The sequence below is a fragment of the Aeromicrobium terrae genome (genome assembly GCF_008039565.1).
In the GTDB taxonomy this organism is placed as follows: domain Bacteria; phylum Actinomycetota; class Actinomycetes; order Propionibacteriales; family Nocardioidaceae; genus Aeromicrobium; species Aeromicrobium terrae.
In genome coordinates this window covers 112,097-165,800 of record NZ_VDUX01000008.1, presented here as the reverse complement: position 1 = coordinate 165,800, position 53,704 = coordinate 112,097, and the positions used below count along the sequence as shown (strand labels likewise).

Genomic DNA, 53,704 nt, shown 5'->3' with positions numbered 1-53,704 from the left:
CAGCGCAGGCCATGAGTGAGCCACACGCGATCCGTGGGCAGCCGCAATGGGAGCGACAACCCCGACCACCTCAACCGAGCCTCGTCAGACCCCGGCCGTGCCGTCAATGAAACAAGTAGCCGCGATGAGTGCTGCTCGTCGCACCACGAAGAAGTCGTGCTCCCGGTGGGGCTCGAACCCACACTGGGGCGGGTTTAAGCCGCCTGCCTCTGCCGATTGGGCTACGGGAGCAGGGTCAGCCTAGTTCCGCGTAGCCTCAGCGGAATGGCCGCCAAGATCTTCGAGCGCACGTCCCTGGTGCCCGCCGGTGTCGACCAGGTGTGGGCACGGGTCGTCACGCCGGAGGGCATCAACGACGAGATGCGGCCCTGGATGACGATGACCATGCCGCGCGCGGCGCGTGGGCTGACCGTCGAGACCGTGCCGGTCGGCCAACCGCTGGGGCGGGCGTGGCTGCGACTGTTCGGCGTCGTCCCGTTCGACTACGACCACCTCACGATCGCCCAGCTGGAGCCCGGGCGCCGGTTCCACGAGGTGTCGACGATGCTGAGCATGCGGCAATGGGAGCACGAGCGGACCCTGACCGCGGTCGGCGACGAGACTGAGGTGCGCGACCGGATCACGTTCGAGCCGAGACTACCGGTCCCCGGTCTCGCGGCCATTCTGGCGCGGGTGCTGAGAGCGTTCTTCGGGCACCGGCACCGGCGGCTGGTCCGACACTTCTCCTGATTCACCGCCCGGTGTGGACAACGTGCGGTCGTCGAATCGGGTTGTCGGTGGGGGTGCCTAGGTTGGAGGTATGACCAGGTCAGAGCACGTCTCGGCGGATCGACTGACCGATTTTGCGCGTGCTCGCGCGGCCGCGGAGGCGACTGAGTGGTCAGGCATGCTGCAGTACGCCGATCAGGCCGAGGCCGCGATCCAGGCGTCGCAGTGGTCGCCGATGGTCAAGCAGATGAACGTCGCGGCGATCGCGTTGGAGATCGGCACCGCGACGGGCCTGTCCGAAGGGCAGGTGCACCGACGGTTGGCTGTCACCCGTCGCGTCCGTGAGAAGGCGCCGATGACGTGGCTGGCGTTCCGCAAGGGCCGGATCGACGCCGCCCGGGTCCAGATCATCTCCGACGGGATCGACAAGCTGAAGCGCGACGCGTCGATCGTGCGGCTCGATCAGCGGGTCGTGACGTACGCCGAGACCCACACCACCGCCCAGCTGCGGCAGTGGGTGCGCCGGTTCATCGCCCGCGTCGAGCCCGACGAGCACGAGAAGCGCGCCGAGGACGAACGGAAGACGCGCCGGGTCGACGCCTTCCACGGCGAGGACGGCATGGGATTCCTCGACGCCAAGCTGCCGTCCTACCTGCTGGCCGCGATCGACAAGCGGTTGATCAAGGAAGCCAAGGCCCTCGGCGCCGACGACCCCCGCACCCTCCAGCAGCGTCGTGCCGACCTCCTTGCCGCCTGGCTCACCACCAACGAAGCCGGCGAGCCTGCGATCCACGCCGACATCGCCGTCACCATCCCCGCCGCCTCCCTCGCCGGCGTGAACGACGACCCGATCATCTCCGCCGACGGAGACTGGGCCATCCCGGCCGCCTGGATCACCGACCTAGTCGCCACCGGCAACACGCTCTGGCACCGGATTCTCACCGACCCGGCCGGCCACACCCTCGACCACACCTACCTCGGACGCTTCGCCCCCGAGACCGTCAAGAAGGCCATCGCCTACCGCGACGCCACCTGCCAAGCCCCCGGCTGCACCAGACGCGCCGACCAGTGCGACACCGACCACCGCATCCCGCACCCCACCGGACCGACCTCCGGCACGAATCTCTGGGCGCTGTGCCGACGACATCACCAGCAGAAGGGCCACCACGTCATCCGCTGGCTCCTGCCCTCCGGACGCGAAGCACCCGCCGAGACCGCCGCCCACTCACCACCCATCGAGGACCTCTCCTGGATGGAGCACCAGCTCGCCGGGTTCATCCTCGACGAGTCTTGACACCACCTCGGATCGGCGTAGTCTCCGACTAGACCGATCGGTCTAATCTCGGGAAGACGGCGAGAGGATCGACAGATGAAGGTGGCGAAGCAGGACGTCGACGTCCAGCTCGAGATGCCGGGCGTGGTCATGCGGCAGCGGCTCGGGTTCGGCGACGTCAGCGCGTACGACGGGATCAGCGGCGAGTACTTCACGCTCGCGAAGGGCGTCGACACGACGCCCCTCTTCCAGGGCCTCGACGGCAACCTGTGCCAGTGCCCGCACTGGGGCTACGTCCTGAGCGGCACGATCACCACCACGGATGCGTCGGGCAGCGAGGAAACCGTGCGGGAGCACGACCTCTTCTACTGGCCGCCCGGCCACAACGTCCGGGTGGACGACGACGCCGAGATCGTGATGTTCAGCCCGCAGGCCGAGCACAGTCACGTCATCGAGCACATGGTCGCCATGGTGAAGGGCTAACGTCCGGAGCGTGGAGACCACCACTCACACCACCAAGCAGCGTCTCCTGGACGCCGGGCTCGAGCTCCTGCTGGAGCACGGGTACCACGACCTCGGCGTCCAGACGCTGCTCGCGGCCACCGGCACCCCGAAGGGGTCGTTCTACCACCACTTCGAGTCCAAGGAGGACTTCGCGCTGCAGGTCGTCGACCAGTACATGGTCGGCGTGCACGGCGCGCTCGACGCGTGCCTCTCGAACCCCGACCGCGCTCCCCTGCAGCGGATGCGCGACTTCTTCGAGGCCACCGCCGAGTCCTACCGAGGCGAGGGCTACCTCGGCTGCCTGCTCGGCGGGCTCGGGCAGGAGCTGTCCGGCGTGAACGACGTGTTCGCGCAGAAGATCGAGGGCTGCATCTCCTACATCGCCGGACGCATGGCGGTCTGCCTTGCCGAGGCCCAGGACGCCGGCGACATCGCGCCGGACGCCGACCCGGTCGGGCTCTCCAACCTGCTCGTCGACTGCTGGGAGGGCGCGGCGCTCCGCAGCCGGCTACGTCGCAACGAGCAGCCGCTCGAGGCGATGCTCGACTTCTACTTCGGGTCCGCCGTCACCCGCTGACGTCGACGACGTTCATCAGCGGCTCGCCCACCTGAAGGCGACGGACCTGCTCGCGCACCATCGCCTCGACCCGGTCGTGCATCGTCGTGACCGCTCCCCCGACGTGCGGGGTGATCAGCACGCCCGGCGTGGTCCAGAGCGGGTGGTCGGCCGGGAGCGGCTCGGGGTCGAGCACGTCGGCGGCGAACCGGACGTGGCCGCTCGCCGTGTGCCGAACGATCGCCTCGGTGTCCGCCACCTTGCCGCGCGCGACGTTGACCAGCAGCGCGCCGTCGCGCATGGCGCTCAGGAACACGTCGTCGACCAGGTGGTGCGTGGCCGGACCGTACGGGACGGCGACGACGACGACGTCGGCGTCGGGCAGGAGGTCCGGCAGCTCGTCGGTCCCGTGGATCCCCTCCCGGGCGGTTCGTGCCACCCGGACGATCTCGACGCCGAATCCCGACAGTCGGCTCTCCAGCTCGGTGCCGATGCCGCCGTAGCCGAGCAGCAGGACACGAGCGCCCAGCAGCCCGGGATGCCAGTGGCGCTCCCAGCGGCCGTCCGGCATCGCGCGAGCGTTCTCGTCGACGCCGCGCTGCGACGCCAGCACCAGGGCCATCGCGATCTCCGCCGTCGGACCCTCGTGGACGCCCACGGCGTTGCACCACACGATGCCCTCCGGCACGTTGCCGATCGCGTCGTCGTAGCCGAGCGACTGGGTCTGGACGACGCGCACGCGCTCGGCGTCCAGGTGCTCGAACCCACCGCTGAGCACGTACGGCCGGACCGCCAGGTCGAGCGGCGGGCCGTCGGGCGGCGGTGCGTCCCAGTCCCAGACGATGACGTCCAGGTCGGCGAGCCGTTCCTGCATGTGCTGGTTCGGGACGCTGATCCTCATGCCGTCCACGCGATCCCGTCGAGGATGTCGTGCTCGCTGACCAGGACGGAGCCGATGTCCACGTGGTCGAGGAGCCGGTCGAGGATGAGCGCGCCGCCACCGATCACGTCGGCGCGGCCCGGGTGCATGAACGGCAGGGCACGACGATCGGCGACGGACATCTGGGCGAGCGAGATGCACGCGTTGCGCAGGACGTCGACGTCGAGGCGCGCGCCGTGGAGGGCGTCCCGGTCGTACGACGGCAGCTCCAGGGCGTGGGCCGCGACGGTGGTGACCGTGCCCGCGACGCCGACCATCGTGTCGACCGCGGCCAGCCCGTCGAGGGCCGGCTTGAGGACGCCGTCCAGGTACGTCATGCAGTCGGTGAGCTCTGTGACACCCGGCGGGTCGCTGGGCAGGAAGCGCTCGGTGAGGCGGACGGATCCGATGTCGAGCGACGTCGACCACTCGACGGTCCCGTCCTGCCCGACCACCAGCTCGGTGGATCCCCCGCCGATGTCCGCGACGAGCGCACGCCCGCCGGCCAGCGACCGCGTGGCACCGAGGAAGGAGGCCGCCGCCTCCTCCTCACCGGTGAGCACCTGCGGCCGGATGCCGAGGACGGACTCCACCTCGGCGGAGAACTCGTCGGCGTTCTCGGCGTCCCGCGCGGCCGACGTGGCGCAGAACCGGACGACGTCGGCACCGAGCGTCGTGATCAGCTCGGCGTACTCGCGGGTGGCCTGCAGGGTGCGGTCGATGGCGGCGCGGTCGAGACGGCCGGTGGCGTCGACGCCCTGGCCGAGCCGGACGATCCGCATCTCCCGGACGAGGTCATGCTGCTGATCTGAAAGATCCGTGATCAGCAGACGGATGGAGTTCGTGCCGCAGTCGATGGCAGCGATGCGTTGCCGGGGCATGCGTCGAGGCTATCGGGGCGCGCAGGAGGAGCTGCCCCACCACTCCCCGAGCAGCTCGAGCGCCTGGTCTCCGAGCGGATTCAGCCCCGGACCCTTCGCGAGGCTGTGCCCGACGAGCACGTGCAGGCACTTCACCCGCGTGGGCATCCCGCCGGCGGAGATGCCCTCGATCTCCGGGACGTGGCCGAGGGCTTCTCGCTCGGCCAGGTAGGACTCGTGCGCCGTCGCGTACGCGCGAGCCAGCTCGTCGTCCTCGGTCAACCGCTCGCTCATCTCGGCCATCAGGCCGGACGCCTCGAGCGTGCCGATCGCGCCGGCCAGCCGCGGACAGGTGATGTAGTACAGCGTCGGGAACGGGGTGCCGTCGGGCAGCCGGGGCTCGGTCTTCACCACGTTCGGGTGGCCGGACGGGCAGCGGGACGCGACCTCGACGATGCCTCGCGGCGGTCGTCCGAGCTGCTCCCTGATGGCTGCGATGTCCTCCTCGAAGACGCTCACTGCTTCTTGAGCACCTCGTCGGGATCGGCCGGCGGCTTGGCCTTCGCGGGGTCCTTGCCGGCCTGCTCGACGCTGCCCCACAGCGTGTCGTACCAGGCCTGGTCCTTCGTCGCCGTCGGCGGCTCGTCGAGCGTGGGCACCGAGCCCTGCACCGACCCGTCGGCACCGATCACGCGATAGCCGACCTCGCCGGGCATCACCCAGCCGAACCGCTCCCGCGCCTTCTGCTTGATGTACGCGGGATCGTCGAAGCGCTTCTTGGTGTCCTCGAGCGTCGCGATCGCCTCCTTGCGCATGGCGATCTCGGCCCGCGACGACTGGATGTCGCCACGCTGCTCCCACCAAGCGTGCAGCGCGGACGTGTACGACGCGATCAGCAGGAGGACCACCGAGAGCAGGACCACCGCACGACCGGTGAACCGCGGGGCCTGCCGGCCGCGCGGGGCGACCGGCTTGGGCCGCCCGGCGCGCTGCGGGCGGCGGGAGCGGTCGGAGCTCGGCCGCCGTCCCGGACCACGCGATGACCCCGGAGCCATGAGACCTACTGCACCAGCCGCGGGAAGGCGGACGCGCCGGCGTACACCGCCGAGCTGCCGAGCAGCTCCTCGATCCGCAGGAGCTGGTTGTACTTCGCGACGCGGTCGGAGCGGGCCGGGGCGCCGGTCTTGATCTGGCCGCAGTCGGTGGCGACCGCGAGGTCGGCGATCGTGACGTCCTCGGTCTCGCCGGAGCGGTGGCTCATCATGCAGGAGAAGCCGTTGCGGTGGGCCAGCTCGACGGAGTCGAGGGTCTCGGTGAGCGAGCCGATCTGGTTGACCTTCACGAGCAGCGCGTTCGCCGCGCCCTCACTGATGCCGCGGCTCAGGCGCTCGACGTTGGTGACGAACAGGTCGTCGCCGACGAGCTGGACGCGCTCGCCCAGGGTCTCGGTGAGGTTGATCCAGCCGTCCCAGTCGTCCTCGTCCAGCGGGTCCTCGATCGAGACGATCGGGTAGGAGTCGACGAGCTCGGCGTAGTACTCGGCCATCTCCTCGGCGGACCTGGTCTCGCCCTCGAACGTGTAGCCGTCCTTGCCGTGGAACTCCGACGACGCGACGTCGAGCGCCAGCGCGACGTCGGTGCCGAGCGTCAGACCGGCCTTCTCGATCGCGGTGGCGATCAGGTCGAGCGCGGCGCGGTTGGACGGCAGGTCGGGAGCGAAGCCGCCCTCGTCGCCGAGGCCGGTGGACAGGCCGTCGGCCTTCAGCACGGACTTCAGCGCGTGGTAGACCTCGGCGCCGCTGCGCAGTGCCTCGGCGAACGTGGGCGCGCCGATCGGCGCGATCATGAACTCCTGCACGTCGACGTTGGAGTCGGCGTGGGCGCCGCCGTTGAGGATGTTCATCATCGGCACGGGCAGGACGTGGGCGTTCGGGCCGCCGACGTAGCGGAACAGCGGGAGGTGCGCGGACTCCGCCGCGGCCTTCGCGGTGGCCAGCGAGATGCCGAGGATCGCGTTCGCGCCCACCGTGGCCTTGTTCGGTGTGCCGTCCAAAGCGTTCATGGCCTGGTCCACAGCGCGCTGGTCGTCGGCGTCGAAGCCGACGAGCGCCGGACCGAGCGTGCTGTTCACGGCCTCGACGGCCTTGAGCACGCCCTTGCCGAGGTAGCGGTCACCGCCGTCGCGCAGCTCGACCGCCTCGAACTGGCCGGTGGAGGCGCCGGACGGCACCGCCGCCCGCCCGATCGTGCCGTCGTCGAGAGCCACCTCGACCTCGACGGTGGGGTTGCCGCGCGAGTCGAGAATCTCTCGCGCGCCGACGGCTTCGATGCTGGCCACAGGTGTGCTCCTCCGAAAGTTTGGGATCGTGCCCAGCCTAGTGCTGGTGCCGCTCCTGCTCCTTGATGCGGTTCCACTGCGCGTCGATCTCCTCGACGGTGGTCGCGACGGCGTCTCCGAACACGTGCGGGTTGCGCCGGATCAGCTTCTCGGTGATGCCGGCGGCGACGTCGTCGACGTCCCAGCCTTCCGGCTGCTCGCCGGACACCGCTGCATGGAAGACGACCTGCATGAGCACGTCGCCGAGCTCCTCGCGCAGGTGGTCGAGGTCGCCGGACTCGATGGCCTCCAGCGCCTCCTGCGACTCCTCCGCGAGATAGGGGGCGAGCGACGTGTGCGTCTGCTGCTGGGTCCAGGGGCACTCGCGGCGCAGCCGGTCCATGACCGCGACGAGGTCCAGCAGCCGGGCCCCGGGCATGTCGTACGAGCCGAGCAGCACCTCGACCTCGGGGCCGTCCCCGTCCAGGAGCTCCGCCGCCACCTCGTGGGCCCAGGCGACGTCGCCGGGCGGTGCGATCCAGAGGACGTCCTCGCCCTTGGGGCGCTCCGTCGAGACCGTCACCGTGATGCCGGCCTTCTCGATCGCCTCGATGTGCGGCCCGTCCTCCGCGGAGAAGACGCGGGAGGCGGCGCGCAGGACGTCCCAGGCCTCGAGCGTGAGCAGGCCGGGCGCCACGCGGGGGCTGACCAGCAGGATGCGCATCATGCGCACCGCTGCGTCGCGGGGAGCCCCTTCATGCTGGCGTCGAGCGCGGTCGGCGACACCGACAGCGGCGTCGGGTCGGACTTCGGGTCGCCGGCGGCCGTGAGGCCGAAGCGCGGGTCGTAGGAGATGTCGTGCTGCTTCATCTCGGCCTGCACGAGCTTCAGGCCGGCGTCGAGCACGGCGTTGGGGTCGTCCGTGGCCGGGATGTTCTTGGAGCGCTTCCCGAGCGCCTGGACGATCGCGTAGGTCTGCTGCGTGTGCTCGATCGCGTCGATCGCCGAGCTCAGGTCGTCGGCGGAGAACGCCTTGGCGAGCTCACGTCGCTGGGCCGGGGTGACCTCGTACGTCGACGGGCTCACGTCGATGTCGTCCTGCTCGGCCATCCGGCGGGCGACCACGCCGAGGACCAGGTCGCGGACGGCGTCGCGGCGGATGTCGGCGTTGGTGCGCTCCTGGCCCTGGGTGCCCTGCAGCAGCGTGAGCGAGCAGTAGACCTGGGCCGTGTCGTCGGCGTCATGCATCGAGATGACGTCGTCGTCGACGACAGCCGCAGCACCCGGATGGACCGACCCGCAGCCGGTGAGCAGCAACGCCGCCACGGCCGCGACGAGGACGCGCACCTTCATGCCGCCAACCCTACCCAGCCGCCGGGACGAGGGTGTCGACGACCGTCCGCACCCACTCCAGGAGCTCGCGGTCGCGCAGCGGAGCGCCGCCGATCGGGGCCGTCCGCGGGTGCGGCACGAGGGTCACGCCGGCCGCCGCCTTGTGGATGCTCTTGGGGTGCAGGCGGCGCAGCCGCAGCTGGGCAGACTCCGGCAGCGTGACGCCGGAGAAGCGCACGTTGGAGCCGGCGGTGGTGACCTCGGTGAGCCCGGACTCGCGGATCCGGACGCGCAGACGGGCGACCTCGAGCAGCGTCTCGACGGTGGCCGGCGGCTCGCCGTAGCGGTCGACGAGCTCGGCCCGCAGCTCGGCGACGTCCTCGTCGGAGCGGACGTCGGCGAGGTGCTTGTACATCTCCAGGCGGAGCCGCTCGCTGGGCACGTAGTCGTGCGGCAGGTGCGCCTCGATGGGCAGCTCGATCTTGACCTCGCGCTCCGGTGCGCCCTCGCCGCGGAACTCCGCGACGGCCTCGCCGACCAGCCGGACGTAGAGGTCGAACCCGACGTCGGCGATGTGGCCGCTCTGCTCGCCGCCGAGCAGGTTGCCGGCGCCGCGGATCTCCAGGTCCTTCATGGCGACCTGCATGCCGCCGCCGAGCTCGGAGTGCTGGGCGATGGTGGCCAGCCGGTCGTGGGCGGTCTCGGTGAGCGGTTTGTCCGGCGGGAACAGGAAGTACGCGTATGCGCGCTCCCGGCCACGACCGACGCGGCCGCGCAGCTGATGCAGCTGCGACAGACCCAGGGTGTCGGCCCGCTCGATGATCATCGTGTTGGCGTTGGAGACGTCCAGGCCGGACTCGACGATCGTGGTGCAGACCAGGACGTCGAACCGCTTCTCCCAGAAGTCGACCATCACCTGCTCGAGCCGGTGCTCCCCCATCTGCCCGTGCGCAGCGGTGATGCGCGCCTCCGGCACGAGCTGCTGCAGCCGCGCGACGGCCTTGTCGATCGACTGCACCCGGTTGTGGATGTAGAAGACCTGGCCCTCGCGCAGGAGCTCGCGGCGGATGGCGGCGGTGACCTGCTTCTCGTCGTACGCGCCGACGAAGCTCAGCACCGGGTGCCGCTCCTCCGGCGGCGTGGCGATCGTGGACATCTCGCGGATGCCGGTGATCGCCATCTCCAGGGTGCGCGGGATCGGCGTGGCCGACATGGACAGGACGTCCACGGCCGCGCGCAGGTGCTTCAGCGCCTCCTTGTGCTCGACGCCGAACCGCTGCTCCTCGTCGACGATCACCAGGCCGAGGTTCTTGATCGCGATGCCCGGCTGGAGGAGGCGGTGGGTGCCGATCACGAGGTCGACGGTGCCGTCGGCGAGGCCGGCGAGGGTGTCCTTGGCCTCCTTCTCCGACTGGAAGCGCGACAGCGGCCGGATGGTGACCGGGAACTGGCCGAACCGCTCCGCGAACGTCGCGAGGTGCTGCTGGACGAGGAGCGTGGTCGGGACCAGGAGGATCACCTGCGTGCCGTCCTGGATGGCCTTGAACGCCGCGCGGACCGCGATCTCGGTCTTGCCGTAGCCGACGTCGCCGCAGACGAGCCGGTCCATCGGCACGCTGCGCTCCATGTCGCGCTTGACCTCCTCGACGGTGGCGAGCTGGTCGGGCGTCTCGACGAACGCGAACGCGTCCTCCAGCTCGGCCTGCCACGGCGTGTCCGGGCCGAACGCGTGGCCCTTCGTGGCCTGCCGGGCGGCGTAGAGCTTGATCAGCTCGCCGGCGATCTGGCGCACCGCCCGCCGTGCCCGGCTCTTGCGCGCCGACCAGTCGGAGCCGCCGAGCTTGTCGAGGCTCGGCTGCTCGCCGCCGACGTACCGGCTGACCTGGTCGAGCTGGTCCATCGGCACGAACAGCCGGTCGCCGGGCTGGCCGCGCTTGCTCGGCGCGTACTCGATGACCAGGTACTCGCGGGCGGCGCCGTGCACCGTGCGGTTGACCAGCTCGACGTACCGGCCGACGCCGTGCTGCTCGTGGACGACGTGGTCGCCGGACTTCAGCTCGAGCGGGTCGACCTGCTTGCGCCGGCGGGCCGGCATGCTCGCGCGCTCGGCGCGCTCGGTGGCCCGCTGACCGACGAGGTCGTCGTGGGTGAGGACGACGAGACCGCCGAGGACCAGGCCGTGCGCCAGCTCGCCGCACATCACCTCGACGACGGAGCCGTCGCTGGGATCCAGCGACGCGGGGACGTCGTGCTCGGTCAGCCACTCGACGGTGCGCTGCGCCTGGCCCTGGCGGGGGACCACGACGACGACGTCCTGGCCGTCGCCGAGCCAGGTCTTGATGTCGGCGATCGCCGCCTCGGTGTCGCCGCGGTAGGTGGGCGTCGGCTCCACGCCGACGGCCCGCTCGTCCAGGCCGAACGGTGAGAGGCCGACCCAGTCGTGGCCGAGAGCCGTGGCTTCGGCCTGCGCCTCCTGGAGCGTGTGGAAGGTGGCCGGCCCCAGGTCGATGGGGGCCTCGGCACCGGTCGCCGCGGCCGCCCAGGAGGCGGCGAGGAACTCCTCGCTCGTGGCCACCAGGTCGTGAGCCCGAGCCCGGATGCGCTCGGGGTCGCAGAGCAGGACCGACGAGCCTTCGGGGAGCAGGCTGGTCAGGGTCTCCATCTCGCCGACGAGGACGGGCGCGAGAGACTCCATGCCCTCGACGGCGTGGCCCTCGGCCAGCTTGGTGAAGAGCTCGGCGAGCGACGGGTGCGACGTGGCCATCTCAGCGGCCTTGGCGCGGACCTCGTCGGTCAGCAGCATCTCGCGGCACGGCGGGGCCCAGAGTGCATCGACCGGCTCCAGCGACCGCTGGTCGGCGACGGCGAAGTGCCGGATCTCCTCGACGGTGTCGCCCCAGAACTCCACGCGCAGCGGGTGCTCCTCGGTGGGCGGGAAGACGTCGACGATGCCGCCGCGGACCGCGAACTCGCCGCGTCGCTCCACCAGGTCGACGCGGGTGTAGGCGGCGCCGGCGAGGTCACGCACCAGAGAGTCGAGCTCGCGGTCGTCGCCCGTGGACACGGCGACGGGCGCCAGGTCCGCGAGGCCCTTGACCTGCGGCTGGAGGAGCGAGCGGACGGGCGCGACCACGATCTCCAGCGCGGAGGGATCCCCGTGGACGAGGCGGCGGAGCACGGCGAGACGGCGGCCGACGGTGTCCGAGCGGGGTGACAGGCGCTCGTGCGGGAGCGTCTCCCACGCCGGGTAGAACGCGACGCTGCAGCCGAGGTCGGTCAGCTGAGCGACGAGGTCCTCGCCCTCGCGGGCGGTGGCGGTGACCACGAGGACCGTGCCCGACCGGGCGAGCTTGGCCGCCGCGAACGGGCGGAGGGCCTCCGGGCCCTGACGCAGGTCGCCCAGGATCGGGAGTACCCGGTCGGCGAGGGACGTGAGTGGCGCCATCAGCGGTTGAACGCGCTCTGCGTCGCGGCGAGGCCGCGCTCGACGAGGCTCTCGACGGCGTCGGCCGCCTCCTCCACGAGGACGGGGAGTTCCTTGCGCTCCTCGGCCGAGTAGGGCTTGAGGACGAAGTCGTGCACGCTCTGCCGGCCCGGCGGACGGCCGATGCCCACGCGGACCCGGTGGAAGTCACCGGTGCCCAGCGACTGGCGGACGCTGCGCAGGCCGTTGTGGCCGTTGTCGCCGCCGCCGAGCTTGATCCGCAGCTGACCGAAGTCGATGTCGAGCTCGTCGTGGATGATCACGACGTTCTCCGGCTCGACGTCGTAGTACTTCACGAGCGTGGACACCGGTCCGCCGCTGTCGTTCATGTACGAACGCGCGCGGCCGACGATCGCCCGCTCACCGGCGAGGTGACCCTCGACGACGTCGGCGCGACCGGACGTGTGCTTCTTGAGCTTGCCCCCGACACGGTTCGCCAGGACGTCGGCCACGAGGTAGCCGACGTTGTGCCGGGTGGCGGCGTACGTCGGGCCCGGGTTGCCGAGCCCGACGATCAACCAGGTCACTCGGACTCGGACTCGCCCTCGTCGGCGTTGCCCTCACCCTCGGCGGGCTTGGCCTCGCCGGCGTCACCCTCAGCCTCGGCCTCGGGCTCGTCGTGCTCGATGCCGGCCTCGGCCTCGGCCTCCTCCAGCTCGGCCTCGACCTCCTCGGCGGTCGGAGCGGCGACGATGTTGACGATGAGCCAGTCCTCGGGGATGGCGAGCGTGGCGCCGGCGGGGAGCTGCAGGTCGCCTGCGTGGATCTGCGAGCCGACCTCGAGGCCCTCGATGGACACCTCGACCGACTCCGGGATGTGCGTGGCCTCGGCCTCGACGGAGATCGTGGAGTTCTCGGTGACGACCAGCGCGTCCGGGGCGGCGTCGCCCTCGAGGTGCACGCGGATGTCGACGGTGACCTTCTGGCCCTTCTTCACGATCAGCAGGTCGGCGTGCTCGATGAAGCCCTTCAGCGGGTCGCGCTGGACCTGCTTCGGGATCGCGAGGTGCGAGTCGCCGTCGACCTCGATGGAGAGCAGCGCGTTGCTGTTCTTGAGCGCGAGCGCGAGGTCGTGGCCCGGCAGCGTGATGTGTGTGGGATCGATGCCCGATCCGTACAGGACGGCGGGAACCTTGTCGGCCCGGCGGATGCGGCGGGCCGCGCCCTTGCCGAACTCGGTACGGCTCTCGGCGGCGATCTTGATCTCGGCCACGGGGGAATGCTCCTCAGAAGGTGTTCAGGATGTCTTGGCGCACCTCGGGACGAGCGCCCTGTCGATCACGGTCGGCCAGCCGACCCTCGCCGAGGCAACTGCGACAGTCTAGCCCAGCGGACGTCGCCATCGAAAACCGGACCACGGTGAAGCCAGACTGTTGTCAGCGGTTCTTCTTGCGGGACTTGCGCTGCTGCTTCGCCTTCTGGCGGGCCTTGTTCTTGGCGTTCTGCTGGGCGCGGCGCTCGTTCTCCTCCGGGTCGAGGGACTCCTGATCCCCGGCCCGGACCTCGACGTCGCCACCCTCGCTCGGAGCGGAGTACGCGAGGTTCTGCGGCGCCTTCCGCTCCTGCAGGCCCTTGGCGCGCAGGTGCGCCTCCGGACCGACGGCCGCGGCCGGGTCGTCGGGCTGCGCCTCCTCGACCTGGACGTCCAGGTTGAACAGGAACCCGACGGACTCCTCGGCGATGGCGTCCATCATGGCCGTGAACAGGTCGAAGCCCTCGCGCTGGTACTCCACCAGCGGGTCGCGCTGCGAGTACGCGCGCAGGCCGATGCCCTCGCGCAGGTAGTCCATCTCGTAGAGGTGCTCGCGCCACTTGCGGTCGAGCACGCTCAGGACGACGCGGCGCTCGAGCTCGCGCATGATCTGCGGGCTGAGCTCCTCCTCGCGGCGGGCGTACGCGGCGGCGGCGTCCTCGGCCACGAGCTCCTGGAGGTACTCGCGGCTCAGGCCTTCACGGCCGCCCGCCTGTGCCTCGACGTCGGCGATCGTCAGGCCGATCGGGTAGAGCGTGCCGAGCGCGGTCCAGAGCTGCTCGAGGTCCCACTCCTCCGGGAAGCCGTCGGTGGCGCCCTCGATGTACGCGCCGGTGACCTCGGTGACCATCGACTGGACCCACTCCTGCAGGTCCTCGCCCTCGAGCACACGCCGGCGCTCGGTGTAGACGACCTCGCGCTGGCGGCTCATCACGTCGTCGTACTTCAGGATGTTCTTGCGGGTGTCGAAGTTCTGCGCCTCGACCTGCGCCTGCGCCGATGCGATGGCACCGGTGACGCGCTTGTTCTCGATCGGCACGTCGTCGGGGATCTTCATCGTCTGCAGCACCCAGTTGACCCAGTCGGCCTTGAACAGGCGCATCAGGTCGTCCTCGAGCGAGAGGTAGAAGCGCGTCTCGCCCGGGTCGCCCTGACGGCCGGAACGACCGCGCAGCTGGTTGTCGATGCGGCGCGACTCGTGCCGCTCGGTGCCGATGACGGCGAGACCACCGGCGGCGGTGACCTCCTCGTGCTCGGCCGCGACGCGGGCCTCGACCTGCTTGAGCATGTCGGGCCAAGCAGCCTCGTACGCCTCGGAGTCCTCGAGCGGGTCGAGACCCTTCTCGCGCAGGGCCTGGTCGGCGAGGAACTCGACGCTGCCGCCGAGCATGATGTCGGTGCCGCGGCCGGCCATGTTGGTGGCGACCGTGACGGCGCCCTTGTGGCCCGCCATCGCGACGATCGACGCCTCACGCTCGTGCTGCTTGGCGTTCAGGACCTCGTGCGGGATGCGGCGCTTGCGCAGCATGGCGGAGAGGCGCTCGCTCTTCTCGACGCTCGTGGTGCCGACGAGGATCGGCTGGCCGGTGGCGTGCCGCTCGGCGATGTCTTCGACGACGGCGTCGAACTTCGCGACCTCCGTGCGGTAGACGAGGTCCGGCTGGTCGACGCGCGCGATCGGCTTGTTCGTGGGGATCGGCACGACGCCGAGCTTGTAGATCTTGTCGAACTCCGAGGCCTCGGTCATGGCCGTGCCGGTCATGCCGGCGAGCTTCTCGTAGAGGCGGAAGTAGTTCTGCAGCGTGATCGTGGCGAGGGTCTGGTACTCCTCGCGGATCCGCACGTTCTCCTTGGCCTCGATCGCCTGGTGCAGGCCCTCGTTGTAGCGGCGGCCGTCGAGGATGCGGCCCGTGTGCTCGTCGACGATCAGCACGTTGCCGTCCATGACGACGTAGTCCTTGTCGCGCTTGAACAGCTCCTTCGCCTTGATGGCGTTGTTCAGGAAGCTGATCAGGGGCGTGTTGACGGCGTCGTAGAGGTTGTCGATGCCGAGCTGGTCCTCGACGCGGTCGATGCCGGCCTCGTTGACGGCGATGGTGCGCTTCTTCTCGTCCACCTCGTAGTGGACGTCGACCTGCATGCCGCCGACGATGCGGGCGAACTCGCCGTACCACTTGACCTCGTCCTCCGTGGGGCCGGAGATGATCAGCGGCGTGCGGGCCTCGTCGATGAGGATCGAGTCGACCTCGTCGACGATGGCGAAGAAGTGGCCGCGCTGGACGCAGGCGGCGAGGTCGTCAGCCATGTTGTCGCGCAGGTAGTCGAAGCCGAACTCGTTGTTGGTGCCGTAGGTGATGTCGGCGGCGTAGGACTCGCGGCGCTCGGCCGGGGTCATGCTCGGCAGGATCATGCCGACGCTCAGGCCGAGGAAGTGGTAGACGCGGCCCATCCACTCCGCGTGGTACTTGGCGAGGTAGTCGTTGACCGTGACGACGTGGACGCCCTCGCCGGCCAGCGCGTTGAGGTACGACGGCAGCGTGGCGACGAGCGTCTTGCCCTCACCGGTCTTCATCTCGGCGATGTTGCCGAGGTGCAGCGCGGCGCCGCCCATGAGCTGGACGTCGAAGTGCCGCTGGCCCAGCACGCGCTTGGCCGCCTCACGGACCGTGGCGAACGCCTCGGGCATGAGGTCGTCGAGGCTCTCACCGGCCGCGAGGCGCTCCTTGAACTCGGCCGTCATGCCTTGCAGCTCGGCGTCGGTCATGGCCTCGAACTCGGGCTCGAGAGCGTTGACCTGCTTGGCGATCGCCTCGAGCTGGCGAAGGATCTTGCCTTCGCCCATGCGAAGGATCTTGTCTACGACTTTGGGCACCGGACAAGTCTAGGTGCTCGGCAATGCGAGGTCGCCCTTCGGCCGGACCTCGATGTGCTCCAGGCCCAGCCAGTCGGCCATCAGGCGCAGCTCGGCCATCAGCTCGGTGGCGGTGTTCTCCGGGGCACCGGGCTCGGCCCAGGCGCTGAGGACACGGAGCGTCGACGCCGCACGGTCGGCCTTGAGGTCGACGCGGGCGACGAGGCTGTCGCCGAGGAGGAACGGCAGCACGTAGTAGCCGTGGACGCGCTTGTGCTCCGGGACGTAGATCTCGATGCGGTACCGGAAGCCGAACAGCTGCTCGGTGCGGGTGCGCTCGAAGATCAGCGGGTCGAACGGGCTGAGCAGGGCGCGAGCCTTCACGGACCGCGGCCGGGCCGCCTCCGCGTGGAGGTACGCCGGGCGCTTCCAGCCGACGATCTCGGCCGGCACGAGCTCGCCGGACTCGACGAGCGTCGCGACGGCCCGCTGCGTGGGCTCCGGCTGGAGGCGGAAGTAGTCGCGCAGGCACTGGACGGTTCCGACGCCGAGGGCGCGGGCGGCGTGGCGGACCAGCTCGAGGTGGGCGGCGTCGGGGGCGAGAGGCGGTTGAGCGAGGACCCCGGCCGGGAGGACGCGCTCCGGGATGTCGTAGACCCGCTCGAACTGGGTCGTGCGCCGGGCCGCGGTGACCTCGCCCTTGTAGAAGAGGTACTCCAGCGCGATCTTCGCCTCGGACCAGTTCCAGCCCCAGTTCTCCTTGGAGCGTTCGGTGTCGTGCTCGATCTCGCGCGCGGTCAGCGGGCCCTTCCGGCGCACCTCGTCGAGCACCCAGGCCACCAGATCAGGCTTCTCCTCGATGATCCGGGCCATGCTCCCCCACATCCGGGCACCGGAGTCCATCCGGAACTGGAACGCGGGGCGCAGGGCGACGTCGACGAAGGCCGCCTCGTGCGCCCAGTACTCGAACAGCCGGCGCGGGGCGCGGCCGGCGGCGCGGTGCAGGAGCTCCACGTCGTACGGCCCCATCCGTGAGTACATCGGGAGGTAGTGGGCGCGCTGCAGCACGTTGACCGAGTCGATCTGGAAGAAGCCCAGGCGCGCGATCGTCGCGTTCAGGTGGCGTGACGTGACTCGTGCTGGTCGTGAGCGAGTGAAGCCCTGGGCCGCGAGCGCGATCCGGCGCGCCTGCAGCGGGCTGAGCCGGATCAATCCTGGAGCAGGTTGCTGCGGACGGCGTACATGGCGGCCTCCATGCGCGACTTCATCTGCAGCTTCTCGAGCATGTTCCGGATGTGGTTCTTGACCGTGTTCTCGCTGATGAACAGCTCCTCCGCGATCTCCTTGTTGCTCTGGCCGCGCGCGACCTGCTTGAGCACCTGGAGCTCGCGGTTGGTGAGCTGGGCCGCCGGCGACGGGCTCTTCGTCATGGTGACGAACTCGTCGAGCAGCTTCGTGGCCATGCTCGGGCTGATCAGCGACTGCCCGGCGGCGACGAGACGCACGGCCTCGGCCACCTGGTCGTAGGTGGAGCCGTCCTTCAGCAGGTACCCGGAGGCCCCGCTCTTGATCGACTCGTAGAGGTCGCTCTCCTCGTCGCTCGCGGTGAGCATGATGATGCCCGTCGAGGGCGAGAGCTCCTTGATGGACGCACAGACCTCCACGCCTGACCGCCCCGGCATGCGGACATCGAGCAGCACGACGTCCGGCGGGTTGTCGGTCACGGCCGCGATGGCCTTGTCGCCGTCGTCAACCTCCTCCAGCTCCAGGGAGTCGTCGGAGCTGAGGACCATCTTGACGCCACGGCGGAACAGCTCCTGGTCGTCGACCAGGAGGACCCTGATGCTTGCACCCCGTCCAGCCACGCCCCGATCATGCCACGATCCAGGACGATGGGCGCGATTCGGAACTACTGGTCCGTGACGTCCAGGTGGATGACCCCGTAGTCGTAACCCTTGCGCAGGTACACCACGCTCGGCCGCATGGAGTCCTTCTCCAGGAACAGGAAGAAGTCGTGGCCGACGAGCTCCATCTCGTGAAGAGCCTGCTCGAGCGTCATCGGCGGGGCGCTGTGCGTCTTCTCCCGCACCACGAGCGGGCAGTCCTCGCCCTGCACCTTCACCCCGGCGACGGAGTGCGTGGGGACGGGGTCGTCGTCGTCAGGAACGATCAGGTCGGCCGGCATGTCCGCGGTGGCCGCGGCCAGTGACGTCGGGGCGTGCTGCCCGTGGCTGATGCGCCGGCGGTCCGTGGCCCGGCGCAGGCGCGACTCGAGCTTGTCGATCGCGGCGTCCAGGGCGGAGTGCTGGTCCGTGGAGGCGGCCTCGGCCCGGACGGCCGGTCCGCGCGACCGCAAGGTCATCTCGACACGGGCGGCGGTGTCGTGCTGACGAGGGTTCTTCTCGTGCGTGACCTCGACCTCGACACGATGGATCTTCTGACGCTGGTCGTACTTCTCGATCCGGAGCAGCTTCTCCTGCACGTGCTCCCGGAACCGGTCGGAGATCTCGCTGTTCCGACCTTTGACGACGATTTCCATGGGGCCTCCCTGCGTCTCGAAGCGAACTCCTCATGCCATATCTGTGACCGTAGACCGGAGATGGCGCAGAGACCAGACGTGGAGCGAAACTCATGGCCGGTTGGCGACGACCGCGGCGGCGACGGGCCGGTGCCCGGCGGCGCGCAACGCCCGCACCGCCTCGCCGATCGTGGCTCCGGTGGTGACGACGTCGTCGACGACGACGAGGTTCGGCAGGGCTCCTGGCCGGGAGACGTACGCGCCGCGGAGGTTCCGCGCACGCTGCTCGGCGTCGAGGCCCGACTGGTCCGCCGTGCGGCGGGTGAGGCGCAGCGCAGGGCTGACGTGGGCCTCGACGCCGACCGGGCGCAGGCGGTCTGACGCCGCTGCCGCCAGGTCCGCCACCAGATCCGCGCCTCGGGCGCGACGGCTGCGGCGGCTGGCGGGCACCGGGACGAGCGTGAGCGGCCCGTCGAGCGGCAGCGCGGCGATCGAGGCGGCGAGCAGGTGCGCCAGCGGGTTCAGGAGGGTGGCGTGGTTCTCCTCCTTCCACGCCACGATCACGTCGCGCAGGAGGTCCGTGTGCTCGCCGGCGGCGACGGTCGGGACGGCGTGGTGCCGGACCAGCCGGGGTGACGGGTCCAGCGCGATCCAGCAGCGCCGGCACACCGAGGTGCTCGGCGCGCCGCAGCCGGGGCACTGGGCCCCAAGGAGGAGGTCGGCGGCGGCGGTCGCGAGACGCATGCCGCGACGCTAGCCGGACCCGCCGTCAGTCGCCCGAGGTCAATCCACTGAACGCCCGGTCGTCGAGCAGGCGCCAGGAGCGGCCGGGAGCCAGGTACCAGAGCCGCTTGCGGGAGTCCGTGACCCACGCGCTGCCGTCCGCTCCCGCGTCGGCGACGAGGTGCGTGGCCCGCACGTCGGGCAGCAGTGGCCCACCGCCCGTGGCGCCGCCCTCGACGTCGGTGCCGTCGATCGCGGCCTCGTGCACCTGGACGCCGGCCTCGGTGGAGCCGAGGAACACCAGACGGGTGGTCGACGCCCAGGACACCGAGTGCGGGGCGGGGACGCCGGTGTCGACGAGCTGCGGTGCGCCCAGGCCGGTGACGCGGTTCTTGCCGTCGCGCAGGACGTCGCAGACGTAGAGGGCGGTCGATCCGCGCCGATCCGCCTCCAGCGCCACGCGGCCGCCGTCGGGCGAGACGTCGAAGGAGCGGACGGTGAGGCCGCTCAGGCGGCCGGCCGGGACGGCGCGCGCCTTGTCGCCGGACGGCACCAGGCGGACGCGGGTGACGCCGTCGGGCCGGTCGACCAGCCACAGCTGCCCGTCCTCGTCCCACCGCGGGGCGATCAGGCCCTCGCCGTCGTGGCTGCGCGGGCTCTTGCCGTCGCGATCGGTGATCCGCACCCGGCTGCGACCAGGCAGCACGGCCGCGATCGCCGCTCCGGAGACGGCGACGTCGACGGCCTCGAGGGCGTCGGTGCCCCACGGGCCGCTGACCCGCTTCAGCGTGCCGCCGTCGACCTCCACCAGGCGGTTCCCGACCACCGCGTACGTGTGCCGGTCGACCGCCAGCGGGCCGAACTCGCCCCACGCCCCGATCGACTGGACCCGGTCGTCGCCGGCCCGGAGGATCGCGTCGTCGCCGAAGATCCGCACCCCGGCGAGCCCCGGCACCGCGCGCAGCGTCCACACGATCTGGGCGGCGAGGTGGTTCCGCTGGTCCTCGGCGAGCCGCGCGAGGCTGTTCGAGAACTGGACGTCGGCGATGCCCTGGTCGTTCACCGAGACCGACGACTGCAGCGCGGACGCGCGCGGCACGTAGGTGCGGAGCGTCCCGGAGGACGTGCCCAGCGCGAGGCTCGTGACCAGCCCGGTAGGGAGCTGGTCGCCGACCGCGAGGTGCACGACCTCGGGGACGAGCCGCTGACCCGGGGCGTCGAAGAAGTAGATCGGGAAGGCCCGGAAGTAGTCGGTGTAGTACGAGCGGGTGACCATGACTCCGGCCTGCGGGTTGGTGATGCGCCACTGACCGCGGACCTTCGCCAGGATGTAGGACCGCGGCTCGTCCTGGCCGGCCCGGACGGTGCGGCCCTGCCGGTCGAGGCGCTCGACCGTGGTGGAGCGCAGCTCGACGACCGACGTCTGCTCGTCGCCGTCGGAGAGCGTGGATCGGGCCAGGGAGACGCGCGGCTCGGCGTAGACCGTCACGCCGTTGGCGGACTTCCAGGTGTCGGCCGCCTCGGGCGTCAGGTACGCCGCCGCCGTGCCCGTGGAGACCGGGTAGGCGAGCATCGCGTCGAGGTAGCCGCGGACGATCTGCTGCGGCGACGCTCCCCGCGCCGGGCCGACCGGCGCGTACCGGACGGTGCTCTGCGGCTTGCCCCGGTCGTCCGCCACGCGCTGGACCGGCCCCGACGACGGGATGCCGGCACAGCCGGAGACGAGGACGGCGGTGAGCGCCACCGCGACCCACCTCATGCGTAGACCGTCCGCACGACGGGGGTGGGGCCGCGCCCGGTGTCCTCGTCGCCGATGGGCACGATCTTCGGGAGGGTGAGCACGAACTCGCTGCCCTCGCCCTTGCGCCCCCAGGCGAGCAGCGAGCCGCCGTGCAGCGCGGCGTCCTCGCGCGAGATGGCCAGGCCCAACCCGGTGCCGCCCTGCGTGCGGGCGGGGTCGGCGCGCCAGAACCGGTCGAAGACGCGCAGGTTCTCGTCGCCGGACAGGCCGACGCCGAAGTCGCGCACGGCGAGCGACACCAGCTCGTCGTCCTGCGCCACCTCGATCTCCACCACCGGTGACCCGCTGTACTTCGCCGCGTTGGTCAGCAGGTTGCGCACGATTCGGTCGATGCGGCGGATGTCGGCCTCGACGACGGCCGGCTGGTCCACCCCGATCAGCCGGACCTCGATGCCGTGCCGGCCGAGGATGGACTCCTGCGCGGCCTGCTTGGCGATCTCGCTGAGGTCGACGGCGTCGAGCTCGAGCTGCGCGGCGCCGGCGTCGAAGCGACTGAGGTCCAGCAGGTTGGACAGCAGCTCCTCGAACCGGTCCAGCTCGCGCTTCAGCAGCTCCGCGGAACGCGCGGTCTGCGCGTCGAACCGCTCGCGCTGGTCGTAGAGCACGCTGCTGGCCATCTGCACGGTGGTCAGCGGGGTGCGGAGCTCGTGCGAGACGTCGGAGACGAAGCGCTGCTGCAGCCGCGACAGGTTCTCCAGCCGACGGATCTGGCTCTGCAGGCTGGCCGCCATCTGGTTGAACGAGATGCTCAGGCGGGCGATGTCGTCCTCGCCGCTCACGAGCATCCGCTGCTCGAGGCTGCCGGCGGCGTACCGCTCGGCGATGCGACGGGCCAGCCGCACCGGGTTGAGCACCTGGCGCGAGACCAGCCAGGCGACGCCGCCGACCATCAGCACCATCGCCAGGCCGCCGAGGAGCAGCGCCCGGCGGACGAGGTCGAGCGTGTCCTGCTGGTCGTGCAGCGAGAACAGGTAGAACATCGCGTACGCGTCGCCGGTGCGCGGCGAGCGGATCTGGCTGCCGACGACCACGCCGGGCTCGCTGTCGCTCCGGCCGAGCACCGACAGGCCGGAGAAGCTCCAGTACGTGCCGGTGCGCGTGGACACCGTCTTGCGGAGGTCCGACGGCAGCGACCCTGGGGCGATGGCGGCCGACGAGCGCACCGGGACGTCCTCGCCGCCCAGCGGGCCCTCGAGCACGAGCTCGTACCCGCGCTGACCGCCGCGGGACCCCGTGAGGGAGTCGACCATCTGGGTCAGCGCCTGCGCCTGCGTGGCCGGCTCCGACGCCAGGGAGGCGTCGAGCTGGTCCTGCGCGAACCGGAACCCCGACTTGGCCTCCGCGATCGCGGCCTCGCGGCGGGAGTCGGCCAGGCCGTCGGCGACGTCGCTCAGCAGCGCCCAGCCGGTGGCCCCGATGACGAGCGTGCTCAGGACGATCGTGCTCGCGACCACGCGCGCCTGGATGGATCGCCGCCACACGAGTGCCACCGGGCGCAGCACGCGCATCAAGGGGCGCACGGCGTCATCCCGGTGCGATCGCCTGGTAGCCGACCCCCCGCACGGTGCGGATCACCTGCGGGTCGTCGGCGTCGTCCTCGATCTTCGAGCGCAGTCGGGTCATGTGGACGTTCACCAGCTTGGTGTCGCCGGGGTGGTGGTAGCCCCACACCTTCTGCAGCAGCACCTCGCGGGTGAACACCTGCTGCGGGCTGCCCAGCAGGCAGGCCAGCAGGTCGAACTCCAGCGGCGTGAGGTCGAGCGGCTCACCCTTGCGGGTGACGGTGTGCCCGGCCGGGTCCAGCACGATGTCGCCGAACTCGAGCTTCTCGGCGATCTGGTCGGTGCGACGCAGGCGGGCCCGGATGCGGGCGACGAGCTCGGTGTTCTTGAACGGCTTCGTGATGTAGTCGTCCGCGCCGGCCTCGAGCCCCCGCACGACGTCCGGGGTGTCGGACTTCGCCGTGAGCATGATGATCGGCACCGCCGACGTCGCGCGGATGCGCCGGCACACGCTCATGCCGTCCAGTCCCGGCAGCATCAGGTCGAGCAGCACGACGTCCGGCTTGAAGGACGCGAACGCCTCCATCACCTTGTCGCCGGAGCGGACGACCTCGGTGGTCAGCCCCTCCCCGTCGAGGACGATGCTGAGCATCTCGGCCAGGGACGCGTCGTCGTCGACGACGAGCACCCGGTCGCGCTTGCTCCGCCTGTAGCTCATGGAGCCAATGATGCCGCCGGAGCGGGAATCAGTAGCGGTAGTGGTCCGACTTGTACGGTCCGGCGACGTCGACGCCGAGGTACTCGGCCTGCTCCTTGCTGAGCTCGGTCAGCTCGACGCCGAGGGCGTCGAGGTGCAGGCGGGCGACCTCCTCGTCGAGGTGCTTCGGCAGGACGTGCACGCCCAGCTCGTACTGGTTGGCCTTGGAGTAGAGCTCGATCTGCGCCAGCACCTGGTTCGTGAACGAGTTCGACATCACGAACGACGGGTGGCCGGTGGCGTTGCCGAGGTTGAGGAGGCGGCCCTCCGACAGCACGATGATCTTCTTGCCGTCGGGGAAGATCCACTGGTGGACCTGGGGCTTGATCTCGTCCTTGACGATGCCCGGGATCTTGGCGAGGCCGGCCATGTCGATCTCGTTGTCGAAGTGGCCGATGTTGCCGACGATCGCCTGGTGCTTCATCTTCTCGAAGTGCTCGACCCGGATGATGTCGAAGTTGCCCGTGGTCGTGATGAAGATGTCGGCGGTCTCCACGACGGACTCGAGGCGCTTGACCTCGTAGCCGTCCATCGCGGCCTGCAGCGCGCAGATCGGGTCGATCTCGGTGACGATGACGCGAGCGCCCTGGCCGCGCAGCGACTCCGCGCAGCCCTTGCCGACGTCGCCATAGCCGCAGACCACGGCGACCTTGCCGCCGATCATGACATCGGTGGCGCGGTTGATGCCGTCGATCAGCGAGTGACGGCAGCCGTACTTGTTGTCGAACTTGCTCTTGGTGACCGAGTCGTTGACGTTGATCGCCGGGAACAGCAGCGTGCCGTCCTTGAAGCGCTCGTACAGGCGGAGGACGCCGGTGGTGGTCTCCTCGGAGACGCCGCGGATGTCCTGCGCGATCTTGGTCCAGCGCTGCGGGTCGTTGGCGAGGGAGCGCTCGAGGACCCGGAGGACCTCCTTGTACTCCTCGTTGTCGGTGCTGTCCTGCGGCGGCACGGCGCCGGCCTTCTCGAACTCGACACCCTTGTGGAGCAGCAGCGTGATGTCGCCACCGTCGTCGAGGAGGACGTTCGGGCCGCCCTCGGCGAAGCCGAAGACCTTCTCGGCCTCGTCCCAGTACTCGGCGAGCGTCTCGCCCTTCCACGCGAAGACGGGCGTGCCCTTCGGGTCGTCCGGCGTGCCGTCCTTGCCGACGACGACCGCGGCGGCCGCGTGGTCCTGCGTGGAGAAGATGTTGCACGTCGCCCAGCGGACGTCCGCACCGAGCGCCGTGAGCGTCTCGATGAGGACCGCCGTCTGCACGGTCATGTGGAGGGAGCCGGCGATCCGGGCACCGGCGAGCGGCTGCTCGGCGCCGTAGCGCTCGCGCATGGCCATGAGTCCCGGCATCTCGTGCTCGGCGAGCTCGATCTCCTTGCGTCCGAACTCGGCCAGGGACAGGTCAGCGACGTTGAAATCCATGGGCGCCATCGTACCGGGGCAGGTCAGGTGCCACGTACGGACCGGTGTACTACGGTGGCCGATGGTGCTGTGACGGGGGTCACAGCCGGGGGGACAAGGGGGACCCATGACCGACCGACCGATGCCCGGACCTGGACGGCTCTACGCGGCGGGAGTGATCCTGGCCGTCGCGATCGTCGTGCCACTGCTGACGTGGACGTACGCCAAGGAGTCACCTGACCTCGCCGGGATCCCGTTCTTCTTCTGGTACCAGTTCCTGCTGGTGATCCTGTCGGTGATCCTCACGAGCGTCGCGTACTGGCTCGTGCAGGGGCGTGGTCGCCGATGAGCGACGTCGACGGCGTGGCCTTCGCGGTCTTCCTGTTCTTCTTCCTGCTCGTCACGGTGATGGGCTTCCTCGCGGCCCGGTGGCGCCGGGCCGCCGCGCTCGACAACCTCGACGAATGGGGCCTGGGCGGCCGGAGCTTCGGCACGTTCGTGTCGTGGTTCCTGATCGGCGGCGACATCTACACGGCGTACACGTTCATCGCCGTGCCGGCGCTGCTCTACGCGGGGAACGCCACCGGCTTCTTCGCGGTGCCGTACACGATCATCCTGTACCCGATCATCTTCGTGTTCCTGCCGCGGCTGTGGTCGGTCTCGCACCGTCGTCGTTACGTGACCCCGGCCGACTTCGTGCAGGGCCGCTTCGACTCACGCCCGCTCAGCCTGGCCGTCGCGTTCACCGGAATCCTCGCGACGATGCCGTACATCGCGCTGCAGCTCGTCGGCATCCAGGCGGTGCTCGACGTCATCGGCATCGGCGGCGGAGATGACGCCGGCTGGTTCGAGAAGGACCTGCCGCTGTTCATCGCCTTCGCACTGCTCGCGGCGTACACGTACTCGTCAGGCCTGCGCGCGCCGGCGCTGATCGCGTTCGTCAAGGACTCGCTGATCTACATCGTGATCATCGTCGCGGTGATCTACCTGCCCACCCAGCTCGGCGGCTGGGACGGCATCTTCGACAAGGCCGGCCACGCGTTCGACGCGTTCAACCAGGACAACGCCGACGCCATCGCGGCCGGTGACGCCAAGCCGAAGGGGCTGATCCCCGGCATGGGCACGGCCCAGTGGGCGTACGCGTCGCTGTCGCTGGGCTCGGCGCTCGCGCTGTTCATGTACCCGCACTCCGTCACGGCGGTGCTGTCCACGAAGAGCCGCAGCGTCATCCGGCGCAACGCGTCGCTGCTGCCCGCGTACTCGTTCCTGCTCGGCCTGCTCGCCCTGCTCGGTCTCGCGGCCATCGCCGCGGGCGTGAAGGTCGACAACGCGCAGCTGGCCATCCCGCAGCTGTTCGAGCAGGAGTTCAGCCCGTGGTTCGCGGGTGTGGCGTTCGCGGCCATCGCCATCGGCGCGCTCGTGCCGGCGGCGATCATGTCGATCGCGGCGGCCAACCTCTGGACGCGCAACATCTACAAGTCGTTCATCAACCCGAGCGCGAGCGAGGCGCAGGAGGCGCAGCAGAGCAAGGTCGCCAGCCTGTTGGTGAAGTTCGGCGCGCTGATCTTCGTGCTCGCGCTGCCGAACGACTTCGCCATCAACCTGCAGCTGCTCGGCGGCATCTGGATCCTGCAGACGCTGCCGGCGATCGTCATCGGCCTCTACACGCGCTGGTTCCACCGGCACGCCCTGCTGGCCGGCTGGGCCGTCGGCATGGCGTGGGGCACGATCGCCGCGTACAACACGCCGGCGGTCGGCGACCCGGGCTCACACTTCGGCGGATCGGTGGCGCCGCTGGAGGTCTTCGGCATCGACCTCAGCGACAACCTCATCTACTTCGGGCTGACGGCGCTCGTGCTGAACCTGATCGTCTCGGTGGTGCTCACCGTCGTGTTCCGTGCCACCGGGGTCTACGAGGGGATCGACGACACGAAGCCGTCGGACTATCACGCGGACGCCGGCGACCCCGAGGTGGTCGAGGAGCTGGACCCGCTGGAGACGCCGCCGGCCTAGCCGCGGTAGATGTCCGGCTCGAGGTAGATCTGGACCGCCATCGGCTCCGCGGCGCGGATCGCCCGCTCCGCGGCGTCGATGGCGGTGGCCACGTCGGCCGCCGTCGCCTCGGGGAGCACGCCGATCTTGCAGGCGACCAGCAGCTCCTCGGGCGCGATGTGCAGCGTCTTGAGGTGGATGACCCGGTCGACGCCGTCGGTGGAGCCGATGGCGGTGCGGATGCGCGAGACCGCGGCCGGCGTCGCGGACTCCCCCACCAGGAGGCTCTTGACCTCGATGGCCAGGACGATCGCGACGACGATCAGGAGCGTGCCGATGAACGCCGTGCCGGCGACGTCGAAGTACGCGTTCTCCGTGAGGAGCGACAGCCCGACCGCCACGAACGCGGCGACCAGGCCGACGAGCGCGGCGAAGTCCTCCAGCAGGATCACCGGCAGCTCCGGCGACTTCGCGTTGCGGATGTACGACCACCAGGAGTGGTCGCCGCGCACCTTGCTGCCCTCGATGATCGCGGTGCGGAACGAGAGGCCCTCGAGCACGATCGCGATGCCGAGCACGACGAGCGGGACGAGCCGCCACTTGCTGTCGAACAGGTCGTCGCCGTGACCGCCGTGGATCTCGTGGAACTTGTGGTACGCCTCGTACAGCGCGAACAGGCCGCCCACGGTGAACAGCACGATCGAGACGATGAACGCGTAGATGTAGCGCTCGCGGCCGAAGCCGAACGGGTGCTCCTCGGTGGCCTCGCGCTTCGACCGCTTGCCGCCGATCAGCAGGAGCGCCTGGTTGCCGGAGTCGGCGACCGAGTGGATGGACTCGGCGAGCATCGACGAGAACCCGGTCAGCAGGAACGCGATGAACTTCGTGATCGCGATCCCGATGTTCGCGAGCAGGGCGGCGATGACGGCCTTGGTGCCGCCCTCGGGCGAGCTCACAGGGGCCGCGCCTCGTCGACGAGCATCACCGGGATGTCAGCGCGGACGGGGTAGGCCAGCTGGCAGCTGCTGCACACGAGCTCCTCGGCGTCGTCGTCGACGAACAAGGTGGCCCGGCACTGCGGGCACACCAGAATGTCGAGCAGGGCGGGGTCGAGGTTCATGCCCGGATCCTAGCCAGGACCTCGTCGCGCACCCGGGCCATGGTCGGCTCGTCCGCCCCCTCGACGTTCAGCCGGAGCAGGGGCTCGGTGTTCGACGGCCGCACGTTGAACCACCAGTCGTCCGCGGTGACGGTGAGGCCGTCGAGCCGGTCGAGGTCGTGCTCGGCGTAGTCGGCCTCGAGACGCTGGATCACGGCGGCGGCGTCGTCGACGCGGCTGTTGATCTCGCCCGACGCCGCGTAGCGCGAGAACTCCGCCATCAGCGCGCTCACCGTGGTGTCGGTCTCCGCGAGCGCACCCATCACGTGCAGGGCCGCGAGCATGCCGGAGTCGGCGAGGTAGAACTCGCGGAAGTAGAAGTGGCCGGAGTGCTCGCCGCCGAAGACCGCGCCCGTGCGCGCCATCTCGGCCTTGATCAGCGAGTGGCCGACCGGCGTGCGTACCGCCACCCCCCCGTGCTCGGTGACGATCTCCGGCACCGCGCGCGACGTGATGACGTTGTGCAGGATCGTGGCCCCCGGCTCGTGCGCGAGGTGGCGGGTGGCGATGAGGGCGGTGATCGCGGACGGGGAGACCACGGCACCGGTCTCGTCGATGACGAAGCAGCGGTCGGCGTCGCCGTCGAACGCCAGGCCGATGTCGGCGCCGTGCTCGCGCACGGCGGCCTGGAGGTCGACGAGCGTCGTGTGGTCGAGGGGGTTGGCCTCGTGGTTGGGGAAGGTGCCGTCGAGCTCGAGGTAGAGCGGCACGAGGTCGACGTCGAGGCGGTCGAACACCGCCGGGACAGTGTGGCCGGCCATCCCGTTCCCGGCGTCGACGACGACCGTCAGTCGGCGGCCCTTCACCGGGGCGAGCCCGAGGAGGGTGTCGACGTAGGTGGTGAGGAAGTCGATCGTCTCGACCGACGTTCCCTCCGCCGGCTCGACGGTCGCGTCGAGCAGCGGGCTCGCCGCCTCGGCCATCGTTCCCAGACCGGTGTCGAGGCCGATCGGGCGGGCGCCGGCGCGGCACATCTTCAGGCCGTTGTCGCCGGCCGGGTTGTGGCTCGCCGTGACCATGACGCCGGGGAGGTCGAGCACCCCGGACGCGCAGTAGAGCAGGTCGGTGGAGGCGAGCCCGATGGCGACGACGCTCGCGCCGCGGAACCGGATGCCGTCCGCGACAGCGCCGGCGATCTCCGGCGACGACGTGCGCATGTCGTGACCGACGACGGCGCGGCCGCGGCCGTCGCTGATCCCGGTCTCGTCGGCGAACGCCGCACCCATCGCACGGGCGAGGGCGGCATCGAGCTGTTCGGGCGAGCGGCCTCGGACGTCATACGCCTTGACCACCGCCGCCAGGCGTGGATCCATCAGACTCCGTCGGGAATCGGGGGCTTCACGAGCCGCAGCGCGGGCGGCTCGTCCGGCGCCGGCGCCGCTGGCCGTCCGGCCTCGCGCACCGCGTCGGCCAGGGCGACCAGGTCGTCGTGGCTCGGCTCGACCGTGGCCGGATCCGGCGCGAGACGCAGCACGTTCCAGCCGCGCGGGGCGGACAGGCGCTGCGAGTGCTCAGCGCAGAGGTCGTAGGTGTGCGGCTCGGCATAGGTGGCGAGCGGACCGAGCACGGCGGTCTGGTCGGCGTAGACGTACGTCAACGTCGCGACGGCCTGCTGGGAGCACGCCGATCGCGTGCACCGCCGAGTTGCACCCACGTGGTGAGGGTAACCGGAGACGCGGTCCTCGGGACGTAGACTCACCGCATGCCAGCCCCGTTCGGTGCCGTCGTGAGTGGTCCGCGGCCCGGCCGGATGCGCGATCGCCGCGGCCGCGGACCCCGCGGACCCATGGCGCTGCCTGGTCCGTTGTCGCCCGGCAGCGTGCCGGCGCACCGGACCCCGCGGCAGCAGTTCGACCTGCTGGTCGGCGACGTCCTCGCCGCCCTGGAGAAGCACTTCGCCACCGAGCCCGACCACGTCGACGTCGTCGTGGAGGAGGCGCCGCTGCTGCCGCCGGAGTGGTCCGACGACGTGCCCGGCAGCACGGTCGTCCGCGGGGAGGTCAACCGCGTCGTGCTGTACCGGCTGCCGATCAGCCAGCGCTGCTCGACCACGATGGAGCTGGAGGACGCCGTGTGGCAGGTCGTCCTCGACCGGCTCGCCGAGGTGTGGCACGTCTCGCCGGATGACCTCGATCCCCGCTGATCACATCAGCCGCCCACGGCCCGGCACCCCCGCCTACCGGACCTGCGGCCCGAGCACGGTGACGGGCGCCGGGGCGAGCACGAGCGAGCTGACGCGGTGGCCGTCGGTGTACGTGGCCGCGCCGAGCACGGTGCCGCGCACGGTCAGGAGGACGTAGGCGATCCCCTTGGCCTTGAGCTCCTTGGCGAGCGCGACGTGCTGCGTGGTGCCGGCCGCGATCGTGACGTCGTGCTCGGCCAGGCGGCGCATCCGGGCGTCGTAGGCGACGAGGTGCGCAGATCCCGCACGACGCGGAGCGGTCAGTACCAGCTCGGGGGCCTTCAGGTCGTCGCCGAGCTCGACCGGCACGACGGCCGTGCCCTCGAGCGGCGCCACGGCCTCGGCGTACGCACGGTCCTTGGTGTCCGGGGCGATCCGCACCGAGGCGGCGACGGGATGGTCGGACGTCAGCCGCAGCGCGATGCGGCCGGAGCCGGCCGAGCGCGGCACCTCGACGGCCTTGAGGCGGCCGGGACCGACCTTGACCGTCGCGAGGCCCTGCGGCGTGAACGTGCTCTTCGGGCCGATGACCCGGACCCCCACCCGGGCCGACTGCTCGCCCGGGTTGAGCAGCAGCAGCGTGCGGCCGTCCGCGTCGCCGGGCAGGCCGGGCACGACCTGGCTCCGGCTCGGTGCGAGGGAGCTGCTGACCGGCTCCGTCCCCTTGAAGACGGCCGTCGACTCGTCGTCGGCCACCACGGACAGCGAGCCGCGCCGCCGGACCACGTGCACGGCCAGCTCGGGCTCCCCCGCCGCCAGGTCGGCGAGCTTGACCCGCTTGGTGGTGAAGGGGTCGACCACGATCCCGTCGGCGTCGATCGCGTCGACCGGTCCGCGCGGTCCCCAGAACGTGAGGTCGGCGACGGCCGGCGACTCCGAGAGGTTGGTGAGGACGAGGGTGGACTCGTGCTCGGCGCCGGACCCCAGGCCGAGGAACCAGCCCTCCTCGAACGTCGCGGGGCACGACCCGACCGCGAGGCCGCCGCCGTGCTTCTTGCTCGCCGTGCCGGCGTAGAAGCCGACGGCGCCGGACGCCCGGCCCTTCTGACGCACGATGACGCCCGACCCGGTGGCCTGGGTGGTGCGCCACGCGCCGGCGTCGGCAAGGGCGGTGACCGGGGTCTTGCCGGGGAGGGCCTGGGCGGTGGCCCCGGTGCCGCGCTCGACCTGGCCCGCCGCGACGGTGATGTCCTGGCCCGCCGGGCAGGCGTACGAGGACTCCTGGACCGTGACGGGGACGGGCGGACGGCTGTCGTCGCCGCCGGCGGGGACGACCGCGGCGAGCACGAGCAGGCCCGCCCCGACGACCGGCGGTGCGAGGTTGCGCAGCCTCGCGGCGAGGTCCGGCCGGTCGGTGCGCAGCACGCGGCTGCCCATCGAGTTCATGACGTCACCTCGTCGAGCTCGTCCTCGTCGCCGAGCGCCACCGGCACGTGACGACGGCGCACCGGGGCGGTGAGGACGATCGCGGCGACCCACAGGAACGCCTGGCCGACGCCGAGGACCCAGTGCCACGCCGGACCGTCGGCGTGGGCGGTGTTCGGCTTACCGCTGAGGAACCACACCCGCGAGCCGGGACGGTCGCTGCCGGCGGGCTCGAGGAGCGGTGCGGAGTCGATGCGACGCGCCACCTCCGGGTCGGCCCGCGGGGCGTAGATGGCGTCGACGCCGATGGCGCTGAGCGCGCGGACGTCGCTCACCGACGCGCGTGCGAGGAGACGGCTCACCGCGGCCCGGGCCCGGTCGGTGCGCTCGTCGTCGGGCACCAGCGCCTCCTGGCCGAGGAACGGCCCGTCGCCACGGACGACGCGGAGGTCGACGCCGCGCTCGACCGATCCGGTGACCACCAGCGTGTCGCCGGGGCGCTGCACCATGAACGCCGGGACGACGTCCGGGCGGCTGTGCTCCAGCGGGTCGTTCACGCCGCGCACCAGCCACCAGGCGCCGGTGCCGACCGGGAGGAGCAGCGCCAGGACGGCCAGACCGGCGAGCATCGGACGAGGCAGTCCGCCCACCTCCGGGGCGGCCACCAGGACGGCCGTGAGCAGCCCGGCCGTCCAGATGACGACCGGGACCCCGACCCACGGCGTGATGTCGGAGGCGCCGGCCGGTGTGCTGTACGTGAGCGTCGTGCCGAGGACGGCGAACGCCAGTCCGACGAGGGCCACGACCCAGCTGACCTGCACGTACGCGCGGGTCCGGGTGGGCACCAGGGCCAGCACGGCGAGCACGACGAGTCCGGCGGACAGCCACGCGGGCGCAGCGCCGGGGCCGCCGGCCCGGCCGAGGGCGAGGTCGACGGCGGTGTCGAGACCGGGCCGCTCGCCCGGGAGCGGGTAGCCGGCCTCCCACCACATCCGCAGCGGGTGGAGGGCGCGCTGCACCAGCCACGGCCCGAGCAGGACGAGCGGGACGACGGCGGCGATGATGCCGTCGCGCAGGACCCACCGGCCCTCGAGGACGACCAGGAGCACCAGGCCGGCGAGGCAGATCGGCAGCACCACCGGCGCGAACGCGGCGGCGACGGAGACCCAGATGCCGAGGCGCAGGCCGAGCTGCCAGCCGGGCGCGTCGACGAGCTGACCGGCGGTGTTCACCACGATCGGCAGGACGATCAGCGCGACGACGGTGCCGATGCGGCCCTGGGCGACCGCGCCCGTGGCGACGACGGCCAGGGCGTACGAGACCGCCCACACGATGCGGAGGCCGCGGCGCGGCGTGATGCGACGGCCGAGGCGGTGCGCCGTGAGGCCCGCGAGCGGCACCGCGAACAGCATGAGGAACGTGACCACCGCGCTCGGCCGGAACCAGACCGGCGTGGCCACCGCCGCGAGCAGCAGCGAGAAGACCGGGCCGATGGACGTGCTGCCGAGACCGATGTCGTGGCTGCGCTCGACGACCAGCTGCCACCAGTCGCCTGCGGTGTCCGGTGTGGGCGGCAGCGCGCCGCCGACGAGCGAGCCGCCGTCGACGCCGCCGAACTGGCCGCGCCCGGCGACGAAGGACAGGGCGAACAGGACGAGCGCGGCGACCAGCCAGGGCCGGCGCTGCAGGAGCGTCGGGCCGTCGTCGAGGTCGTCGGCGTCGTCGGGGCTCTGGTCGCCGAGGGTCGAGCGCCGGCCGACGGTCTCGACCGCCTCCGGCTTCACCAGCGCCACGACGGCGTCACGGATCGCGTCGTAGCCGTGCCGGTACGGGAGCCAGAACGGGGCGAAGAGCCCGGAGAAGTCGCGGTTGCGGCGACGTGACGTCATGGCCCGCGACCGGCGCGCTGCTCGCAGGTCCATCGGGTGGGCGTAGACGGCGCGGAGGGCGAGCAGCTCGTCGGAGGCCGACTCCGGGTCCTTGCTCACCAGGAAGCCGAGCACGCGCAGGAGCGACCCGACGAACAGCCGCAGGTACTGCCAGTAGAACCGCGCCCCCTGCGAGTTCGCGAGCATCGTGTGCAGCGCGGCGCGGCGGGCCTCCCACGGGGGGACGTCGCCGGCGGTGCGGCGACGCGTGCCGCGCCGGCTCGCCTCGGCGTGGAACAGCACGCCGCCGGGCGCGGTACGTGTGCGGTAGCCGGCGCGCGCCAGGCGCCACCCGAAGTCGATGTCGTCGAAGTGCAGCGGGATGTTCGGGTCGAAGCCGTCGAGCTCGTCCCAGACGTCGCGGCGCACCAGCATGCCGGCGCTGTTGACCGCGAGGACGTCGCGCGGGCGGTCGTGCTGCCCGGCGTCCGGCTCGCCCGTCTCCAGCCCGGTCTCGCGCGCTCCGGTGTTGGTGACGGTCAGCCCGACCTCGAGCAGACGCCGCAGCGACGGCCACTCCCGGATCTTCGGCCCCACGGCCCCGATGTCGTCGGCGGACGTGGCGACGTCGAGCAGGCCGGCGAGCGTGCCGGGCAGGACCGCGGCGTCGTCGTGCAGCAGCCAGATCCAGTCGGTGCGCGGGAGCGACTCGACGCCGAGGCGCACCGCCTCACCGAAACCGGTGCCCGACGGCGCGTACGTGATGCGGTCCGGACCGAAGGAGTCACGCAGCAGGTCGGCGCTGCCGTCGGTGGAGCTGACGTCGACCACGCGCCAGGCGGCGGGGGCGTGGAACATGTCGGCGAACGAGGCCAGCACCTTCGGCAGCCACGCGGCGCCGTTGTGGGCCACGAGCACCGCTCCCACGGTGGGCGGATCGTCGAGCCAGTGGCGCGACAACCCGGTTTCGTCCATAGGCGCCGAGCCTAGTGGACGAGGAAAAGGACGCTCAGGCGCGCTTCTTGAGCTTCCGCCGCTCGCGCTCGGACAGACCGCCCCAGATGCCGAACCGCTCGTCGTGCGCCAGAGCGTACTCGAGGCACTCGCCCCGCACGTCGCACGTGAGGCAGACCCGCTTCGCCTCGCGCGTCGATCCGCCCTTCTCGGGGAAGAACGCCTCGGGGTCGGTCTGAGCGCACAGCGCACGCTCCTGCCACATGAGCTCTTCGTCGTCTGACTCGAGCAGAGCCTCATCGAATGACATACTTGGAATTACACGCCTGTTCACTCTCACAAGTCAAGCCGAATTCCAAGATTCCCGGTTTCCTCGGCGTGTCGCCTACTCTGACGGGCGTGCCCACGCTCGATCGCCTCCTGGACGCGCTCCCCCAGCCGGCCGCCCCGTTCCTCACGTACTACGACCAGGCCACCGGCGAGCGGGTCGAGCTGAGCGGGGTCACCACCGCGAACTGGGTCGCCAAGACGTCCAACTTCCTCGTCGAGGACCTCGACGCCGCACCGGGCAGCCGCGTGCGCATCGGGCTGCCGAGCCACTGGCTGCGGTTCGTCTGGCTGCTCTCCTGCTGGACCGTCGGTGCCGCGGTCGTCGACGTGGAGGCGGACATCGGCGTCAGCGGTCCCGACCTCGTGGCCGACGAGCCGCTCCGCGTCGCCGCGTCGCTGCGACCGCTCGGCGCCCGCTTCGCCGAGCCCCCTGAAGGCTTCCTCGACCTCGGTGCCGAGGTGCCGCCCCACGGCGACGTCTTCCTGGCGCTCGACCCGCCGACCGCCCAGACCGTCGCGATCGACCTCGACGGCGAGGAGCTGACCCATGCCGAGCTGGCCTCCGGGACCGCTCCGTCGGCCGAACGCCTGCTCGTGGAGCCGGGCACGGTGCGACGCGACGCGGACCTCCTCGTGGCGGCCGCACTCGGCGGTGGCTCGCTCGTGCTCGTGACGTCCGCCACGCCCGACGCGCTGACCGGCGTGGCCGACCAGGAGCGAGCCCGGATCGCATGAGGCGATCCACTAGACTCGTCCGCGCCCAACCACGATCACGAGAGGCCCGCGGATGAGTCTCGCCGAAGACGCGGCGCGCGCAGGCCTCCACAAGGTCGGCGGGCGTCCTCCCCTCGGTCACTACCTGTCCGACGTCTGGCGTCGCCGTGAGTTCGTGTACTCGCTCGCCCGGTTCCGGATCGAGGCCGAGAACGGCCGCAACCGCCTCGGCATGGGCTGGGTCGTCCTCAAGCCGCTGATCAACGCCGGCGTCTACGGCACGATCTTCGGCATCCTGCTCGGTAGCAACGCCCGGCCGGCGCACTTCGTCGAGTTCCTGATCATCGGCGTGTTCATGTTCGAGTTCTTCTCGACGTGCTTCACCACCGGCTCGAAGTCGATCACGTCGAACGCCGCCCTGGTGCAGAGCCTGAGCTTCCCGCGGATGGCGCTGCCGCTCGCCCTGGTCACCCAACGGCTGCTGCAGTTCGTGCCGATGGTCGTGATCATGCTGGTCATCGTCACCGCGTTCGGCACGGTGCCCAAGCCCGCGTGGCTGCTGCTCGTCCCGCTCGTCGTGCTCTTCACGGTCTTCAACGCCGGCCTCACCCTGATCACGGCGCGCCTCACGGTCCACTTCCGCGACCTCACGCAGCTGCTGCCGTTCATCTCGCGGTTCTTCTTCTACACGTCCGGCGTCTTCTTCAGCGTCGAGAAGCGCTTCCAGGAGCACCCGACGGTCCTGAAGATCGCGGACTTCCAACCCATCCACGAGTTCATGAGCCTGGGTCGCGGCCTGCTGCTCGACGGCACGTACTACGCCGTCAAGGCCGAGTACTGGCTGTACTCCGGCGTGTGGGCCGTCGGCACGCTGATCATCGGCGTCCTCTTCTTCTGGGCCGCGGAGGAGCGCTATGGCCGCACCGACTGACCGCAAGCCCGTCGTCATCGCCGACGACGTGCACGTCGAGTACCGGGTGCTCGCCACCGGCAAGCGTGCGACGGCGGCCGACTCGGCGCGCAAGATCCTCCAGCGCAGCCGCAAGACCCGCACCGTGCACGCGCTCAAGGGCGTCTCGTTCACCGCGTACGAGAACGACAGCATCGGCGTCATCGGCTCGAACGGGTCGGGCAAGTCCACGCTGATGCGGGCGATCGTCGGGCTGACCCCCACGTCGCAGGGCTCGATCTACGCGGCGTCGCGACCGAGCATGCTCGGCGTCGGCGCCGCGCTGATCAAGGACCTCTCCGGTGAGCGCAACGTCATCCTCGGCGGCCTCGCGCTCGGCCTGACGCTGGAGGAGATCCACGAGAAGTACGACGAGATCGTCGAGTTCGCCGGGCTCCGCAAGTTCATCGAGCTGCCGATGCGCACGTACTCCTCCGGCATGACCGCCCGGCTCAAGTTCGCGATCGCCACGGCTCGCCAGCACGAGATCCTCATCGTCGACGAGGCCCTCGCCGTCGGCGACAAGACGTTCCGCGACCGCAGCGAGGCGAAGATCCGCGAGATCCGCGACAACGCCGGCACCGTGTTCCTGGTCAGCCACTCGATGCGCTCCATCGCCGACACCTGCAACCGGGTGCTCTGGATCAACCAGGGCGACCTGATGATGGACGGCCCCACCGACGAGGTCATCGCCGCGTACGAGGCCTCCTAGCAGGAGGCGGCGAGGTCGTCGGTGGTGTTGGCCGACGACTGGGTGTCGTTGGGCTTGGAGGTCTCCGGGTCGTCCGTCGACTTCGGGTCCGGCGGCACGTTGCGCTCGGACTTCTGGATCGCCTCGTCGATCATCCGGTGGATGGCCGCGAAGTCGGGCGTGATCGTGTTGACCACGGGCGGGACGAGCGAGACGGTGCGCACCTTCTCGCCGCGGGACTTCAGCGCGAGGTCGGCGAACTGGCCGAGCTCCTTGGCCGGCAGGTTCGTGCTCAGGAGCTCCTTGCCGGAGGCCGCGATGTCCTTGGCGTTGAGCACGACCTTCTGCGGGCTGAGCTGGTCGAGCATCGCCGCCATCAGGCACTTCTGCCGGCCCATCCGGGTGTAGTCGTCGGACTGGACGCGGCTGCGGGCGTACCAGAGCGCGTTGTCGCCGTCCAGGACCTGCTTGCCGGGCTCGATGTACTGCTGCTTCCAGGCGTCGTCGTGGCCGAACTTCGCGATGCGGGTCTTCACGTCCATCTCGACGCCGCCGACGGCGTCGACGAGCTTGCGGAAGCCCTTGAGGTTGACCATCACGTAGTAGTTGATCTTGAGGTCCGTGACGCCCTCGACCGCGTCGATGGTGGCGTCCAGGCCCGGGTCGGCACTGTTCGGGTACAGGTCCGTGCGGTTCTGCGCCGCCGTGTGGACCGCGTTGATCAGGCACTCCGAGCCGCAGTTGTAGCCGTACGGGTACACCTGGTGCATCGGAGAGCTCTCCGGGAACGGCACGTTCTGGAGGTTGCGCGGGATCGAGACCAGCACGGTGCGGCCGGTGCCCGCGTCGATGCTCGCGACGGTCAGGGAGTCCGGCCGGATGCCGGTGCGGTCCTTCCCGGAGTCGGCGCCGATCAGCAGGATGTTGTAGCGGCCCTCCAGCGGCGCGGACGTCTTGGTGGCCTTGAAGACGGTCTTCACCACGTCACGCTGCACCTGCAGCAGCTCCGACGCGAAGACCGCGGAGCCGCCGACCGCCGCCACGAGGGCGGTGTTGACCACCATGACGAGCGCGCCGCGCCAGAACGTCAGCGAGAACGGGCGGGCCAGCCGCCAGGCGTCGATGAACAGGGCGAGCCAGGCGATGACGACGACCGCGAGGCCGATGCGGAGGCGCAGCAGGGCGTCGGCGTCGAAGGCGTTGTTGAGGGCGGAGACGCGGTCGGTGCCGGCGTGCCACACGTAGTACCCGCCACCGAGGAGCAGCGCGGCCCACGCCGTGAGCGCGACCCACCCGACCCACCGACGGCCGACGGCGACCTGGGCGGACCCCGGGGCCACGACGGTCATGGCGCACAGCGCCAGGGCGCGACGGAACCGGAGACGCGGAGAGTCCAGGCGGTGACCTGCGTATCCGCGCCCCAGCAAGCTCGCACGATGCGTCATGAGGCCTCACGGGTGGAAGGGCGACGGTCCATTATCACCGAGGAAGGCTGAGAGTCAGCCAAGGGTTCCGCGTCGTCAGCACGTGCTGTCGAGGTCGTCGCTCTGGTTCGCCTGGCGCGGATCTGCCGTGTCGTCGAGCTTCGGCAGGGACAGTCGCGCGTCGATGATGCCGCCGGGGTTCGTGGAGCGGCCCTCCGCCTTCGCGATGGCCTTGTCGATCATGCGACGGACCTTGTCGAAGTCGGGGCTGCCGGTGTAGATCACGGGCGGCACGAGCGAGACCGTCGAGACCTTCTGCGACTTCGCCTTGAGGGCGAGGTCCATGAAGACGTCCAGGTCGCTGGCCGGGATGTTCGTGGTCAGCAGCGCCTTGCTGGAGTCCGCGATCTTCTCGACGTTGAACAGCACCTTTTTCGGGCTGACCTGGTGCAGCATCGCGTTCATCACGCACTTCTGCCGCCCCATGCGCGACCAGTCGTCGTTCTGCACGCGGCTGCGCGAGTACCAGAGCGCTTGGTCGCCGGTGAGCTTCTGCTCGCCGGCCGGGATCCACCCGCGGATCGGCGAGCCGATGCCGCCGATGGCGGTGCGCTCCTGCACGTTCACGGTGACGCCGCCGACGGCGTCGATCAGCTTGGAGAAGCCGTGCATGTTGACCATGGCGTAGTAGCTGAGCTTGAGACCCGTCGTCTCCTCGACGGCGCCCATCGTCGCCTCGAGGCCCGGGTCCTTGGTGGTCTTCGGGAACAGCGAGGCGTGGTCGTTGGCCCAGGTGTTGACGGCGTTGAGGTAGCAGCCCTCGCAGTCGAAGCCGCGCGGGAACTGCTTGGCCATCACCGAGCCCTTCGGGAAGTGGATGTCCTGGAGGTTGCGCGGCAGGCCGATCAGGACCGTGCGGCCGGTGTCGGCGTCGATGCTGGCGACGGTGAGCGAGTCCGGGCGCAGGCCGCTGCGGTCGGGGCCGGAGTCCCCGCCGAGCAGCAGCACGTTGTACCGGCCGCCTTCCGGGCCTTTCACCGTGCTGGACGCGAACACGGTGCCGATGAAGCTGTTCTGCACCGCCACGAGGTGCGCGGCGAAGAACATCACGCCGGCGGTCGCGAAGCACAGTGCCGCGTTCACCCCGGTCATCCAGAGCCGGTGGTTGCGCGACAGCTGGAGAGGTCGTCCGAGCCGCCAGGCGTCGAGGAGGAGCGCGACCCAGCTGACGGCGCCTGCGATGAGCAGCCACCGCCCGAGACCCAGGAGCGTGCTGTTGGTCATGAGGGAGAACAGATGGGTGCGCGACGTCATCGCGACGACCAGGACGACCCCGCCGACGGCGAGGCAGCCGAGCCAGATGCGGATGGCGATGCGACCGATCGTGCGGTGACCCATGACGAGCTGGGCCGACCCGGGCATGACGAGCGTCATGAAGGTCAAGGTGAGGGCCCGGCGGAACGCCACGGAGTTCGAGGCGCTCAACACAGAGGTGCGGTCAACCATGGGTTCCTCACGGGGGAAGATCTAGAGGGACGCCTTGATCGAACCACAGAAGCCTCGAGTTGAGGTTGAGGTTTGCGTGCGACACGCCGGTGGTTCTGACGCCACCTAGGATGAGCCGCATGCCGGATGAGCGCCCCGAGGGCGGCTACGACTGGCTGTACGGCAAGGGCAAGGGCGAGGACGACACGCCCACCTCCGTGCAGGCCACCGAGCCACGCGACGACCTTCCCCCTCCGAACCTCCCGCCGCCCGGTTCGTCACGGGGTCGCGGTGGCGCCGGCGGGGTCAAGAAGACGCTGCGGGTCATCGGCGTGCTCCTGCTGGCCTGGATCGTCTACCTCGTCGCCGTGCCGCTGTGGGCGTACAGCACCATCACGACCGTCGACGCCGACCCGGGCGGCGACCGCCCGGGCGACCAGCCGGGCACCACGTACCTGCTCGTCGGGTCCGACAGCCGGAAGGGCCTGACCAAGGAGGAGCAGAAGCGGCTCGCCACCGGCGGCGACTCCGGCGGGCGCGGCCGCACCGACACGATCCTCCTGCTGCACACCGGCGACGGACCCTCGACGCTCGTGTCGCTGCCGCGCGACTCGCTCGTGCCCGTGAAGGGCTACGGGACGACCAAGATCAACGCGGCCTACGCGTTCGGCGGCCCGCAGCTGCTCGTGAACACGATCGAGGACGCCACCGGCGTGCGGATCGACCACTACGTCGAGATCGGCTTCGGCGGCCTCGTGAAGGTCGTCGACTCGCTCGACGGCGTCGAGATCTGCCCGAAGCAGGACATCAAGGACAAGGACTCCGGGCTGGACGTGAAGAAGGGCTGCCAGACCGCCGACGGCGCCACGGCCCTCGCCTACTCGCGGGCCCGGCACGCCTACGCCACGCAGGACATCCAGCGCGTGCAGAGCCAGCGCGAGGTGCTCGGGGGCGTCGCCCGCAAGGCGAAGTCGCCCTGGACGTTCATCGACCCGATCCGGTACTACAAGGTCAACGACGGCGCGGCCAGCTCGCTGCAGATCGGGGAGGGCACCGGACGCATCGCGCTCGCGCGGTTCGCGCTCGCGCTCTCGGCCGCGATGAGCGGCGACGGCAAGAGCTGCACGGTGCCGCTGGCCGACTTCGCCGTGCACTGGGACCGCGAGCGCGCGCTGAAGTTCTTCGGCTACATCAAGAACGACCAGACCGACAAGATCGGGAACCTCTGCACGAAGGACGGGCTGCCGAAGTGAGCACCATCCGTGACCTCGCCGCGCTGACCGCGGTCCTGGGCGAGCCGCTCCCCCGCGTGCTCGCCAAGGACCGCGACCGGCTCCACCCCGAGCACCAGGCGTTCATCGCCGCGTCCCCGTTCTGCGCCGTCTCCACGTCGGCCGCGGACGGCACGTGCGACGTCTCCCCCAAGGGCGACCCGCCGGGGTTCGTGCGCGTCGTCGACGAGCACACGCTCGCGCTGCCCGAGCGGCCCGGCAACCGGCGCGCGGACGGCTACCGGAACCTGCTGGAGAACCCGCAGATCGGGCTGATGTTCGTCGTGCCCGGTCGTGGTGACACGCTGCGCGTCAACGGCCGGGCGACGCTCCTGACCGACGCCCCGTACGCCGACGAGATGGTGGTCAAGGGCCACCGCCCCGCGCTGATCTGCGAGATCGCCGTCGAGCAGGTCTTCTTCCACTGCGCGAAGGCGTTCCTGCGGTCCCACCTCTGGGAGCCAGACACGTGGCAGCCCGACGCCGTGCCGTCGCGGGCCCGGATCGCGCAGTCGCTGGAACGTCCCGAGGACTCCCTCGAGGAGCTCGAGGCGTACTACGGCGAGCAGTACGCCAAGGGCCTGTACTAGCTAGCGGAAGCCGGCCGACGGCCCGGGCGACCGGACGTTGGCGCCCTTCGCGCGGGCGGCCTCGGTGAGCTCGGCCTGGAACGCGGTCATGCGGTCCGTCAGGGCCGGGTCGCCGGTGGCGAGGATGCGAACGGCCAGCAGCCCGGCGTTCCGCGCGCCGCCGATCGACACGGTCGCCACGGGGACCCCGGCCGGCATCTGGACGATCGAGAGCAGCGAGTCCATGCCGTCGAGGTACTTGAGCGGCACCGGGACACCGATGACCGGCAGCGGGGTGACCGACGCGAGCATCCCGGGGAGGTGGGCCGCTCCCCCGGCGCCGGCGATGATCACCTCGAGGCCGCGGCCGTGGGCCTCGCGTCCGTAGGCGAGCATCTCGTCCGGCATCCGGTGCGCGGAGACGACGTCGGCCTCGTAGGCGATGCCGAGCTCGTCGAGGGCGGTCGCCGCCTCCTGCATCGTGGGCCAGTCGGAGTCCGACCCCATGACGATCCCGACCCTGGGTGCGTCAGCCATCGGTGGATCCCTTCTCGAAGAGGTCTGCGGCGCGGCGCGCGCGGGACAGTGTCTCGTCCAGGTCGTCCCCGACGACGGTGACGTGCCCGACCTTGCGGCCGGCCTTGACGGTCTTGCCGTAGAGGTGGACGTGCACGCCCGGGTCCTCGGCAAGCACGACGGAGCGCTGTGCCGCCAGGTCCTCGACGGCGCCGCCGAGGATGTTGACCATGACGGACCACGGGTGGTGGGGATCGGTGGGTCCCAGCGGGAGGTCGAGGACGGCCCGCAGGTGGTTCTCGAACTGGCTGGTGGCCGAGCCGTCGATGGACCAGTGGCCGGTGTTGTGCGGCCGCATGGCCAGCTCGTTGACGAGCAGCCGGCCGTCCCGGGTCTCGAACAGCTCCACGGCGAGCATGCCGACGACGTCGAGCTCGGTGGAGATGCGTCGCGCAAGGTCCTGGGCGGCGTCCGGGTGGTCGGGGGCCGGTGCGACGACCTCCTTGCAGACGCCGTCCACCTGCGTGGACTCGACGACCGGGTAGGCCACGACGTCGCCGGACGGGCGGCGCGCCACCTGGGCGGACAGCTCGCGCCGGAAGTCGACGAGCTCCTCGGCGATCAGCGGCCGGCCACTGGCGAACGCCTCGTCCGCGTCGGCCGGCTCCCGCACGACCCAGACGCCCTTGCCGTCGTAGCCGCCGCGGGTGGTCTTCAGGACGGCGGGGAGACCGAAGTCCGCGAGGTCTCCGGGCGACTCGACGACCGCCCAGCGCGGGCACGGCGCACCGAGCTCGGTGAGCCGTTCGCGCATGGCGCGCTTGTCCTGGGCGTAGATCAGGGCGTGCGGGCCGGGGCGGCACGCGTGGCCCTCGGCCTCGATGGCGGCCAGGTGCTCCGGCGGCACGTGCTCGTGGTCGAACGTGACGACGGCGGCGTCGGCGACCGCGGTGCGCAGGTCGTCGAGGTCGGTGTAGTCGCCCACGACGTGGTCGGGGATCACCTGGGCCGCTGAGACGTCGGGGCCCTCGGCGAGGAGCCGGATCCGGACCCCGAGACCGATCGCCGCCTGCTGCATCATCCGAGCCAGCTGGCCGCCACCGATCACGGCGAGCCCGGCGGGGGTGCCGGGCCTTGGGCGGCCTTGGTCGGCACTGCTCATGAGTTGAGCCTAGAGGAGCGGAACCCGGTCCGGACGCTCACGGTGATGGGCGAGACGTTGCCGAAGCCGCGCAGCGGACGCGGTGGGAGCGGCCGGCACTCGAACTCGTCCGGGTCGAGGGCGGACGCGGTGTCGTCGTCGATGAGCACCCGGTTGCTCCGGGCCACGTGGGACAGGCGTGACGCCAGGTTGACGGGTGGGCCGAAGACGTCGCCGAGCCGACTGAGCACCGAGCCGGTGGCCAAGCCGGCCCGGATGGCCGGCAGCTCGCCGTGCGACCCGACGCTGCTGACCATCTCCAGCGCGGTCACCGTGGCCGCCCGCGGGTCCGGGTTGACGAACAGGATGGAGTCGCCGAGCGCCTTGATGACGCGGCCGCCGTGCGCCGTGACGACGTCCGTGCACTGGGACTCGAAGCTCTCCACGAGCGCGCCGAGGCTCGCGTCGTCGAGCTGGTTGGACAGCGACGTGAAGCGGGAGAGGTCGGCGAACCCGACGCTCATGGTCGTGCTGAGCAGCTCGGCGTCGGCGGCGCCCAGGGCCTCCATGCGGGTGGCCGCGGCCGCGAGGTGCCGCCGCCACGCGTAGATCATCAGCCGCTCGAAGCCGGGCTCGGCCTGCTGGGCCAGCATCACGGCGGCCTCGAGCCGGCCGCCGGCCCGCCCTTCCTCGACGTGCGACTCGACCTGCTCGACGAGCGTGCCCATCTGCCAGTCCGCCAGCCGCGACATCGTCTGGCCGAGGGCGCGGGTCATCCGAAAGATCGTCGCCTCGTCGAGCAGGCCCTCCTCGAGCGCGGCCGCCACGATCTCGATCGCCTCGACGTCGGTCTCGCCGTAAGCCGGGGAGCTGCCGGTGTCGGGGAAGCCGAGGGCGCGCCAGAGTCGGTCGCCGTGCTCACGGCTGAGACCACCCTTGGTGAGGACCTCGTCCCCGGTCAGGCGGGTCTCGCCGCCGAGGATCAGGCGGGCGAGCTCTTCCCTCAGCTGCTGCCTGGGCTCAGATGGATTCATCGCTCCCGCCGTGGGCCCGGTCGACGAGCCCGGTGATCGTGCGGTGGATGTCCTCGATGTGCGGGATGTCGCGCAGCTCGAGCCCGGCCTGCTCGCTGGCGTCGTGGATGATCAACGTGCCGCAGCCGAGGATCCGGTCGTTCAGGTTCTTCTCGAACGAGACGTCGTTGATGCGGCTGAGCGGGATGACGCGACCGGTGCGCGTCAGGATGCCCTTCTGCTCGACCAGCCGCTTGTTGGTGATCGTGTACGTCCACGTGTACCAGCGGATGAACGGGAGCACCGATCCCCAGAGCACGAGCACGACGGCGACGCCGATCACGATCCAGCGCGGCACGCCGTTGCCGGAGTCGCCGATGCGGCCGGCGAGGAATCCGCCCGCCAGCGCCACGGCCAGCAGGATGACGACCGGCAGGAACAGCACCTTCACGTGCGTGCGGGTCGTGGCGACGGTCTGCTCGCCGTCGACCATCAGCTTGCGGGGCAAGGTCATGGTCCGAGTTTGTCACGAACCGGGGGTGGCCGGTCTCACGTGCGTGATGTCCCCGGCGCTCAGCGCGCGGCCGTCGACGACGAGGCGGCCGTGCTCGTCGACGTCCTCGGCCCGCCCGGTCAGCGTGGAGCCGTCCGGCATCGCGACGCTCACCTGCGAGCCGATCGTCAGGCAGCGCCGGACGTAGGACTCGCGGATCCCGGCGGACGGGTCGCCGCCGGTGGATCGCCAGGCCCGGTACAGCGCCTCGAGGTTGCGCAGCAGCACGCGCAGGACGACGGTCCGGTCGGTCTCGGTGGCGCCCTCGATGGCGAGGGAGGTGGCCGTCTCGATCGGTCGCTCGTCCTCGCGGAGGGAGACGTTCAGGCCGATGCCGACCACTGCGGCGGGACCCGTCCCGGTTTCCACGCGCTCCAGCAGGATGCCGGCGATCTTGCGCTCGTCCACCAGGACGTCGTTGGGCCACTTCACGCCGCACTCGACGCCGCACTCCTCGACGGTCGCGGCGACCGCCAGCCCGGTGAGCAGCGGCAGCCAGACCCACCGGGTGGCCGGGACGTCGTCGGGGCGGAGGAGCACCGAGACGGCCAGGCCCGATCCCTCCGGCGACTCCCAGGTGCGGTCGAGCCGTCCGCGGCCGGCGACCTGGTGGTCGGTGGTGTGCACGGTGCCCTCGGGAGCACCCGCGCGGGCGGCCTCGGCGAGGTCGGCGTTCGTGCTGGCCGTGGTCGGGGTGACCACGACGTCCGTCCAGAAGGTGTTCTCGCCCACCAGCGCGGCTCGCAGCGCGCGGCCGTCCAGTGGCGGGCGGCCCAGGTCCCGGTACGACATGAACAGCACCCTCGCATACCCTTCTGGTCATGACTGACGCCGCCAGCGACGCCGAGATCGAGGCTCATCCCGAGCTGCACACCACCGCCGGAAAGCTCGACGACTTCAAGAAGCGCCGCGACACCGCACGGGTCGAGATGGCCGAGCGCGCGCACGAGAAGCAGAGTGCCCGCGGCCGCCAGAGCGCCCGTGAGCGCATCGACCAGCTGCTCGACGAGGGCTCGTTCGTCGAGCTCGACGCGCTCGCCCGCCACCGCAGCACCGCGTTCGGGCTGGAGAAGAACCGCCCGCTCGGCGACGGCGTCATCACCGGCTACGGCACCATCGACGGCCGCCAGGTCTGCGTGTTCAGCCAGGACTTCAGCGTCTTCGGCGGCAGCCTCGGCCAGGTCTACGGCGAGAAGATCGTCAAGGTCATGGAGATGGCGGTCAAGGCCGGCTGCCCGATCATCGGCATCAACGAGGGCTCCGGCGCCCGCATCCAGGAGGGCGTCGTCTCGCTCGGCCTCTACGGCGAGATCTTCAAGCTCAACGTCGACGCGTCGGGCGTCATCCCGCAGATCTCGCTGATCATGGGTGCCAACGCCGGCGGCCACGTCTACTCCCCCGCGCTCACCGACTTCGTCGTGATGGTCGACCAGACGTCGAACATGTTCATCACCGGCCCGGAGATCATCAAGACGGTCACCGGCGAGGACGTCACGATGGAGGACCTCGGCGGCGCCCGGACCCACAACACCCGCAGCGGCAACGCGCACTACATGGGCTCGGACGAGGAGGACGCGATCGAGTACGTGAAGGCGCTGATCTCCTACCTCCCGCAGAACAACCTGGAGGAGCCGGAGCCGTACGACGACGTCGCGGAGCTGGAGCCGAACGACATCGACATCGCCCTCGACACGCTCGTCCCGGACTCGGCCAACCAGCCGTACGACATCCGCACCGTGATCGAGACCGTCCTCGACGACCAGGACTTCCTGGAGGTCCAGGCCCTGTTCGCCCCGAACCTCGTCATCGGCTTCGGCCGCGTCGAGGGCCGCAGCGTCGGCGTCGTCGCCAACCAGCCGATGCAGTTCGCCGGCTGCCTCGACATCGACGCGTCCGAGAAGGCCGCCCGGTTCGTCCGCACCTGCGACGCGTTCAACATCCCTGTGCTCACGTTCGTCGACGTCCCCGGCTTCCTCCCGGGCACCGACCAGGAGTGGAACGGCATCATCCGCCGCGGCGCGAAGCTGATCTACGCCTACGCCGAGGCCACCGTGCCGCTGGTCACCGTCATCACGCGCAAGGCCTACGGCGGCGCGTACGACGTCATGGGCTCCAAGCACCTCGGCGCCGACCTGAACATCGCGTGGCCCACCGCCCAGATCGCCGTCGTCGGCGCGTCCGGAGCGGTCGGCATCCTCTACCGCAAGCAGCTCAAGGAGGCCGACGACCCCGAGGCGCTGCGCGCCGAGCTGATGACCGAGTACGAGGACACGCTCTGCAACCCGTACCTCGCGGCCGAGCGCGGCTACGTCGACCAGGTCATCGAGCCCCGCGAGACGCGTGTCGAGATCGTCAAGGCGCTCCGCCTGCTCCGCACCAAGCGCGAGACCCGGCACCCGCGCAAGCACGGGAACGTGCCCCTGTGAGCGACGAGGCCACCACTCCGGCCAAGCCGGTCCTGCGCGTCGTGAAGGGCGACCTGACGCCCGAGGAGCTCGCGGCGCTCGTCGCCGTCGTGGCGGCTCGCAACGCGGCGGCGGCGCACGCGGCGTCCCGCACGAGGAAGCGTCCGCGCAGCGAGTGGGGCCACCCGGCCCGGGCGCACCGCACGCCGTTGCGCGTCGGTCCCGGCCAGTGGCGCCGGTCCGCCTGGAGCTGAGGTGACGCTGCGCCCGGTGTCCGAGGTCGCGGCAGGCGACTGGCTCCGCGGCGCCGACCCCTGCCTCGGCCCGTCCGGGTTCGAGGCCTACGCGCGCCTGCTCCACCACGCCGACGACGGTTGGCGGCAGGAGGGCCACGTCGAGGAAGAGCTTCTTCGCCGGCTCTGCGACGTGCTGGCGCAGCACACCACCACCCCCGACGACTGCCGCTTCGGACTCTGGGACGGGTACGGCGAGCTGCACGGCGGGGACGCCGCCGGGTTCCTCGTCGCCTTCAGCGGACCGATGCGCTGGCCCGGCCGGATCTTCCGACCGGAGCGCAAGCAGCCGCCGCCACCGCCGGCGTTCCCCCAGGACGTGCTCGACGGCCCGAAGCTCGCGCTCGACCACGACTACCTCCTGTTCGCCGGCCCGCTCGCCGACGCGGGTCGGTGGGGAGCCGCTCCCTACGCGCCCGGCCACCCCCGGGACGTGAACAGCCCCAACCTGATCTGGCCGGCCGACCATGCGTGGACCGTCACCACGAACATCGACAGCGAGTGGACGGGCGTCGGCGGCACGGCCAGGCTGGTCGAGGACCTGCTGGCGACCCCGGGGCTCGAGGTCGTCCGCACCCGCCACGACCATCGGGAGGAAACACGATGAGAGTCGTCCTGGCATCCGCCTCGCCGGCCCGCCTGGCCACGCTCCGGTCGGCCGGCCTCGACCCCGAGGTCGTGGTCTCCGGCGTCGACGAGGAGCAGGTGACGTCGCACGACGCCGCCAACCTGGCCTCCGCGCTCGCCCAGATGAAGTGCCGGGCGGTCGCCGACCGGCTGGACGACCCCGACGCCCTGGTGATCGGCTGCGACTCCGTGCTGGCGTTCGAGGGCGAGATCCTCGGCAAGCCGGCCGACGTCGCCGAGGCGGTCGTGCGCTGGCGACGCATGCGCGGGAAGTCCGGCGTCCTGCACACCGGGCACTGCGTACGACGCGGCGACCGCGAGTTCATCGAGCCCGCCCAGACGATCGTGCACTTCGCCGACCTCGACGACGCCGAGATCGACGCCTACGTCGCCACCGGCGAGCCGCTCCAGGTGGCCGGCGCGTTCACCATCGACGGCCTCGGCGGCGCGTTCGTGCGGGGTATCGAGGGCGACCACCACACCGTCGTCGGGATCAGCCTGCCCGTCCTTCGCGACCTGGTCGGTGACCTCGGGGTCCGGTGGACGGACCTCTGGTCATTCAGCGGGTAGACCCAAGCTGCGCGCGATGAGGATGCGCTGGACCTCGGAGGTGCCCTCGCCGATCTCGAGGATCTTGGCGTCGCGGTAGAACCGGGCCACCGGGTACTCCTCCATGAAGCCGTAGCCGCCGAACACCTGCGTGGCGATCCGGGTGGCCGTGACGGCCGCCTCCGACGTGTAGAGCTTCGCGATCGACGCGGCCTTCTTGATCTCGGCGTGCTTCGCGCCGGAGTCCTTGAGGGCCGCCGCCTGGTACGTGAGCGCCCGGCCGGCCTCGGCCATCACGGCGAGGTCGGCGATCGGGAACGCCACGCCCTGCTTCTGGCCGATCGGGATGTCGCCGAGCGTGGTGCGCTCGCCCGCGTACGCGACGCACAGGTCGAGGCAGGCCTGGATGCAGCCGACGGCCAGCGCGGCGATGGCGATGCGGCCGTCGTCGAGCGTCGCGAGGAACTGCGAGTAGCCGCGGCCGCGCTCCCCGAGCAGGTGGTCGGACGGCACGCGGACGTCGTTGAAGGTCAGCGGGTGGGTGTCGGAGATGTTCCAGCCGAGCTTGTCGTACGGCGGCTCGACGATGAACCCGTCGGTGCCGGCCGGGACCAGGATCGCCGAGATCTCCGGGCGGCCGTCCGGCCGTTCGCCCGTGCGCGCGGCCACGGTGACCACCGAGGTCAGCTCGTTGCCGGAGTTGGTGATGAACTGCTTCGACCCGTTGACGACCCACTCGTCCCCATCGAGGTCGGCCTTCGTGCGCAGGCTGCCGGCGTCGGACCCGGAGCCGGGCTCGGTGAGGCCGAACGCGGCGAGCGCCTGGCCGGCGACGAGGTCGGGGAGCCAGCGCTCCTTCTGCTCCTGCGTGCCGTACTCCAGGATCGGGTTGATGCCGAGGCCGACGGCGGCCTCCAGCGTGACGCCGAGCGCCTGGTCGACGCGGCCGAGCTCCTCGATGGCCACGCAGAGGCTGGTGAAGTCGCCGCCGGCGCCGCCGAACTCCTCCGGCGCGGTCAGCCCGAAGAGGCCGAGCTTGCCCATCGAGCGGACGGTGTCGACCGGGAAGAAGTGGTCGCGATCCCACTGCGCGACGTGCGGCGCGATCTCGGACTCGGCGAACTCCCGGACGGTGCGGCGGAAGTCCTCGTGGTCGGCTGACAGTGTCATGGCCCTCATGTTAACGGCCGTTAACCCCAGGGCCCAAACCCCGTCCCGGAGAGCAAGCGGCCACGACCACCCCTAGAATCTAGTCGGCAATCCGGCGCCGACCGAGGAGACTCCGTGAGCAAGCCCCTGACCAAGGTCCTCATCGCCAACCGTGGCGAGATCGCCGTGCGGGTCATCCGCGCGTGCAAGGACGCGGGCATCGGGAGCGTGGCGGTCTACGCCGAGCCCGACCGTGACGCACTGTTCGTCCGGCTCGCCGACGAGGCCTACTCCCTCGACGGCGCCACGCCCGGCGACTCGTACCTCTCGATCGAGAAGATCATCGCCGTCGCCGAGAAGAGCGGCGCCGACAGCGTGCACCCCGGCTACGGCTTCCTCGCCGAGAACGCCGACTTCGCGCAGGCCGTGATCGACGCCGGCCTGATCTGGATCGGCCCGCCGCCGTCCGCCATCGAGAACCTCGGCGACAAGGCCAAGGCCAAGCAGATCGCCCAGAAGGCGAACGCGCCGCTCGCCCCCGGCACCAAGGACCCGGTCAAGGACGCCGACGAGGTCCTCGCCTTCGCCGACGAGAACGGCCTCCCGGTCGCCATCAAGGCGGTCTTCGGCGGCGGCGGTCGCGGCCTCAAGGTCGCCCGCACCCGCGAGGAGATCCCCGAGGCGTTCGAGTCGGCCGTCCGCGAGGCCGTGGCGGCGTTCGGCCGCGGCGAGTGCCTCGTCGAGAAGTTCCTCGACAAGCCGCGCCACGTCGAGACCCAGTGCCTCGCCGACCAGCACGGCAACGTCGTCGTCGTCTCCACGCGCGACTGCTCGCTGCAGCGCCGCCACCAGAAGCTCGTCGAGGAGGCGCCCGCGCCGTTCCTCGACGACGACCAGCTGAAGCGGCTCTACGAGTCGTCCAAGGCCATCCTCAAGGAAGCCGGCTACGTCGGCGCCGGCACGTGCGAATTCCTCGTGGCCCGCGACGGCACGATCTCGTTCCTCGAGGTCAACACCCGCCTGCAGGTCGAGCACCCCGTCTCCGAGGAGGTCACGGGCATCGACCTGGTCCGCGAGATGTTTCGCATCGCCGCCGGCGAGGAGCTCGGCTACGACGACCCGGAGATCCGCGGCCACTCCATCGAGTTCCGCATCAACGCCGAGGACGGCGGCCGCGGGTTCCTCCCGGCGCCGGGCACGCTGACCAAGTGGGCTCCCCCGTCGGGTCCGGGCGTCCGCGTGGACGGCGGCTACGAGGAGGGCGAGACCGTCCCGGGCTCGTTCGACTCTCTCGTCGCCAAGCTGATCGTCACCGGCACCACGCGCGAGCAGGCGATCGAGCGCTCGCGCCGCGCCCTCGACGAGTTCGTCGTCGACGGCATGCCCACGGTCATCCCGTTCCACCGCGACGTCCTCGACAACCCGGCGTACAACGCGTCGGAGGGCTCGTTCGACGTCTACACCACGTGGATCGAGACCGACTACGACAACCAGCTCGAGCCCTACGGCGGCAGTGCCGAGACCGACGAGCCGGCCGAGCGCGAGCGCGTGGTCGTCGAGGTCGGCGGCAAGCGCGTCGAGGTCGTCCTGCCGGGCGGCCTCGGGGCCACGGCAGCAGCGGCCGGCGGCGCCAAGAAGCCGAAGCGCAAGGGCGGAGGCGGCGGAGGTGCCGCCGTGAGCGGCGACTCGCTCACCTCGCCCATGCAGGGCACGGTCGTGAAGATCGCCGTCGAGGACGGTCAGGAGGTCGCCGAGGGCGACCTGGTCGTCGTCATCGAGGCGATGAAGATGGAGCAGCCGATCAACGCCCACAAGGCGGGCACGATCAGCAACCTCGCGGCCACCGTGGGCGAGACGGTCGGCGCCGGCGCGGTCATCGCCGACATCGCCGACGCCTAACCCTTGCGCTTGACCGGCGGCGCGTCCGCCGGGGCGCGGGTGTCGACCTCGCCGTAGGCCACCCCGGCCGCCCACACGAGCGCCGTGACGCCGATCCACGTCCAGGTGCCCTCGATGTCGAAGCCGCTCTTCGGCACCGCGAGGTCAGTGACCCACAGCGCGACGAACGTCAGCACGAGACCGCCGAGGATCGTGTAGCCCCGGACGAACCGGTCGACCGTCGACGTCACGATCTCGCGCAGCGTCACGGACAGCGCGGTGAACAGGACCACGGCCACGACGAACCACCCGAACCGGACGTCGAAGTCGTCGAAGATCCACGCTGCGAGCGCCAGGGCCCCCGCACTGGCCGCCGCTGAGATGCCGACCGACTTCAGCAGCTGCGTCATGCCCCGAGTATCCCAGACCGCCGCCAAAGCGGAATCCTCACGTCAGGCGGACCGAGGCCGACCCGTCGGAGTTCTGGTAGATGCTGCCGTTGTTGAAGTCGACCCGGAACCGGCCGTTGCTCAGCGGCGTCATGCCCTTGGACGGGCGCCCCAGGGCGCTCTTGCCCTCGCCGAGCTCGATGTACTTCTGCTCGATCACGCCCCACATCGCCGGGGTCTGGACGACGCCGTTGCCGCGGTCGACCTGGTAGATGCTGCCGTGCTCGAAGCGCTGCACGTCCATGGCACCCGTCGTCGAGTGCGTGCGGTCGGTGGTGGGGAACCCGAGCGGCCCGGACTGCTCGCCGCGGCTGCGGTACTCGGTCCGCGTGTACGAGCGCGTGTAGTGCGTGCCGGTGCCCTCGTGGTCGTAGATGTCGACGTACTTCATCCGGATCTCGTGGAAGCTGCCGCGGTCGCGCTCGCCGCGGTAGGTGGGTCCAGTGAACGCCGAGCCGAGCTCGGCGGCCCGGGTGGAGATCGGCGTCGAGTAGCTCGAGGCGTAGGCGACGACGCGGTCGCGCAGCCCGCCCGACGCGCTCAGCCAGCCGTACGCCTTGGTGCCCGGGCAGGCGGTGGACACCACGTTGCGATGCCCGGAGATCCGCTTGTACGTCTTCCCTCCGGAGCTGAACGTGCCGGTGCGCGACTGGAGGAACGTGCCGAGCCGCCAGCCGATCAGCTTCACCATGGCGGCCTGCATGTCGCTCGACGGCATCGTGGACGTGAACGTGCCCATCATCGAGACGCCCATGGTGTCGGTGTTGACGGACTTGTTGCCCGCGTGCGCGCCGCGCACCGTGAGGTCGACGCCGCCGAACCGGCCCTCGAAGATCTGGCCGTACTTGTCGACGAGGAAGTTGTAGCCGATGTCGCACCAGTCGCGCCCGTTCATGTGGTACGCCTGGATGGCCCGGACGATGGACGCCGACTGGCTCGCGCTGTAGCTGTTGGAGCCGGCCGTGTGGTGGACGATGACGCCCTTGGTGGTCCCGCCGGTCTGCGGCTTGTCGCAGTAGGTGTGCGGGCGGGCGCCCCAGCTGCTGCGCGTGCGGATGGCCGGCTTCGGCGTGAACGTCGGTGACCCGTCCGCGGCCGGGGCTTCGTCCGCGGCGAGCGTCTGGGCGGCCGGGGCCGGGGCGTTCACCGTCGTGACGCGGAGGTCCGCCGGCCGGTGACCGCGGACGCGAACTGCCACCCCGTCGGCCTTGTCGACCCAGAGCGGCTCCGTGCCGGCGCGGCCGACGTCGCCGCCGTCCTCGTCGACCTCGAGCTGCTGCCACTTGGCCCAGGTCTTGCCGGTGCGGACGCGGACCGAGACGTCCACGTCGGCGTCGTCCTTGCCGCGCTTCCAGGTGACACCGACCAGCGAGAACGTCGAGGTGCCCACCTCGGGCAGCTCGGCGACCGCCGCCTTCGTGTGCA

53 protein-coding genes and 1 tRNA gene (1 of these 54 only partly in view) are annotated in these 53,704 nt (G+C 70.8%); 17 read left to right on the top strand and 37 right to left on the bottom strand.

What is annotated here, in order from left to right:
• Positions 1 to 157: 157 nt before the first annotated feature.
• A tRNA-Leu gene (locus FHP06_RS15130) sits at positions 158 to 231 on the bottom strand.
• A 33-nt stretch (positions 232 to 264) separates the two neighbouring features.
• Between FHP06_RS15130 and FHP06_RS15125 the strand changes: the two genes are divergently transcribed.
• The 4 genes from FHP06_RS15125 to FHP06_RS15110 all read left to right on the top strand — a co-directional run bounded on the left by FHP06_RS15125 (position 265) and on the right by FHP06_RS15110 (position 3,062).
• On the top strand, positions 265 to 729 hold the full coding sequence (locus tag FHP06_RS15125; RefSeq protein ID WP_147687633.1) for an SRPBCC family protein: 465 nt from the start codon (positions 265 to 267) through the stop codon (positions 727 to 729).
• A 157-nt stretch (positions 730 to 886) separates the two neighbouring features.
• Positions 887 to 2,002: an HNH endonuclease signature motif containing protein gene (locus FHP06_RS15120; protein ID WP_187271963.1), complete on the top strand. Its 1,116-nt coding sequence runs from the start codon at positions 887 to 889 to the stop codon at positions 2,000 to 2,002.
• Between the two features lie 75 nt (positions 2,003 to 2,077).
• Complete coding sequence (locus FHP06_RS15115) at positions 2,078 to 2,464, top strand: cupin domain-containing protein (RefSeq protein ID WP_147687631.1); 387 nt, start codon at positions 2,078 to 2,080, stop codon at positions 2,462 to 2,464.
• Between the two features lie 10 nt (positions 2,465 to 2,474).
• Positions 2,475 to 3,062, top strand: a complete 588-nt coding sequence (locus FHP06_RS15110; RefSeq protein WP_147687630.1) for a TetR/AcrR family transcriptional regulator — start codon at positions 2,475 to 2,477, stop codon at positions 3,060 to 3,062.
• Here FHP06_RS15110 and FHP06_RS15105 read toward each other — a convergent pair.
• The 19 genes from FHP06_RS15105 to ahcY all read right to left on the bottom strand — a co-directional run bounded on the left by FHP06_RS15105 (position 3,052) and on the right by ahcY (position 24,774).
• Complete coding sequence (locus tag FHP06_RS15105) at positions 3,052 to 3,942, bottom strand: NAD(P)-dependent oxidoreductase (protein WP_147687629.1); 891 nt, start codon at positions 3,940 to 3,942, stop codon at positions 3,052 to 3,054. The two genes, FHP06_RS15110 and FHP06_RS15105, sit on opposite strands and share 11 nt — an antisense overlap.
• The gene (locus FHP06_RS15100; protein ID WP_147687628.1) at positions 3,939 to 4,841 is read right to left on the bottom strand and encodes a Ppx/GppA phosphatase family protein; all 903 of its coding nucleotides are present in this window, start codon (positions 4,839 to 4,841) and stop codon (positions 3,939 to 3,941) included. The genes FHP06_RS15105 and FHP06_RS15100 overlap by 4 nt, the downstream gene beginning before the upstream one ends.
• Before the next feature lie 9 nt (positions 4,842 to 4,850).
• The gene (locus FHP06_RS15095; protein ID WP_147687627.1) at positions 4,851 to 5,339 is read right to left on the bottom strand and encodes a DUF501 domain-containing protein; all 489 of its coding nucleotides are present in this window, start codon (positions 5,337 to 5,339) and stop codon (positions 4,851 to 4,853) included.
• Positions 5,336 to 5,875, bottom strand: a complete 540-nt coding sequence (locus FHP06_RS15090) for an FtsB family cell division protein (protein ID WP_147687626.1) — start codon at positions 5,873 to 5,875, stop codon at positions 5,336 to 5,338. Before FHP06_RS15090 ends, FHP06_RS15095 begins: the two co-directional genes overlap by 4 nt.
• A 5-nt stretch (positions 5,876 to 5,880) precedes the next feature.
• Positions 5,881 to 7,158, bottom strand: coding sequence for a phosphopyruvate hydratase (gene eno / locus FHP06_RS15085; protein ID WP_147687625.1), 1,278 nt, complete (start codon positions 7,156 to 7,158; stop codon positions 5,881 to 5,883).
• Between the two features lie 37 nt (positions 7,159 to 7,195).
• Positions 7,196 to 7,864: a MazG family protein gene (locus tag FHP06_RS15080; RefSeq protein ID WP_147687624.1), complete on the bottom strand. Its 669-nt coding sequence runs from the start codon at positions 7,862 to 7,864 to the stop codon at positions 7,196 to 7,198.
• Positions 7,861 to 8,490, bottom strand: a complete 630-nt coding sequence (locus FHP06_RS15075; protein WP_147687623.1) for a hypothetical protein — start codon at positions 8,488 to 8,490, stop codon at positions 7,861 to 7,863. Before FHP06_RS15075 ends, FHP06_RS15080 begins: the two co-directional genes overlap by 4 nt.
• Positions 8,491 to 8,500: 10 nt before the next feature.
• Complete coding sequence (mfd, locus tag FHP06_RS15070; protein ID WP_147687622.1) at positions 8,501 to 11,914, bottom strand: transcription-repair coupling factor; 3,414 nt, start codon at positions 11,912 to 11,914, stop codon at positions 8,501 to 8,503.
• Positions 11,914 to 12,480: an aminoacyl-tRNA hydrolase gene (gene pth / locus FHP06_RS15065; RefSeq protein WP_147687621.1), complete on the bottom strand. Its 567-nt coding sequence runs from the start codon at positions 12,478 to 12,480 to the stop codon at positions 11,914 to 11,916. Before pth ends, mfd begins: the two co-directional genes overlap by 1 nt.
• Positions 12,477 to 13,166 (bottom strand): 50S ribosomal protein L25/general stress protein Ctc, encoded by a 690-nt coding sequence (locus FHP06_RS15060; RefSeq protein WP_147687620.1) that lies wholly within the window; start codon positions 13,164 to 13,166, stop codon positions 12,477 to 12,479. Before FHP06_RS15060 ends, pth begins: the two co-directional genes overlap by 4 nt.
• Before the next feature lie 163 nt (positions 13,167 to 13,329).
• A complete protein-coding gene (gene secA / locus FHP06_RS15055) occupies positions 13,330 to 16,047 on the bottom strand; it encodes a preprotein translocase subunit SecA (RefSeq protein WP_230973540.1) in 2,718 nt (905 codons plus the stop codon).
• Positions 16,048 to 16,086: 39 nt separating this feature from the next.
• On the bottom strand, positions 16,087 to 17,268 hold the full coding sequence (locus tag FHP06_RS15050) for a winged helix-turn-helix domain-containing protein (protein ID WP_147687618.1): 1,182 nt from the start codon (positions 17,266 to 17,268) through the stop codon (positions 16,087 to 16,089).
• A complete protein-coding gene (locus tag FHP06_RS15045; protein WP_147687617.1) occupies positions 17,265 to 17,921 on the bottom strand; it encodes a response regulator in 657 nt (218 codons plus the stop codon). Before FHP06_RS15045 ends, FHP06_RS15050 begins: the two co-directional genes overlap by 4 nt.
• 44 nt (positions 17,922 to 17,965) lie before the next feature.
• Entirely contained in the window at positions 17,966 to 18,595 is a 630-nt protein-coding gene (gene hpf, locus FHP06_RS15040) for a ribosome hibernation-promoting factor, HPF/YfiA family (protein ID WP_147687616.1), read from the bottom strand.
• A gap of 90 nt (positions 18,596 to 18,685) precedes the next feature.
• On the bottom strand, positions 18,686 to 19,318 hold the full coding sequence (locus FHP06_RS15035; protein ID WP_147687615.1) for a ComF family protein: 633 nt from the start codon (positions 19,316 to 19,318) through the stop codon (positions 18,686 to 18,688).
• Positions 19,319 to 19,343: 25 nt separating this feature from the next.
• The gene (locus FHP06_RS15030) at positions 19,344 to 21,056 is read right to left on the bottom strand and encodes an LpqB family beta-propeller domain-containing protein (protein ID WP_147687614.1); all 1,713 of its coding nucleotides are present in this window, start codon (positions 21,054 to 21,056) and stop codon (positions 19,344 to 19,346) included.
• Positions 21,053 to 22,618 (bottom strand): MtrAB system histidine kinase MtrB, encoded by a 1,566-nt coding sequence (gene mtrB, locus FHP06_RS15025; protein WP_147687613.1) that lies wholly within the window; start codon positions 22,616 to 22,618, stop codon positions 21,053 to 21,055. Before mtrB ends, FHP06_RS15030 begins: the two co-directional genes overlap by 4 nt.
• Positions 22,619 to 22,622: 4 nt before the next feature.
• The gene (gene mtrA, locus FHP06_RS15020) at positions 22,623 to 23,318 is read right to left on the bottom strand and encodes an MtrAB system response regulator MtrA (protein ID WP_147687612.1); all 696 of its coding nucleotides are present in this window, start codon (positions 23,316 to 23,318) and stop codon (positions 22,623 to 22,625) included.
• A gap of 28 nt (positions 23,319 to 23,346) precedes the next feature.
• Entirely contained in the window at positions 23,347 to 24,774 is a 1,428-nt protein-coding gene (gene ahcY, locus FHP06_RS15015) for an adenosylhomocysteinase (protein WP_147687611.1), read from the bottom strand.
• 106 nt (positions 24,775 to 24,880) lie between these two features.
• Here ahcY and FHP06_RS15010 point away from each other — a divergent pair, with 106 nt between their 5' ends.
• Together FHP06_RS15010 and mctP are read left to right on the top strand one after the other, a co-directional pair.
• A complete protein-coding gene (locus FHP06_RS15010) occupies positions 24,881 to 25,102 on the top strand; it encodes a DUF3311 domain-containing protein (protein ID WP_147687610.1) in 222 nt (73 codons plus the stop codon).
• Complete coding sequence (mctP, locus tag FHP06_RS15005; RefSeq protein WP_147687609.1) at positions 25,099 to 26,766, top strand: monocarboxylate uptake permease MctP; 1,668 nt, start codon at positions 25,099 to 25,101, stop codon at positions 26,764 to 26,766. Before FHP06_RS15010 ends, mctP begins: the two co-directional genes overlap by 4 nt.
• On the opposite strand, the gene FHP06_RS15000 is transcribed toward mctP, so the two are convergent.
• The 4 genes from FHP06_RS15000 to FHP06_RS14985 are packed head-to-tail and all read right to left on the bottom strand — an operon-like array spanning position 26,763 to position 29,558.
• Entirely contained in the window at positions 26,763 to 27,701 is a 939-nt protein-coding gene (locus tag FHP06_RS15000) for a cation diffusion facilitator family transporter (RefSeq protein WP_147687608.1), read from the bottom strand. The two genes, mctP and FHP06_RS15000, sit on opposite strands and share 4 nt — an antisense overlap.
• Positions 27,698 to 27,865 carry a Trm112 family protein gene (locus tag FHP06_RS14995; protein ID WP_147687607.1) on the bottom strand — a complete coding sequence of 56 codons (168 nt, stop codon included), beginning with the start codon at positions 27,863 to 27,865 and terminating at the stop codon, positions 27,698 to 27,700. Before FHP06_RS14995 ends, FHP06_RS15000 begins: the two co-directional genes overlap by 4 nt.
• The gene (locus FHP06_RS14990; RefSeq protein WP_147687606.1) at positions 27,862 to 29,217 is read right to left on the bottom strand and encodes a phosphomannomutase/phosphoglucomutase; all 1,356 of its coding nucleotides are present in this window, start codon (positions 29,215 to 29,217) and stop codon (positions 27,862 to 27,864) included. Before FHP06_RS14990 ends, FHP06_RS14995 begins: the two co-directional genes overlap by 4 nt.
• Complete coding sequence (locus tag FHP06_RS14985) at positions 29,217 to 29,558, bottom strand: DUF3499 domain-containing protein (protein WP_147687605.1); 342 nt, start codon at positions 29,556 to 29,558, stop codon at positions 29,217 to 29,219. The genes FHP06_RS14990 and FHP06_RS14985 overlap by 1 nt, the downstream gene beginning before the upstream one ends.
• 48 nt (positions 29,559 to 29,606) lie before the next feature.
• On the opposite strand from FHP06_RS14985, the gene FHP06_RS14980 reads away from it, so the two are divergent.
• On the top strand, positions 29,607 to 30,047 hold the full coding sequence (locus tag FHP06_RS14980) for a metallopeptidase family protein (protein ID WP_147687604.1): 441 nt from the start codon (positions 29,607 to 29,609) through the stop codon (positions 30,045 to 30,047).
• A 33-nt stretch (positions 30,048 to 30,080) separates the two neighbouring features.
• Here the strand turns inward: FHP06_RS14980 and FHP06_RS14975 are convergent, their stop codons facing one another.
• The 3 genes from FHP06_RS14975 to FHP06_RS14965 are packed head-to-tail and all read right to left on the bottom strand — an operon-like array spanning position 30,081 to position 34,583.
• Positions 30,081 to 31,472: a DUF5719 family protein gene (locus tag FHP06_RS14975; RefSeq protein WP_147687603.1), complete on the bottom strand. Its 1,392-nt coding sequence runs from the start codon at positions 31,470 to 31,472 to the stop codon at positions 30,081 to 30,083.
• The gene (locus FHP06_RS14970; RefSeq protein WP_147687602.1) at positions 31,469 to 34,294 is read right to left on the bottom strand and encodes a glycosyltransferase family 2 protein; all 2,826 of its coding nucleotides are present in this window, start codon (positions 34,292 to 34,294) and stop codon (positions 31,469 to 31,471) included. The genes FHP06_RS14975 and FHP06_RS14970 overlap by 4 nt, the downstream gene beginning before the upstream one ends.
• Positions 34,295 to 34,328: 34 nt before the next feature.
• Entirely contained in the window at positions 34,329 to 34,583 is a 255-nt protein-coding gene (locus FHP06_RS14965; RefSeq protein WP_147687601.1) for a WhiB family transcriptional regulator, read from the bottom strand.
• 89 nt (positions 34,584 to 34,672) lie between these two features.
• On the opposite strand from FHP06_RS14965, the gene FHP06_RS14960 reads away from it, so the two are divergent.
• The 3 genes from FHP06_RS14960 to FHP06_RS14950 are packed head-to-tail and all read left to right on the top strand — an operon-like array spanning position 34,673 to position 36,978.
• The gene (locus tag FHP06_RS14960; protein ID WP_187271962.1) at positions 34,673 to 35,338 is read left to right on the top strand and encodes a TIGR03089 family protein; all 666 of its coding nucleotides are present in this window, start codon (positions 34,673 to 34,675) and stop codon (positions 35,336 to 35,338) included.
• A gap of 52 nt (positions 35,339 to 35,390) precedes the next feature.
• Entirely contained in the window at positions 35,391 to 36,248 is an 858-nt protein-coding gene (locus FHP06_RS14955; RefSeq protein ID WP_147687599.1) for an ABC transporter permease, read from the top strand.
• Complete coding sequence (locus FHP06_RS14950) at positions 36,232 to 36,978, top strand: ABC transporter ATP-binding protein (protein WP_147687598.1); 747 nt, start codon at positions 36,232 to 36,234, stop codon at positions 36,976 to 36,978. Before FHP06_RS14955 ends, FHP06_RS14950 begins: the two co-directional genes overlap by 17 nt.
• Here FHP06_RS14950 and FHP06_RS14945 read toward each other — a convergent pair.
• Together FHP06_RS14945 and FHP06_RS14940 are read right to left on the bottom strand one after the other, a co-directional pair.
• On the bottom strand, positions 36,975 to 38,306 hold the full coding sequence (locus FHP06_RS14945; RefSeq protein WP_187271961.1) for an LCP family protein: 1,332 nt from the start codon (positions 38,304 to 38,306) through the stop codon (positions 36,975 to 36,977). The two genes, FHP06_RS14950 and FHP06_RS14945, sit on opposite strands and share 4 nt — an antisense overlap.
• Before the next feature lie 171 nt (positions 38,307 to 38,477).
• Positions 38,478 to 39,815, bottom strand: coding sequence for an LCP family glycopolymer transferase (locus tag FHP06_RS14940; RefSeq protein ID WP_230973539.1), 1,338 nt, complete (start codon positions 39,813 to 39,815; stop codon positions 38,478 to 38,480).
• A 191-nt stretch (positions 39,816 to 40,006) separates the two neighbouring features.
• Between FHP06_RS14940 and FHP06_RS14935 the strand changes: the two genes are divergently transcribed.
• Positions 40,007 to 41,119 (top strand): LCP family protein, encoded by a 1,113-nt coding sequence (locus FHP06_RS14935; RefSeq protein ID WP_230973538.1) that lies wholly within the window; start codon positions 40,007 to 40,009, stop codon positions 41,117 to 41,119.
• Positions 41,116 to 41,727, top strand: a complete 612-nt coding sequence (locus FHP06_RS14930; RefSeq protein WP_147687594.1) for a pyridoxamine 5'-phosphate oxidase family protein — start codon at positions 41,116 to 41,118, stop codon at positions 41,725 to 41,727. Before FHP06_RS14935 ends, FHP06_RS14930 begins: the two co-directional genes overlap by 4 nt.
• Here FHP06_RS14930 and purE read toward each other — a convergent pair whose 3' ends face one another.
• Genes purE through FHP06_RS14905 form a run of 5 tightly spaced genes read right to left on the bottom strand, consistent with a single transcriptional unit; the run spans position 41,728 to position 45,721 of the window.
• Positions 41,728 to 42,243 carry a 5-(carboxyamino)imidazole ribonucleotide mutase gene (purE, locus tag FHP06_RS14925; protein WP_147687593.1) on the bottom strand — a complete coding sequence of 172 codons (516 nt, stop codon included), beginning with the start codon at positions 42,241 to 42,243 and terminating at the stop codon, positions 41,728 to 41,730. It abuts the gene before it with no gap.
• Positions 42,236 to 43,384 (bottom strand): 5-(carboxyamino)imidazole ribonucleotide synthase, encoded by a 1,149-nt coding sequence (locus FHP06_RS14920; protein WP_147687592.1) that lies wholly within the window; start codon positions 43,382 to 43,384, stop codon positions 42,236 to 42,238. The genes purE and FHP06_RS14920 overlap by 8 nt, the downstream gene beginning before the upstream one ends.
• Complete coding sequence (locus FHP06_RS14915) at positions 43,381 to 44,397, bottom strand: adenylate/guanylate cyclase domain-containing protein (RefSeq protein ID WP_147687591.1); 1,017 nt, start codon at positions 44,395 to 44,397, stop codon at positions 43,381 to 43,383. Before FHP06_RS14915 ends, FHP06_RS14920 begins: the two co-directional genes overlap by 4 nt.
• Positions 44,384 to 44,890: a PH domain-containing protein gene (locus FHP06_RS14910; RefSeq protein ID WP_147687590.1), complete on the bottom strand. Its 507-nt coding sequence runs from the start codon at positions 44,888 to 44,890 to the stop codon at positions 44,384 to 44,386. The genes FHP06_RS14915 and FHP06_RS14910 overlap by 14 nt, the downstream gene beginning before the upstream one ends.
• Positions 44,891 to 44,902: 12 nt before the next feature.
• The gene (locus FHP06_RS14905) at positions 44,903 to 45,721 is read right to left on the bottom strand and encodes a biotin--[acetyl-CoA-carboxylase] ligase (protein ID WP_147687589.1); all 819 of its coding nucleotides are present in this window, start codon (positions 45,719 to 45,721) and stop codon (positions 44,903 to 44,905) included.
• Between the two features lie 29 nt (positions 45,722 to 45,750).
• Between FHP06_RS14905 and FHP06_RS14900 the strand changes: the two genes are divergently transcribed.
• From FHP06_RS14900 to FHP06_RS14885, 4 genes are read left to right on the top strand one after another with little or no spacing between them, the layout of a single operon-like run.
• Positions 45,751 to 47,355, top strand: coding sequence for an acyl-CoA carboxylase subunit beta (locus FHP06_RS14900; RefSeq protein ID WP_147687588.1), 1,605 nt, complete (start codon positions 45,751 to 45,753; stop codon positions 47,353 to 47,355).
• On the top strand, positions 47,352 to 47,588 hold the full coding sequence (locus FHP06_RS14895; RefSeq protein ID WP_147687587.1) for an acyl-CoA carboxylase subunit epsilon: 237 nt from the start codon (positions 47,352 to 47,354) through the stop codon (positions 47,586 to 47,588). The genes FHP06_RS14900 and FHP06_RS14895 overlap by 4 nt, the downstream gene beginning before the upstream one ends.
• Before the next feature lies 1 nt (position 47,589).
• Positions 47,590 to 48,234 (top strand): hypothetical protein, encoded by a 645-nt coding sequence (locus FHP06_RS14890; RefSeq protein WP_147687586.1) that lies wholly within the window; start codon positions 47,590 to 47,592, stop codon positions 48,232 to 48,234.
• Complete coding sequence (locus FHP06_RS14885) at positions 48,231 to 48,824, top strand: Maf family protein (RefSeq protein WP_147687585.1); 594 nt, start codon at positions 48,231 to 48,233, stop codon at positions 48,822 to 48,824. Before FHP06_RS14890 ends, FHP06_RS14885 begins: the two co-directional genes overlap by 4 nt.
• On the opposite strand, the gene FHP06_RS14880 is transcribed toward FHP06_RS14885, so the two are convergent.
• Complete coding sequence (locus FHP06_RS14880) at positions 48,810 to 49,973, bottom strand: acyl-CoA dehydrogenase family protein (protein WP_147687584.1); 1,164 nt, start codon at positions 49,971 to 49,973, stop codon at positions 48,810 to 48,812. The genes FHP06_RS14885 and FHP06_RS14880 overlap by 15 nt on opposite strands.
• Positions 49,974 to 50,087: 114 nt before the next feature.
• Between FHP06_RS14880 and FHP06_RS14875 the strand changes: the two genes are divergently transcribed.
• Positions 50,088 to 51,851: an acetyl/propionyl/methylcrotonyl-CoA carboxylase subunit alpha gene (locus FHP06_RS14875; RefSeq protein WP_222706502.1), complete on the top strand. Its 1,764-nt coding sequence runs from the start codon at positions 50,088 to 50,090 to the stop codon at positions 51,849 to 51,851.
• Here FHP06_RS14875 and FHP06_RS14870 read toward each other — a convergent pair.
• Complete coding sequence (locus tag FHP06_RS14870; RefSeq protein ID WP_147687583.1) at positions 51,848 to 52,240, bottom strand: phage holin family protein; 393 nt, start codon at positions 52,238 to 52,240, stop codon at positions 51,848 to 51,850. The genes FHP06_RS14875 and FHP06_RS14870 overlap by 4 nt on opposite strands.
• A 37-nt stretch (positions 52,241 to 52,277) precedes the next feature.
• Positions 52,278 to 53,704, bottom strand: the 3' portion of a protein-coding gene (locus tag FHP06_RS14865; RefSeq protein WP_147687582.1) for an N-acetylmuramoyl-L-alanine amidase. Its footprint extends 157 nt past the window's final position; 1,427 of the gene's 1,584 nt are visible here — the last part of the coding sequence; its start codon lies off the right edge, out of view; its stop codon occupies positions 52,278 to 52,280.

What these genes read in the sequence shown, in the direction of transcription:
- ahcY (WP_147687611.1), bottom strand. Translation starts at nt 24,774, where the DNA reads ATGGATTTCAACGTCGCTGACCTGTCCCTGGCCGAGTTCGGACGCAAG.
- FHP06_RS14995 (WP_147687607.1), bottom strand. Translation starts at nt 27,865, where the DNA reads ATGAACCTCGACCCCGCCCTGCTCGACATTCTGGTGTGCCCGCAGTGC.
- FHP06_RS14965 (WP_147687601.1), bottom strand. Translation starts at nt 34,583, where the DNA reads ATGTCATTCGATGAGGCTCTGCTCGAGTCAGACGACGAAGAGCTCATG.
- FHP06_RS15090 (WP_147687626.1), bottom strand. Translation starts at nt 5,875, where the DNA reads ATGGCTCCGGGGTCATCGCGTGGTCCGGGACGGCGGCCGAGCTCCGAC.
- FHP06_RS14970 (WP_147687602.1), bottom strand. Translation starts at nt 34,294, where the DNA reads ATGGACGAAACCGGGTTGTCGCGCCACTGGCTCGACGATCCGCCCACC.
- FHP06_RS14955 (WP_147687599.1), top strand. Translation starts at nt 35,391, where the DNA reads ATGAGTCTCGCCGAAGACGCGGCGCGCGCAGGCCTCCACAAGGTCGGC.
- FHP06_RS14885 (WP_147687585.1), top strand. Translation starts at nt 48,231, where the DNA reads ATGAGAGTCGTCCTGGCATCCGCCTCGCCGGCCCGCCTGGCCACGCTC.
- FHP06_RS14915 (WP_147687591.1), bottom strand. Translation starts at nt 44,397, where the DNA reads ATGAATCCATCTGAGCCCAGGCAGCAGCTGAGGGAAGAGCTCGCCCGC.
- FHP06_RS14940 (WP_230973539.1), bottom strand. Translation starts at nt 39,815, where the DNA reads ATGACGCTCGTCATGCCCGGGTCGGCCCAGCTCGTCATGGGTCACCGC.
- FHP06_RS14990 (WP_147687606.1), bottom strand. Translation starts at nt 29,217, where the DNA reads ATGGATCCACGCCTGGCGGCGGTGGTCAAGGCGTATGACGTCCGAGGC.
- FHP06_RS15030 (WP_147687614.1), bottom strand. Translation starts at nt 21,056, where the DNA reads ATGAGGTGGGTCGCGGTGGCGCTCACCGCCGTCCTCGTCTCCGGCTGT.
- FHP06_RS15120 (WP_187271963.1), top strand. Translation starts at nt 887, where the DNA reads ATGCTGCAGTACGCCGATCAGGCCGAGGCCGCGATCCAGGCGTCGCAG.
- FHP06_RS15080 (WP_147687624.1), bottom strand. Translation starts at nt 7,864, where the DNA reads ATGATGCGCATCCTGCTGGTCAGCCCCCGCGTGGCGCCCGGCCTGCTC.
- mctP (WP_147687609.1), top strand. Translation starts at nt 25,099, where the DNA reads ATGAGCGACGTCGACGGCGTGGCCTTCGCGGTCTTCCTGTTCTTCTTC.
- mfd (WP_147687622.1), bottom strand. Translation starts at nt 11,914, where the DNA reads ATGGCGCCACTCACGTCCCTCGCCGACCGGGTACTCCCGATCCTGGGC.
- FHP06_RS14980 (WP_147687604.1), top strand. Translation starts at nt 29,607, where the DNA reads ATGCCAGCCCCGTTCGGTGCCGTCGTGAGTGGTCCGCGGCCCGGCCGG.
- FHP06_RS14870 (WP_147687583.1), bottom strand. Translation starts at nt 52,240, where the DNA reads ATGACGCAGCTGCTGAAGTCGGTCGGCATCTCAGCGGCGGCCAGTGCG.
- FHP06_RS14975 (WP_147687603.1), bottom strand. Translation starts at nt 31,472, where the DNA reads ATGAACTCGATGGGCAGCCGCGTGCTGCGCACCGACCGGCCGGACCTC.
- FHP06_RS15115 (WP_147687631.1), top strand. Translation starts at nt 2,078, where the DNA reads ATGAAGGTGGCGAAGCAGGACGTCGACGTCCAGCTCGAGATGCCGGGC.
- FHP06_RS15100 (WP_147687628.1), bottom strand. Translation starts at nt 4,841, where the DNA reads ATGCCCCGGCAACGCATCGCTGCCATCGACTGCGGCACGAACTCCATC.
- FHP06_RS14900 (WP_147687588.1), top strand. Translation starts at nt 45,751, where the DNA reads ATGACTGACGCCGCCAGCGACGCCGAGATCGAGGCTCATCCCGAGCTG.
- hpf (WP_147687616.1), bottom strand. Translation starts at nt 18,595, where the DNA reads ATGGAAATCGTCGTCAAAGGTCGGAACAGCGAGATCTCCGACCGGTTC.
- FHP06_RS14920 (WP_147687592.1), bottom strand. Translation starts at nt 43,384, where the DNA reads ATGAGCAGTGCCGACCAAGGCCGCCCAAGGCCCGGCACCCCCGCCGGG.
- FHP06_RS14950 (WP_147687598.1), top strand. Translation starts at nt 36,232, where the DNA reads ATGGCCGCACCGACTGACCGCAAGCCCGTCGTCATCGCCGACGACGTG.
- FHP06_RS15075 (WP_147687623.1), bottom strand. Translation starts at nt 8,490, where the DNA reads ATGAAGGTGCGCGTCCTCGTCGCGGCCGTGGCGGCGTTGCTGCTCACC.
- FHP06_RS14935 (WP_230973538.1), top strand. Translation starts at nt 40,007, where the DNA reads ATGCCGGATGAGCGCCCCGAGGGCGGCTACGACTGGCTGTACGGCAAG.
- mtrA (WP_147687612.1), bottom strand. Translation starts at nt 23,318, where the DNA reads ATGAGCTACAGGCGGAGCAAGCGCGACCGGGTGCTCGTCGTCGACGAC.
- FHP06_RS15105 (WP_147687629.1), bottom strand. Translation starts at nt 3,942, where the DNA reads ATGAGGATCAGCGTCCCGAACCAGCACATGCAGGAACGGCTCGCCGAC.
- FHP06_RS15125 (WP_147687633.1), top strand. Translation starts at nt 265, where the DNA reads ATGGCCGCCAAGATCTTCGAGCGCACGTCCCTGGTGCCCGCCGGTGTC.
- FHP06_RS14880 (WP_147687584.1), bottom strand. Translation starts at nt 49,973, where the DNA reads ATGACACTGTCAGCCGACCACGAGGACTTCCGCCGCACCGTCCGGGAG.
- purE (WP_147687593.1), bottom strand. Translation starts at nt 42,243, where the DNA reads ATGGCTGACGCACCCAGGGTCGGGATCGTCATGGGGTCGGACTCCGAC.
- FHP06_RS14910 (WP_147687590.1), bottom strand. Translation starts at nt 44,890, where the DNA reads ATGACCTTGCCCCGCAAGCTGATGGTCGACGGCGAGCAGACCGTCGCC.
- FHP06_RS15035 (WP_147687615.1), bottom strand. Translation starts at nt 19,318, where the DNA reads ATGCGTCTCGCGACCGCCGCCGCCGACCTCCTCCTTGGGGCCCAGTGC.
- FHP06_RS15010 (WP_147687610.1), top strand. Translation starts at nt 24,881, where the DNA reads ATGACCGACCGACCGATGCCCGGACCTGGACGGCTCTACGCGGCGGGA.
- secA (WP_230973540.1), bottom strand. Translation starts at nt 16,047, where the DNA reads ATGGGCGAAGGCAAGATCCTTCGCCAGCTCGAGGCGATCGCCAAGCAG.
- FHP06_RS14945 (WP_187271961.1), bottom strand. Translation starts at nt 38,306, where the DNA reads ATGACCGTCGTGGCCCCGGGGTCCGCCCAGGTCGCCGTCGGCCGTCGG.
- FHP06_RS14905 (WP_147687589.1), bottom strand. Translation starts at nt 45,721, where the DNA reads ATGTCGTACCGGGACCTGGGCCGCCCGCCACTGGACGGCCGCGCGCTG.